This window comes from Yoonia sp. (assembly GCF_014859355.1).
In the GTDB taxonomy this organism is placed as follows: domain Bacteria; phylum Pseudomonadota; class Alphaproteobacteria; order Rhodobacterales; family Rhodobacteraceae; genus Yoonia.
In genome coordinates, this window is sequence record NZ_JACUUJ010000021.1 from 1 (window position 1) to 53,266 (window position 53,266).

Sequence of the window (53,266 nt, forward strand, 5' to 3'; positions counted from 1 at the left end):
GGCGACGCCGCCGCGCGTAATCACCCGCGCGCCGGGGGTGGTATTCAGCCCCAACCGCAGCGGATCAAGACGCGCCAGCCCCCGCGCCAGCATGTCCCGTATCACCGGGGCGCTGTCGGTCTCGGGGTTGCGGCGGATGCCACGGCAATCAATGGCGTGATCAGCGATCAACATCCGCTCGGTGCCGTCGGGCCGGATGGTGACGATCCCGGTCCGTCCGCCCAAGGGCACCGCCCCGGCAAAGCGCGCACGCAGTAACGTCAATTGCCCGGCATCGCGCGCGGCCGCGATGGCGCGGGCCGATTGCGGCGGCATCCGGTGGCGATGCACCTCCCAACGGCTTGCACCGTGGCGCAGGAAGCGGGCGCGCGTCTCGGTATCCCAGGACCGCCAGATCGCCGCCACATGCGGGCGCAACCCGTCAAGCACAAGCTGCCAGGGAATGCCCTGCGCCTCAGCGGCGCGCAGACGCACGCGCAGCCAACGCAAAAGCGCGCTCACCGATGCGCCAAGCGGCACCCCGCCACACCCGACAGGTTGGGCCGCGCCGCTGACATGCGGTTGCGGCAGCAGGCCCCGACGCGACAGGCAGGTGATCGTCCCGCGATGGCCCCGCGCCAGCAGCGCGACCACATGATCGACCATCGACAGGCCCGTGCCGACGATCACCACCCGGGCATCCAGTCCTCGGGCAGGGTAAAATCCCATGCCCCGCGCAACCCATCGCGCGGCTCGGCGGGCACCGCATGACCGGTTGCCAAGATCGCAGTATCGGCCAGTACCGCCGTGCCATCATCGAGATGCGCGCTTATCCCGCCGCGCGTCTCTTCAACGCGCAGCACCTCGCCCGAGACGCAGCGCAGCCGGTCATCGCGCCACGGCACCACGAGGCTTTCGAGATAGCGGCCATAGGTGGCGCGGCTAACAAAGCACTGGTCGGTCGCGCCGCAACCCTCATCGCGTGTGCGCAGCCAGCGCAGGAAATGATCCGGATCGTCAGGAAAGGCGCTCATGTTGTGGACGCGGGCGCGCCGTCAAGGCCAGGAAGAAGCAGCGTTCTGATCATGGGCAATCTCCTTTCCTATAAACCCTATCATCTTTGTCGTGATTTTTGGTTCCAAATTTTACCAAGGTTTTAGAATGTCAATCTCTCTGACGGTCAGACCGCAATTGTGTCGATGCTTGTCTTTATTGGAAATCTTCTCGTTCATCTTGCCGAGAAAATTCTACTTTTGCAGCCCCATACTTTCGGGGGGGCGCCCAGATGAACAGTGATTAATTTTTTATCCTCAAAGTTGACCCCAAATAATCCCAACCAACCTAAACTACAACTTCCACCCTCTCCTGCTCTCCCACGCCAAACACACGTTTATAGCGAGCAATCTCTTCCGCTGGTCCCATGGCCTTATTCGGGTTGTCGCTCAGTTTGACGGTGGGGCGGCCCTCGGCGCTGACGGCTTTGCAGACAAGGCTGAACGGCGCCAGCGCGTCGTCCGCCACCAGCCCTTTGAAATCATTGGTCAGCATCGTCCCCCAGCCGAAGGATACCCGCACGCGCCCGGCGAATTGTTGTTGCAGTTCGATGATCTTGTCCACGTCCAGCCCGTCCGAGAAGATGACAAGCTTTTCGGCGGGGTTTTCCCCTTTGGATTGCCACCAGTTGATAGCCCGTTCGGCCCCCACAGCCGGGTCGCCGCTGTCGATGCGCATACCGGTCCAACCCGCCAGCCAGTCCGGCGCGTTGTCAAGGAACCCCTTTGTGCCGAAGGTGTCGGGCAGAATGATGCGCAGGTTGCCGTCGTGTTCGTCCTGCCAATCAGCCAGCACTTCATAGGGGGATTGCCGCAGCGCGTCGTCAGTTTGGGCAAGCGCGGCATAGACCATGGGCAGTTCGTGGGCGTTGGTGCCGATCGCCTCGATCTCGCGCATCATGGCGATGCGGCAGTTGGAGGTGCCGGTAAAGCTGTTGCCTAGCCCTTCCAGCATCGCTTGGGCGCACCAGTCCTGCCAAAGGTATGAATGCCGCCGCCGCGTGCCAAAATCGGCGACGCGCAGCCCGTCGAGCGGGCGGAGTTTTTCGACCTTTTCCCACAGTTTCGTCATCGCGCGGGCATAAAGCACCTGGAGTTCGAACCGCCCCATGTCTTTCAGCACGGCACGCCCTCGCAGTTCCATCAGCACCGAAAGGGCGGGAATTTCCCATAGCATGACCTCGGGCCATGATCCTTCAAAGGTCAGTTCATACTGGCCATCGCGTTTTTCAAGGTGATATGGCGGCAGTTGCAGGTTTTCGAACCATTCCATGAAGGCGGGCGTAAACATCTGACGTTTACCGTAAAAGGTGTTGCCGCGCAGCCATGTGCTTTCGCCCCGCGTCAACCGCAATAACCGGATATGGTCAAGCTGTTCGCGCAGCTCGCCTTCGTCTACCAAATCGGCAAGGCGGATGGATTTGGTGCGGTTGATCAGGCTGAAAGTGACCTGCGTATCGGGGTGGTTGCGAAACACCGACTGGCACATCAGCAGTTTGTAGAAATCAGTGTCGATCAACGACCGCACGATCGGGTCGATTTTCCATTTGTGGTTCCAGACGCGTGTGGCGATATCGACCATGGCGGCCCCCTTGTGTTTTGGGGTGTTAGAACAAGGGTTGCGCGGGCTGGCAAGCCCCGGACAATTACATCAGTGTCAAAGGACGTCGCTAGAGACAACAATCACCTCTCCATCCGGCGGGCATGCCGCCAATGCAGAACGGACGGCCCGTTGCAGCAACGTCGGCCGGTTATAGGTAGGAATGATGATCGACACCATCATGACAGCGTCACCCCTGCCGCCTGCATCCCGGCCTTGGCCGCGTCCAGCGATCCGTCGAAATCAATCGCGCGGCACAGATCCATGCGCACTGTCACATCGAACCCCAGTCTTGCCGCGTCCACTGCCGAATAATTCACACAGAAATCCGTGGCCAACCCGACAAGCGTCAGACGGTCGATGCCGCGTGTGCGCAGATACCCCTTTAGCCCCGTCGGGGTTGTCTGGTCGTTTTCGAAAAACGCGGAATAGCTGTCGATGGCGGGGTTAAACCCCTTGCGGATGATCAGATCGGCACGATCCACCGTCAGATCAGGGTGAAATTGCGCGCCTGTCGATCCTTGAATGCAGTGATCGGGCCACAGCACTTGGGGGCCATAGGGCATCTGCGTCATGCTCATCGGGGCGGCGTCATGGCTGGACGCGAACGACGAATGCCCCGCCGGGTGCCAGTCTTGCGTCAGGATCACTGCGTCGAAATCGTTCATCGCAGCATTGATGCCGGGCACGATGGTGTCGCCGTCCGCGACGGCCAGCGCACCGCCCGGGCAGAAATCATTTTGCACGTCGATCACGATCAGGGCGTGGGTCATGGTGGCTCCGGTCATTTTGGTTTTCGTCTTGATCATAGGTAGCGCGATCATTGCACAGATGAAAGGGTCGCGCGGGGTTGCCCCTGTGTGTGATTTTGCCTATCCGGTGCCTCTTTTCATGCAAGGACACGGGCAGACATGGCGCGATTGGGTATCGACTTTGGCACATCGAACACGGCTGCGGGTATCATGGCGGCAGGTCGCCCGCATCTGATCGAGATAGAGCCGGGGCGCAACACGATGCCGACCTCTGTTTTCTTTGATCACGACCGCAGGGTCACTATCTATGGCAACAGCGCCAATACCGCCCTGATCGACGGGCGCGAAGGGCGGTTCATGCGCGCGCTGAAATCGGTGCTGGGCACGCCGCTGATGCGGGAACGCCGCCAGATCGCCCATGAACGGCTGACCCTGCTTGATGTGGTTGCGCGGTTCCTGCAAATGATCCGCGAAAGGGCCGAGGCCGCGACCGGCGACACTTTTGACCGCGCCTTGTCGGGCCGCCCCGTGCGGTTTCATTCCGCCGATGATGGCCGCAATGCGCAGGCCGAGGTTGACTTGCGCGATGCCTATCATCTGGCCGGGTTCACCGAGGTGCAATTCATGTATGAACCAGAGGCCGCGGCGCTGGCCAGTGGGCCGCTGGCCAAGGGTGATCTGGGGCTGATCGTGGATATTGGCGGCGGCACATCGGATTTTTCGGTGTTTGCACGGGACGGCGATGCGACGCAGATCATCGCCAGCCACGGCGTGCGCATCGGCGGCACCGATTTTGACCGCGCGATCAGTATCGCCCATGTGATGCCACTGTTGGGGCGGGGTGCCGATGTGCGCAATGCGCTGGGGTCGGGCACGCATGTCGCGCCGAACGCAATATTCAACGATCTGGCGACATGGCAGAAAATTCCTTTTGTCTATACGCCCGATAACCGCCGCATGGTGGCTGATTTTGTCAAACTGGGGGTCGATCCGGCGTTATTCGCGCGCCTGAACAGCGTGCTGGACATGGAATTGGGCCATGACATTGCCTTTGCGGTCGAGGCGGGCAAAATCCGCCTGAACGCGCCTGATGTGATGGACACCGGCATTGACCTGCGCGTGATCGAAAAGGCGCTGTGGGCCAAGCTGACCAAGGCGCAAATGGCCGCTGTGCTGGCCGACCAAGCCGCGCAGATCAGCGATTGCGCGTTGCAAACCCTTGAAATGGCCGGTGTTGCGCCCAGCCGGATCGCCAAGGTGGTCTTTGTCGGCGGGTCCAGCCTGCTACATGTGGTCGAAGGGGCGATGGTGGCGCTGTTTACCGATGCCACCCTTGAACGGGCCGAGGCATTTACCGCCGTCGCCGATGGTCTGGCCATGGCCGCATCGCGTGACTTGCCCCTTTGACCGGACAGGCGTATTTGACGGGGCATGTATACTGTTGCCGCGCTTTATCACTTTACCCGCTTTGCCGATCACGCCGCCCTGCGTGACCCGCTGCTGGCCTTATGCAAATCCCACGGGATCAGCGGCACCCTGCTGCTGGCGCCCGAAGGGATCAACGGCACGATTGCGGGCAGCCGCGCGGGCATTGACGCGGTGATCGCGCATATCCGCGCACTGCCCGGCTGTGCCGGTCTGGAATGGAAGGAAAGCACCGCCACGACGCCGCCGTTCCACCGCATGAAGGTGCGGCTGAAACGTGAAATCGTGACCATGGGCCAACCCGATGTAGACCCGATCGCGCAGGGCACCGGCCATTACGTTGACCCCGCCGACTGGAACGACCTGATCAGCGCGCCCGATGTCGCGGTGATTGACACACGCAACGATTACGAGGTGGCGATTGGCACCTTTGACGGCGCGATAGATCCGCAAACAAAATCCTTTGGCGAATTCCCCGCTTGGTGGGAAGAAAACAAGCACCGTTTTCATAACAAGCGCATCGCGATGTTCTGCACCGGCGGGATCAGGTGCGAGAAATCCACCAACTTTCTGATGGGTCAGGGGGTCGCGGATGTCTATCACCTCAAAGGGGGCATCCTGAAATACCTTGAGGACGTCCCGCAAGAGCAAAGCAAATGGGATGGCGCATGTTTCGTCTTTGATGCCCGCGTCAGCGTCGGCCATGGATTGTCCGAAGGGCCGCATATTCTGTGCCACGCATGCCGCCGCCCGCTGTTGCCCACAGACCGTGATCATCCCGCCTATGAAGAAGGTGTCGCCTGTCATCACTGCGTGGATGAAACAACCGATGCCGACAAGGCGCGGTTTCGCGAACGGCAAAAGCAGATCGCGCTGGCGAAAAAACGCGGCACGCATCATATTGGCGGATTATAGTGACCAGCACCGCGCAAGACATTGTCGGGCAACGCCCCTTGCCGTAGCGATAGACCCGCAATAAACGGGGCCGAACGCAACGCCGGAACGGACGGACGCCATGACAGATGTCAATTCAGTCGAAGACAGCAGGGTTTATCAGGATGATCACCTGATCCGGTCACTTGTGGCGCAATACCACAGCCCGCTTTACGTCTTTGATGCCGCCGCGATCCGCGCCAATTGCCGCACCGTGAAACAGGCCGTGCCTTACGCACATCTGCACATTCGCTATGCCTGCAAGGCACTGTCATTGCAGGCCGTGCTGAAGATCATGCTGGACGAAGGCATGTGGATCGACGCGTCTTCCATCAACGAAGTGCATCGCGCCCTGATCGCGGGTTTCACGCCGGAACAGATTTACTATACCGGCGAAGGCGCAACTCTGGGCGTTTACCGTGATCTTGTGGAACGCGATGTGCTGGTCAACTGCACCTCGATCGACCAGATTGATTTGCTGGGTCAGGCGGGTGGCACCCGCTGTTCGATCCGCATCAACCCTGGCGAAGGGCATGGTGCCAATACCCAGACCAACACCGGCGGCCCATCCAGCAAGCATGGCATCTATTTCGACCAGCTTGACGCGGCCAAGGCGGCGGCAGCGCAATACGGCATCCGCATCACGGCCATTCATTCGCATATCGGGTCGGGCACCGATCTGGGTCATTGGCTGCGGATCAAGGACAAGACGCTGGATTTCGCGCGCGGCTTTCCTGATCTGGATACCGTCAATCTGGGCGGTGGCCTGCCAGTGGTGTATAACAAGACCAACGACCAACCGATGCCGATCCGCGAATGGGGGGCCGCGCTGACGCAATCCATGCAGGAATTTTCCGCCGAAATGGGCCGCGACATCGAACTGCAACTGGAACCGGGGCGATTTCTGGTGGCCAATGCCGGCGTGTTGCTGGCCGAGGCGCAGGCGGTCAAATCAACCACCAATGCTGACGGATCTGACGGGTTCAACTTTGTCATCGTCAACACAGGGCTGAACCACAACATCCGCCCCGCGCTTTACGGCAGCTATCACCCGATCCGGTTCATTGCACCCAAGGATGAAAACCGGGGCGCGCCGCGCGACTATGTCATCGCGGGCTATCTGTGCGAAAGCGGCGATGTCTTCACCGTGGATGCGGCAGGCAATCTGCGCCCACGTGTCATGGATGAAATCAGAGTTGGCGATATCATGGTAATGGCGGGCGTCGGCGCCTATGTGCATGCCTTGAAAAGCGAATACAATTCCATGAACCTGCCTGCATCCGTGATGATCATGGAGGACGGGACGACGCGCATGATCGAACGGCGCGGCACATTGGAAGACGTGATGCGCCGCGAGGCCGAGGTATATCAGGACGAAAACGCGCCGAAAATTTGATCCAGCGCAAGGATTGGCATAGCTGATCGCACCATATTCGTCGCATGAAACAGATTGATCGCCTTGCCGCGCTTGGGCTTTTTGATGCCCGCGTGCCCCGCTATACCTCTTACCCGACAGCGCCGGTGTTTTCGCCCAACGTGGGCGCGCCAGAACAAGCTGCGGCCCTTGCCGCACTTCCGCCCGATGTGCCGGTGTCGGTTTATCTGCATATTCCGTTTTGCGAACGCCTGTGCTGGTTCTGCGCCTGCCGGACACAGGGCACGCAAACGCTGGCCCCGGTTGAAAGCTATATCGCCACACTGGAACAGGAACTGGCACTGCTGGCAGATGTGTTGCCCAAGGGGTTGCGCATGGGCCGGATGCATTGGGGCGGTGGCACGCCCACGATCCTGCCGCCCGACCTGATCCATCGCCTTGCGCGCGCGGTCAAGGCGGTGATCCCGCCCACGGATGACTGGGAGTTTTCGGTTGAGATTGACCCCACGATGGTGGACCGCGACAAGATCGCAGCACTGGCCGCAGAGGGGATGAACCGCGCCAGCATCGGTATTCAGGATTTTGATCCGCAGGTACAGGCCGCGATCGGGCGCGCGCAACCATTTGATATCACGCGCGATTGCGTCGAAAATCTGCGTGCAGCGGGCATCACATCGCTGAACGCAGATCTGGTTTATGGGCTGCCATATCAGGATGCCGCCCGGATCAGCGACACCATCGACAAGGTGCTAAGCCTTGCGCCTGACCGGATTGCGCTGTTCGGTTATGCCCATGTGCCATGGATGGCCAAGCGGCAAAAACTGATCAAGGAAGAAACGCTGCCCGACGATCTGGCCCGCTATCATCTCGCGGAACTGGCTGCTGACAGATTTGCAGACGCCGGGTTCAGTGCCATTGGCATCGACCATTTCGCGCGCCCGGGCGATGGGCTGGAAACAGCCATGCGCACAGGCCATTTGCGGCGCAATTTCCAAGGCTACACCGCCGATACCTGCGCCACGCTGATCGGGATCGGGGCATCGTCAATCTCGCGCCTACCCACAGGTTACATCCAGAACGCCGCTGCGACACCTGCCTACACCCAACGCATCGCCGCTGGCCAGTTGGCCGGTGTGCGCGGGCACGTGATGACCGATGACGACCTGCTGCACGCCCGCGCGATTGAAATGCTGATGTGCGATTTCCGGCTGGATCGGCAGGCGCTGGGCGCGGAAGGCGCAGCGCTGGACGCGACCTGCGCCGCTGTTGCCGCGCAATACGGCGATCTGGTGGACACGACCGACGACGCACTGACGATCCGCCCCGCAGGGCGGGCGCTGACGCGGATTATCGCCAGCGCCTTTGACGCACACAAGCCCGAGGGCGTGCGATACAGTCAGGCGTCGTGATCAGAAGTCGAGGTTTTCGACACTCAGCGCGTTGTTCTGGATGAATTCGCGGCGTGGCTCCACCACGTCGCCCATCAGCTTGGTGAACAGATCGTCGGCCTCTGCCACATCTTCGACCTTGACCTGCAACAGCGTGCGCGCGTCAGGGTCCAGCGTGGTTTCCCACAGCTGATCAGGGTTCATTTCGCCCAACCCCTTGTAACGTTGCAGCGACAAGCCCTTTTCACCCTCTTCCAGAATCGCCTTGAGCAGATCAAGCGGACCATGAATCAACTGGCTGCGGTCCTTGCGCACCAGCGTCGCAGGCGACTCATAGACATCCTGCAAGGCTTGCGTGAACGTGCCGGTGCGCCGCGCCTCGCCTCCGCGCAAGATGGCACCATCCAGCGTGCGCACTTCTTCCACGCCGCGCAGGATGCGGGCCAGCCGCACGCCATGATCCTGCGTGATCCGCCCCTGCCAGCCGCGTTCCCATTCCAGTGCGATCAGGTTCAGCCGTTTTGCCACCTTGTCTGCCACGCCTTGCAGGTCATCGGCAACCGCACCGGGCGCAAAGGCCCCGGCGATAGCGGCTTGTTCAAGGATGTGGCGCGGGTAATGCGTTGGAAAGGCATCAAGCACGCGTTTTAAATGTCGGGCGTCCTCGATCACGCGACGCAGATCGCCGCCTGTGATTTCTTCGCCATTGCCCTGACGCAGCATCGCACCGTCGATGCCCTGTTCGATCAGGTATTCTTCCATCGCGGCCTCATCCTTGAGGTAAACCTCGGACTTGCCGCGCGTCACTTTGTAAAGCGGCGGTTGCGCGATATACAGATACCCGCCTTCAATAAGTTCGGGCATCTGCCGGAAGAAAAAGGTCAAAAGCAGAGTGCGGATATGCGCGCCGTCAACATCAGCGTCGGTCATGATGATGACCTTGTGATAGCGCAGTTTGTTGATGTTGAATTCGTCACGGCCAATCCCGGTGCCCAGCGCCATGACGAGGTTACCAATTTCCTGGCTACCCAGCATCCTGTCAAACCGGGCGCGTTCCACGTTCAGGATCTTGCCCTTGAGCGGCAGAATGGCCTGCGTGCCCCTGTCGCGCCCCGTTTGGGCAGATCCGCCGGCGCTGTCACCCTCGACCAGGAAAACTTCGGTCTTTGATGGGTCTTTTTCGGAACAGTCTTTCAGTTTGCCAGCAAGAAAATTCACATCCATCGCCGTCTTGCGGCGGGTCAGTTCGCGGGCCTTGCGCGCGGCCTCGCGGGCTTGGGCGGCTTCAACGATCTTGCCCACGACGATCTTAGCGATCTGGGGATTTTCTTCGAACCATTCCGACAGCTTTTCCCCGACAAGGTTTTCAACCGCCGGCCGGACTTCGGAACTGACCAGTTTGTCCTTGGTCTGCGAGCTGAATTTCGGGTCCGGCACTTTGACCGACAGCACGCAAGTCAGCCCTTCGCGGGCATCATCGCCGGTAAAGCTGATCTTTTCCTTTTTGGCGATACCACTGGATTGGGCATAATTGTTGATGGTGCGGGTCAGCGCGCCACGGAAACCGGCCATATGGGTGCCGCCATCGCGCTGCGGAATGTTGTTGGTGAAGGGTAGCACCATTTCGTTATAGCTGTCGTTCCACCACATCGCGACCTCGATCCCGATATCATCGCGTTCGCCGGTGATGAAGATCGGTTCAGGCAGGATCGACGATTTCGACCGGTCCAGATATTTGACAAATTCCCTGACGCCACCTTCGTAAAACAGGCTTGTCTGCAAATGTTCGGCAGGCCGTTCATCTGTCAGAATAATGCGCACACCGGAATTCAGGAACGCCAGTTCGCGCAGACGCTTTTCCAGAATGTAAAAATCGTAATCGCGGTTGCTGAAGGTGTCGAGGCTGGCAAGAAAACGCACCTCGGTCCCTTTTTTACCGTTGGCATCGCCGACCACACGCAGCGGTTCTGCCGTGTAACCACCCTCGAACCTTGCATAGTGTTCCTTGCCGTTGCGCCAGATGCGCAGCTCAAGATAGTCGGACAGCGCGTTCACCACGGACACGCCGACGCCGTGCAGACCGCCCGAGACCTTGTAGGAATTGCTATCGAATTTACCGCCCGCGTGAAGCTGGGTCATGATAACCTCGGCGGCGGAAACGCCTTCTTCCTTGTGCAGGTCGACCGGAATACCGCGGCCGTTGTCACCTACCGTGACGGACCCATCGTCATGGATTGTCACATAAACATGGTCGGCATGACCGGCCAGCGCCTCGTCGATACCGTTATCCACGACCTCATAGACCATGTGATGCAGACCAGAGCCATCATCAGTGTCCCCGATATACATGCCAGGGCGCTTGCGAACAGCATCCAAGCCCTTGAGAACCTTGATAGAATCGGCGCCGTATTCTTCTTGGTTTTGATTGTCGTCGGCCATGTGGTTTTTCCCGTGATACTACACCCAAAATATATGCTTTTCACTGCAGGATGTCACGCAATTGACACAAGATTTTGTGGCGGACCGGCGCTTTGATCCGGGGTGGATTTTCATCCACCCTACGGGCTGAACGCGGGTCAGGTGAATGCGATCACGACGCCCACACCAATCAGCAACCAACCTGCGCCAAGATTCATCCGGCGCAGGGCCGAGGTTGATTTCAAAAGTACCCGCACCCGGTCAATTGACGCGGCCAGAAACAGGTTGCCCGTCAGCGGAATGATGAAGCTGAGAAAGCAGATGATGGCGATATCCCCCGCCGTCGCCTGCGTCAGATCAAAAAACCCCGGTAGCACGCCCATATAGAACAGGATCGCCTTGGGGTTGCCCAAGATTACCGCCAGCCCGGCCACAAACCCGGCCCACACGCCCGGCCGTGTCAGGCGGCTGTTAGTGCCAATCGGCTGGTCAGCGTGACGGATCAGCGCGGCGCCCATGACAATGAACACAGCCACCGCCACCCATTGCAGCACCATCATAAAACCCGCGAATTCCGACACCAACCAGGTCAGCCCGAACACCGCCACCAGTGGCCAGATCACATCGCCCACGACCACGCCCAGCACCAGCGGCCATGCGGCATGAAACCCGCCCGACAGCGACCGCGCCAGCAGCGCGACCCAAACCGGACCCGGCGTCATGAACAGGATCACCAGCGCGCCGACATAAAGCGCCATTTGTGCAAAGGTGATTGTCATGTCTTGGGCAGGGTCAGGCTGCCATCGGGGTTCAGCGGCCAGAACGGGTTATGGGCCAGTTCCCAGACATGGCCGTCCGGGTCGGCGTAATAACCAGAGTAGCCACCCCAGAATACCTTTTCAGGGGCTTTCAGCGCGGTGGCCCCCGCCTTGATCGCGGCGGCATAGGCGATATCCACTGCGGCTTCGGTTCCAAAATTCTGTGCCAGCGTCATGGCCCCAGTGCCAAGCGATGCGTCCGGGCGCCCCTGGTCCCTGGCCAGCGCGGCCCGTCCGAACAGACCCAGCACCAACCCGCCCAGTTGATAAAACACCACCGCGCCCTCGTCTGCCGTCGGGATCCAGCCCAAAGCGCCGTAAAACGCCTTGGCCCGGTCAAGATCGGCCACGCCAAGGGTAATCAGGGTCACGCGCTGCGGTGTCATAGGGAATCCTTTGTCGTTACGGTCGATGTGCCGTCGCTGTCGGTCACCTCGATATATTGTGCGCGGTCGCCCAGTTCAGTGAATAATTCCGGCCCTGTGCCCGTCATGAAAGCCTGCGCACCCAGCGCGCAGATTTCTTCATAAAGGGCGGCGCGGCGTGCGGCGTCAAGATGGGCTGCGACCTCGTCCAGCAGCAGGATGGGCGGCGCGCCAAAATCGCGGGCCAGCGCGCGGGCATTGGCAAGGATCAGGCTGATCAACAGCGCCTTTTGCTCGCCTGTGGAACAGTCGCGGGCCAGCACCCCCTTGTCAGTGAAAACCGCATCCAGATCTGCCCGGTGCGGGCCGATCAGGGTGCGCCCCGCGGCCATGTCGCGCCCTCGGTTGGCAGCCAGCGCACCGGCCAGATCATCAGGGATCGGGTCGGGCGATGTCAGTTCCAGTGCTGCGGTGGGAAATGCGGTTTGAGCGGCATCCTGTGCCGCAGTCAATTCCGCGATGGCGCGCAGACGGTTTGCCGCGATCTGTGCGCCAGCTACGGCCATTTGGGTTTCCAGCACGCCATACCAATGCGTATCGCGCACCATATCTTTCAACAGGCGGTTGCGTTCGCGCATCGCCTTTTCATAGGTCAGCACCGCATCGGCATGACTGGGTTCAAAGCTGAGCGTCATGCGGTCAAGAAACCGGCGGCGTCCGTCCGCCCCTTCGATCCACAGCCTGTCCATCGCGGGCACCAGCCACAAAATGCGGGCAATACGGCCAAGCGATACTTGCGGCGCGGCCTTGCCGTCGATCCGCAACCGGCGGGGGCTGCCCGCCTCGGCCCATGTTTCAATTTCATGGGTCTGGTGCAGGGATTGCAGTTGCGCGGCGATTTTCCAGCCCAGCACTTCTGGCCTGCGGATCAGATCATCAGCCGCCGCACGGCGCAACCCGCGACCAGGCGACAAAAGCGAAATCGCTTCCAGTAGGTTGGTCTTGCCCGCGCCATTCGGTCCGAAAATCGCCATTGGGCGCGGATCAATGTCCATCACCACGCGTTTGTGGCTCCGAAAATGCAAAAGAGTCAGTTGCGTCAGCGCAAGCCGGGTCATCGCTGCCGCCGAGATTTTTCGCGAAAAATCCCGTCCCCTGTCACACGCGCATCGGCATGACGACATAGACCGCCGACATGTCATTGCCTTCGCGCATCAGGGTTGGGTCGCCCGACCCGTTGAACATGAAAACCGCGTTTTCGCGATCGACCTGACTGGCGATTTCCAACAGATACTTCGCGTTGAACCCGATTTCGAGCCGTTCATCGGAATAGGCAACGGCGAGCTCCTCTTCAGCAGCGCCGCTATCAGGGGCGTTCACCGACAGGATCAGCCGGTCTTCCTCAAGCGACAGTTTTACAGCGCGGGATCGTTCGGATGAAACAGTGGCCACACGGTCCACGGCACGCGCGAATTCAGCGGCATCCACCTCGAGCCGGCGGGTGTTGCCCTGCGGGATCACCCGCGTGTAATCGGGGAATGTCCCGTCGATCACCTTGGACGTCAGCGTGATGTCTGGCGTCGCAAAACGCACCTTGGTTTCCGACACCGACACAGCGATTTGCATGTCGTCATCATCCAGCAGTTTGCGCAGTTCGCCCACGGTCTTGCGCGGCACGATCACGCCCGCCATGTCTTCTGCCCCGGCAGGCAGATCCGCGTCGATCCGGGCCAGCCTGTGCCCGTCGGTGGCCACGCAGCGCAGCACCTTGCCGCCGTCACCATCGGCCACATGCATATAGACTCCGTTCAGATAGTAGCGTGTTTCTTCGGTTGAAATGGCAAATTTCGATTTGTCGAACAGACGGCGCAGAACGGGGGCCGGGGCCGCGAAATTCACCGCATATTCCGAAGACGCCATCACGGGAAAATCTTCTTTTGGCAAGGTCGCAAGAGAAAAATTGGATCGCCCCGCCTCGATTGTCAGGCGCCCTGTTGCGCCTTCTTCGGTCAATGTCACCAGCGCACCATCCGGCAGTTTCCGCACGATTTCGTTCAGCGTCACGGCGCTGACAGTCGTCGCACCGGCGCGCTCTACTTTGGCGGGGGCGCGGTCTACGACCTCGATATCCAGATCGGTCGCACGAAACTGCACGGTATCGCCTGCCGCTTCGATTAGGACGTTGGCAAGAATCGGGATCGTGTTGCGCCGCTCAACCACGGATTGCGCCTGCGCAACCGCCTTGAGAAGTGCCGCGCGTTCAATGCTGAATTTCATGTCCCATGCTCCGCATATCTTGGTGGCCGTGGCCGCCGGGACGCAAAATCTACTGGATTTTCCCGGTTGCTCAAGCGTTTTGTTGGACTGTTGACGAAGGTCGCGCCGCCGTCAAGCACCGGACCTATTCTTCAAGCGCGCGGCGCAGCAGTTCCAGATCATCCGCGATCTGGCTGTCTAACGCTTTCAGCTCTTCGATACGGCGCACGCCGTGCATTACGGTCGTATGGTCGCGCCCGCCGAAACGCCGCCCTATTTCAGGCAAGGACCGTTTGGTCATCTGTTTGGACAGATACATGGCGATTTGCCGGGGGCGGGCATAATTGCGCACCCGCTTAGGGCCAATCATATCGGACAACCGGATGTTGTAATGTTCCGATACCTTGCGCTGGATTTCTTCGACCGTGACCTTGCGATCCGATGCTTTCAACACATCGGACAAGCAATCCTGTGTCAGTTCCAGCGTGATTTCGCGCCCCACCAGCGAAGCAAAGGCAAACAGACGCGTCAGCGCACCTTCCAGCACGCGCACGTTTGTCGAAATGCGATGCGCCAGAAATTCCAGCACGCCAGAGGCGATTTTCACATCGGGGTATTGTGCGGCGTAAACGTCAACCTTGGACTGCAAAATGCCAAGCCGTAGTTCATAATCTGTCGGATGCAGATCAACCACCAGCCCGCATTGCAAACGCGATTTGATCCGTTCTTCCAGATCCTTGATTTCACCGGGGGCGCGGTCAGCAGAAATGATAATCTGCTTCTGGCAATCGACCAAGGCATTGAAGGTGTGAAAGAATTCCTCTTGTGTGCTGTCCTTGCCGCCGATGAATTGCACGTCATCCACCATCAACACATCGACGGACCGGAACAATTGTTTGAAATCCATCATCTTGCGTTCGCGCAGTGCCGTGATGAACCGATACATAAATTGTTCGGCAGACAGATACAGCACGTTCAGTTCGGGTGAACGCAGCTTCAGTTCGTGTGCAATCGCGTGCATCAGGTGCGTTTTACCCAAGCCGACACCGCCATAAAGAAACAACGGGTTAAAGGTGACAGGGCCACCCTCGGCGACGCGGCGCGCGGCGGCATGGGCCAGTTCATTCGGCTTGCCGACAACAAAATTATTGAACGTAAACCGCACATCCAAAGGCGCACCGGTCACATCATCACCGAACGGCGTTCTAACAGCAGGGCGCGGGGCCACTTTTGGTGCCTCGCGCAAAGTCGGCGTGATCGAAAATTTCAGACGCTGAACGTCGTTTCCGTGCTTGTTCAGGTGATAGATGATCTGGTCACCAAAATTCTGCGATACGTAATTTCCGATGAAATTGGTCGGCACATGAAAGGTTGCGACACCGCCGGCAAGTTCGGCAAATTGCAAAGGCTCGATCCAATTTGAAAAATTGTTCGCCCCCAAAGCAGACCGCAACGCATCCAAAACCCTTGCCCATACATCGTTTGTCATCTTGTCCCTTTGCCCGCATTCGCCTGCTTTGCCACACACCCGGGCCAAAGCCCGCCCCTGCGTCACACATCGCATCAGACAAAAGGACACCCGTCGCCCAGAGTGTCCCCTCTTGGCGTTATGCCTTTCACTAAATCCATAGGCCAGATGACATTCTTCTTGCATAAACGCAGGAACAGCCACCTTGCGGCAGGTCCGGGAGCATAGACAGCAATCATCGCAGAAGAGCAGCCTCCTGCAACGACGCAGACACAAAAGAAGTTATTCCCATGGTCAGCCCATGGCACCTAACCCAACTTTCGCAAGACGTCCGACGCGGATGTCGTCAGCACAGCGGCAAATATTATCTGCCATGCAACTTTCAGACTGCGCCGTTCCCCTCCATGTCCCCCAAGAACGATGTGAATCGCATCGTCAAATTAGCAAGCACGTGTTGCGGGCTTCAACATAACATCGTGCTTGACTCGGGGATTACGGGAAAAGAATCTGCGCGCCTCGAAAATTGATGCAAAAATTCATCACAAGATGCTGAAGTCAAAAAAACGCGCGCCGGGGTGGCGCGCGTTCTTGACGTTTAAATGATAATTTGAACCAGTGGGCAGCGATCAGGCGACGGCTTTTACCCGAGATGCCAGACGCGACATTTTCCGCGACGCCGTGTTTTTGTGCATCACACCTTTGGTGACGCCACGCATCAGTTCGGGCTGTGCGGCTTTCAGCGCAGCAGCAGCAGCAGCCTGATCACCAGAGGCGATAGCTTCTTCGACTGCGCGCAGGAATGTGCGAATCCGCGAACGGCGCATTTTGTTGATTTTGAAACGAGCTTCGTTCTGGCGGGCGCGTTTTTTGGACTGTGGCGAATTTGCCATGTGTTCGTTACCTTCGTCGGGTCAATATTTGTCAAATAGCGCATAAGCCCCGACCGGGTTCAGAACCGGTGATTCTGGCCAAAGCGGGCCTCACGCGCATGTATCAGGGAGGCATTAAGGGATTTCCCGGGAAAAAGAAACCCCAAAACCTAACGATCGCGGAACTGGGCCTCGCGCTTTTCAAGAAAGGCCGCCATGCCTTCACTTTGATCTTCAGTCGCAAACAAGGACTGAAACAGCCGACGTTCGTAATTCAGCCCCTCGGCCAGTGTCGTTTCATAGGCCCTGTCCACCGCATCCTTGGCGCCCATGGCGGCGATCTGGGATTTCGCCGCAATCTTTTCCGCGGCCCCCTTGGCCTCGGCCAAGAGCTTTTTGGCGGGCACGACACGGCTGACAAGCCCGCTGCGCTCGGCCTCTTCTGCATCCATGAAGCGGCCGGTCAAATGCATATCCATGGATTTTGATTTGCCGACAAAACGGGTTAACCGCTGGGTGCCGCCAAGCCCCGCGATCACACCAAGGTTGATCTCGGGTTGGCCAAATTTTGCTGTATCCGCCGCGATGATAAAATCGCACATCATCGCCAATTCGCATCCACCGCCCAGCGCGTAACCTGCCACGGCGGCTATGATCGGTTTGCGAATACGGTTGAACCGGTCTGATTCATTCTCGAAAAACCGCTGCTGATACATTTCAACAAAGGTTTTATCCGCCATTTCGCTGATGTCGGCCCCTGCCGCAAAGGCTTTTTCCGACCCGGTAATGATGATGCAGCGCACCTTGTCGTTCGCGTCCGCGTCTTCCAGGGCTTTGCATAGCTCTCGCAACAGCGCGCCATTGAGCGCATTCAGCGCATCTGGCCGATTTAGCGTGATGGTCGCCACATCATCGCTAATGTCCACAATTATCGTTTCAAAAGCCATTGGTTGATCCCCGTCAGCAGTGGTCAGGCCACTTGATTAGCAAAGCGCGGGACCGGATCAAGCTATCTTTGACATTGCGGACAAAAGAAAGATGAGCGTCCCGCCTGCACGATTCTCTGTATTTTCTTTTCGCAACGGGGCGTTAGGCAGGCTGCACCATCGCGGCCATAAACTTGAAAAACATGCTGAAAATATCCCAACTCGCCATCTGCCTGCCGATAATCACGTAGCGATGACCCGCCAGCGGCGATGGCTTCGCCCAGAACATCGCGCACCAAGGGGACCAAACCCGCGATCCGATCTGCACTGATACGATCAGATTTTCGGGCCGGATGGATGCCCGCGCGAAACAAGACTTCGCACACATAGATATTGCCCAGCCCCGCCACAACGCGCTGATCCAACAGCGCCGATTTGATCGGGGTTTTACGCCCCTTCAACCGCGCGATCAGATAGGGTGCATGAAACGAATTCCCCAAAGGTTCTGGCCCCAGATCACGGATCAGCCAATGATCGTCCTGCCTATGCGTTGGCAGCAGATCCATCGCGCCAAAACGACGGGCATCATTAAAGGTAATGCGCGCACCATTTGCCATATACAGCACCACATGGTCGTGTTTTGCTGGGGCCGGGTGCGGATGATGAAATGCACCAACCTGATGGCCGGAAATCAGCATCCGCCCCGACATACCCAGATGGATCAGCAGCGTTTCGCCGCTGTCCAGATCCGCAAGTATGTATTTTGAACGGCGGCGCAGGCCCAAAACCCGCGTGCCCGTCAAACGCGCAGCCATTGCATCGGGGAAGGGCCAGCGCAGATCGGGGCGGTTTACATCCGCGCGAACAATGACCTGCCCTTCCATGACGGGGGCCAGGCCGGCCTTGACGGTTTCGACTTCGGGCAATTCTGGCATGGGTGACTTTCTATCGTCGGGCCGGCATTGTAAGGCTTTGTGCGCGCCCTATAGTTTGACCCAGCGCAAAGGACCACAAGACCCGATGACACAAGAAAACGAAAACACCACCCATTTCGGGTTTGAAACTGTCCGCGAAGATGAAAAAGCGGGGCGCGTCCGGGGGGTATTTTCTTCTGTCGCGCGTAAATACGACATCATGAACGACGTCATGTCAGGCGGCATTCATCGGCTGTGGAAAGACGCCATGATGGATTGGCTGGCACCGCGTCCCGGGCAACGCCTGCTGGATGTGGCGGGCGGAACGGGGGATATTTCGTTCCGTTTTCTGAAACGTGCGGGCCGAGGGCAGGCAACAGTGCTGGACCTGACGGAACCGATGTTGATCGAAGGCCGCAAACGTGCCGAGGCTGCGCAGATGTCCGACAGTCTGGATTGGGTTGTAGGCGATGCAATGGCCCTGCCGTTCGAAGACAACACATTCGACGTTTACACGATTTCCTTTGGCATCCGTAACGTCACACGCCCCCAAAAGGCGCTGGACGAAGCTTACCGCGTGCTGAAACCCGGTGGACGGCTGATGGTGCTGGAATTTTCCCAGCTGCCCAATCCGATGATGCAGGCCGCCTATGACGCTTATTCCTTCAATGTCATTCCGCGGATGGGGCAAATGATTGCCGGCGACCGCGACAGTTATCAATATCTGGTGGAATCCATCCGTAAATTTCCCGATCAAGACACTTTTCTGGGCATGGTCCGTGCCGCAGGGTTCGAAAACGCCAAATACCGCAATTTAACGATGGGGGTCGCTGCGCTCCATTCGGGTTGGAAACTGTAACGTGCGTGGACCACACAACATTATCCGTCTGATCCGCACCGGTGCGACATTGGAACGCACGGGCGCTATGAAAGTCGTGCTGGATGCTTTTGACGCAGGTCCGCTGCTACGGATCACCTTTCGCACGCTGGTCTGGCCGTTCCGCTGGCTGGGCTACAAAGGCGATGTCACGACACCGCCAGCAGTGCGAGCGCTGACAGCGCTAGGCCCGGCCTATATCAAATTCGGGCAAATCCTTTCTACCAGGCCCGATGTGGTGGGTGACGAACTGGCGGTGCAATTACGCGTCTTGCAAGACAAATTGCCCCCCTTTTCGATGGCTGACGCCAAGGAAACGATCCAGAAGGAACTTGGCGTTCCTTTTGATCAATTGTTCAGCGCATTTTCAGAACCGGTTGCTGCGGCATCTTTGGCGCAGGTTCACAAGGCGCATCTCGCCGATACAGGCGAGGCTGTTGCGGTCAAAATTCTCCGGCCCGGCATCGAACGCGCGTTTCGACGCGACATTGATGCGTTTTATTTTGCGGCCCGCGCCATCGAACTGCTATCGCCCGCATCGCGCAGGTTGCGGCCGATTGACGTGATTACCCATTTCGAAGGGGTGGTCATGGGCGAACTGGATCTGCGGCTGGAAAGCTCTGCCGCGGCGGAATTCGCGGCCAACACGGAAAACGACACGGGTTTTCAGGTGCCGCAAATTCGCTGGCATCTGTCTGGCCGCCGGGTCATGACTCTCGACTGGGCCGAAGGCACGAATATTGGGGACAATGCCGCGCTTGACGCGGCGGGGCATGACCGGCGGGCGCTGGCCACACGTGTGTTGCAGCTTTTTCTGAACCATGCGCTGCGCGATGGATATTTTCATGGCGACATGCATCAGGGCAACCTGAAGGTGGCCGCTGATGGCAACATCATCGCCTATGATTTCGGAATCATGGGCCGGATCGACGAATACACGCGGCGTGTTTACGCCGAAATTCTGTTCGGCTTTATTCGCAAGGACTACCAGCGCGTGGCCGAGGTGCATTTCGAGGCGGGCTATGTTCCCGCTGACCGTGATGTTGATGAATTCGCCCGTGCCCTGCGCGCCGTTGGCGAGCCGATTTTCGGCATGGACGCCAGCCGCATTTCCATGGCCCGCCTGCTGAGTTACCTGTTCGAAGTGACCGAAAGGTTTGGCATGGAAACCCGGACCGAACTGATCCTGCTGCAACGCACCATGGTCGTCGTTGAAGGCGTGGCCCGGTCGCTAGACCCGCATATGAACATCTGGCAAGTGGCGAAACCTGTTGTCGAAGACTATGTCAAAGACAGTATTGGCCCCAAGGCATTGCTGCGCGATCTGGCCAAAACTGCTATGATTCTGGCGCGCTTCGGCCCGCAGTTGCCACGCCTGACCGAGGACGCATTGATCCGGTTAAACAACCCGCCAGCGCCACCAAAACCACAACGGCGCATCGCACGGCTATCATGGATGGCCTTGGGGGCAGCCATTGTCGGGACTGCGTGGATTGCCAGCCTGCTTTAGCATGATTGCCAAAGACCAACGGCCTTTTTCTGTTAGTGGGTTTTCAGGCGGATTTATCATGATGGATTACGCAGAGCTGATACCTGCGCGCTGGTGATTTCAACCCCACCGTCAAGGATCAACATGGTCTGCCCACCTTGAACACGGATTTCGGTCACTTTGCTGTAGACATCGATTGGATCACGCGCGACCTCTTGCCCGCCGGCCAAGCTGACCAGCTTGAAGGTATAGACCCCCGGCGCGAAGGGTGCGCCACCGGGGCCCACGCCCGCCCATTCCACCGTCTCCGTTGTGGCCGGAATATCAATGCGCTGCACCTCGACCCCGGTTTCAGTACTGACGACGATCTGCGCCCGGTCCGCGATCATTGCCGGATTGGGCGCGAGTATGACAGGCGCGCCGTCAAAATATGCAGGGGCCGCCGCGCGCACCTCTTTGCCTACCCAGGACGCAATATCTGCCAATCCGCTGATGTTTAGCTGAGCCGTCAAATTTTTCAGCAGGTCATTCGTCAGTACCGCCTGTTCGACCCCTGAAAAAGTCGCCAGTTGCACGGCATAATCCGACGAATCAACCGGGTTAAGCGGATCCTGATTTTGCATTTGAACAGTAAGCATACGCAAGAATGTCTCAAAATCAGAACTGATTTTTTGTGTGGGCGGCGCCGGGGCTGCGGCGTTGGCCCTCGATTCAGTCGCTGTTTGTGCAATTTCCATTTTATATCCCTACAAACGCATATCCAGGCTGGAGTTTGACCCGACTTGTGGCGCAATGATCATCTCAGAAACGATAGCGTCAGCATTGGGTTCTACGGCATCAAACGCCGGCTTTGGTTGCGCGTCAGCATCGGCCGCCCCACCATCGCCACCAAAAGAAAATGCAATATTATCATAACCCAAGGCGCGAAATTCTTGTGTTAGCGCATCAATATGACGACGCATGAGGTCGGTTGTTTCCGGTCTATCCGCCAAAACATGCAGCGTGATCGACTGATCAGCGACCGTCATTGTCATGCGCACGCGACCCAATTCTTCGGGATTCAAGGCAATTTCGGTCGTTTGGCCCGACTGGCCAGACAAGACGACAGCCATTTGCCCCGCGACATGGCGAATCATCTCGCCTCCGGAGGGTGTCGGTGCCGCAATGGCATTTTGCGGTTGGCTTACAATGACAACACGCTCTGACGCGATGGGATCCGCAATTATATCAGGCAGTTGTTCTGTCTTTGCGTGGCGTTCCCCCTGCCTTTGTCCGTTTGTCATTTGTGACAGGGCGCGGGCCAGCAGAGGAGCCATTGCCGGTTGGTCCTGTTCAAGTGGTGCAGCCTGCATCGATATCCCAGGTAGCAGCGCATTGCCGCCTGACCCCTTTGATGCCGTCAGCGCACTGGCCTGGGCCTCAGTTGCTGCCGCTGCTGCAAGCCCGCTCGCCATGGATTTGTTCGGGCGCGCGATGATCGCCACTGCAGGTATTGCGCCCGACATTGGCATAGACACAGCACCGGCCGGTGGCAACCGAGACGGCGGACTGCGACCAACCGTATCAGCCATGGCCGCCCCGAACAGTTGCCCCGACTGATGCTGCTGCAGGTTCAGCGGCATGACAGCCAACGATTGTTGCGGCGGCATAAAGAGCGCCCCTGGCGGAAAGCGTCCTTCAAACATGGTTTGCGCAAGTGAAATTGGCGGCTTAGCGGCCGCCAGCATCGGCGGATTTTGTGCTTTGTTCTGTTCCGGTCTCTCATTGGTCGGATCAGCCAATTCCCCCACTGGCTGCAAATCCGGGCTGTGATGTGGCACGCCTGCACTTGTAGCGGGCGCAAGTTGCACGTCAGCCGCGACAGGCGTCCGTTCGGATGCGGGCGCACCGGCATCGCCGACCAGTAGCACCCCGGAATCCGCCATCGATTCATGATCTGGCACCGTGATATTTTCATCTTCCCGTGAGATAGGAAGCAAATTCAATATCGCCGCAAAAAAGAATTCAGGATCAGATTCACCATCCATCACTGGCTGCGTCTCCACAGACACTGATCGCGCATTAACGGCCATCCATGCGGCATCGGGCGTTTGAAGCGGTGTCATCGAATCTCCTGCATAGGCTGCTTTGGACATATCTTTGCGCAAAAAACTTACTGATTGTTTACGGCTCTCGGTCAAAACGGAAAAATACTCACGACGGAGAACCCGATGACGACAATACCTGTTCTACCCGCCCCTCGCGGCGCCGCTTCGATTCCTGATTTTGTAAAATCAGATGCACGACTTTATGACGCGGCCCAGAAGATGGAGGCAACTTTTCTGGCAGAAATGCTGAAATCTGCCGGGTTTGGCACAGGACGGCAGGCATTTGGTGGTGGCGTGGGCGAAGAACAGTTCACCTCGTTCCTCCGCGAAGAACAGGCCCGCGGGATGGTCGAAGCCGGTGGAATCGGCTTGGCGCAGGCTTTATTTGAAGCGATGAAGGTCCGGTTAGATGGTTAACCGGGCCGTCAAACAGTTGCAGGAGGTGCTTGAAGCAGAGCGCAAAGCCATTTGCAGCGCCGACTTTGACAGTCTGGCTGATCTTGCGCAAAGCAAAGCACAAATCTTCGCGGCTTTTGCGCACAGCGACCCTGATCTGGACCAGATCGCCAAAGTCAACAGGCAATTTGCCGAAAACCAGACATTGCTGGCTGCGGCTATCGCTGGCGTTAAAACCGCCCGCGACCGCATCGCTTTGCTACAAAAAGTGCGAGACGAATTGGGCGTTTACGACCAGAATGGCCAAATGGCCAATGCCGCAACTCCCCACCCTGGACTTGAAAAGAAAGCCTGATTTTGGATCAAATTGTGCGTATCTCACCATCTGATCTTAACGAATTTTTCAGCGCATCACCAGCAAAGTCAGGTCATCGCCAAAATGGCAGCATAGCCCTGAATTTGGGGCTTTAGACCCGTCAGAATGACGTTTCAACCCGCATCAATACATGCGGATTTCTGAATTATCCGGGTGTAAAGCACCCCCTTTCCAAGGACCATGCAACATGTCCAGCATACTGACAAACAACAGCGCAATGGTTGCGCTACAGACCCTGAAATCCATCAACGGTGATCTGTCCAAAACACAGGCAATGATCTCGACCGGCAAGGAGGTTGGCTCCGCAAAAGACAACGCCGCCGTTTGGGCAATTTCGAAGGTCATGGAATCTGACGTCAAGGGTTTCAAGGCAATTTCAGAAAGCTTGTCGCTCGGCAGCTCTTCGGTGGCCGTAGCACGCAATGGCGCCGAAACCGTGACAAACCTGTTGACCGATATGAAGGAAAAAATAGTCGCGGCTCAGGGTGAAAACGTTGACCGGTCAAAGCTGCAGGACGATATCAAAGCTCTGACAGATCAAATTGCCTCTGTTGTTGGGGCCGCGCAGTTCAACGGGCTTAATCTGCTCAAGGGCACGGCAAGCGTGAATGTTTTGTCCTCACTTGACAGGGCGAGTGATGGCACGGTCACTTCGTCCAATATCACAGTCGCACGTCAGGACCTGAGCTTTGATGCCGGTTCATACGGCACCGGTGCGGACCTCAGCACGAATGTCACAACGACATTGGGGGGCAACCTTGCCGCAGACGGGACGGGCGATGCGTTTTCAAATGGGGCGAATAAACTTGCCGCAACTGTTGCCGGTACAATCACCGCTGGTGAAACATACAACTTCCAGATTGCCGGTGAAACCGTCAGTTTCACCACCACGACCCCTAACGCGAACGACCTTGCAAACGGATTGACTGCAGCCATCAACGCCGCTGGGATCGAAGGGATCACCGCCGATGTCAATGCCGCAGTCATCACGATCAATTCAACTTCAAAATTTGAAGATGTCATCGTCAATACCACTGGAAATGGCGGTGCTACATTCGCTTTGCAAGCAAACGGTGTGACAGCGGCTGCAAGCACGACAAACACACAAACAATCAATGCGCGCGCATCAGAGCTCACATTTTCGACAACGGCAGGCGTCAACGAAGGCGACGGTTATCGCGCCACTATTGGCGGCGTCAACTATGACTATATCGCCGGTCCGGGCGAGACATTTGAGGATGTCGCACGCGGGTTGAAAACAGTGATTGACGGTGCAGGTCTCGCCAATGTTGAAACCAACGTGAAACAAGATGCAACAACAGGCGCATGGACCCTGCAGATCGACAATGCAGGCACCGCGTTGACCCTAACCGAAGCCGGGGCTGCCGGTGGCAAGGCAACGGGGGGGCTTGTGGGGCTCGACAAGATGGATGTCACCACCGGACGCGGGGTCACCGCCGCATTGAGCAATATCGAAACGCTAATCAATACAACCATTGATGCCGCAGCTGCTTTCGGGTCAAGCCAGGGCCGAATCGAAACGCAGTCTGATTTCATTTCAAAACTGACTGATTCTCTGAAATCAGGCATTGGGGCATTGGTTGACGCCGACATGGAAGAAGCGTCTGCCCGGCTACAAGCATTGCAGGTGCAACAACAGTTGGGTGTGCAGTCCTTGTCGATCGCCAACCAGGCTCCGCAGACAATCCTGTCATTGTTCAGATAAGTCAGCCAAGTGGCGTCGCACCACGCGGCGCCACTTTTCTTTAGCCGCGGCAAAGCCGCGCTTCGTTCAATATTGTCCCGGAAGGACCACACGTGAACGCCATCGAACAAGCCCGGCAAGCATATGCCCCAACCCAATTCTCGATCCGCACTAACCGTTCGGTCGAAGCGCAACTTTTCAGCCAGATCACAGCAAGGCTGAGACAAGCGGCGACGGGCCAACCTACCAACTTTCCTGCCCTCGTCGCAGCCGTGCATGAAAATCGCCGGATGTGGGCGGCCATGGCAGCGGACGTTGCCGATGGTGACAACGCCCTGCCGCGCCCGCTACGTGCGCAGATTTTCTACCTTGCAGAATTTACCGAGACGCACAGCCGTCGGGTTTTGCGCCACGACGCAGACGTCAGCGCACTCATAGACATCAACACAGCCGTCATCCGCGGTTTGAACAGTCGCGGGGTCGCGTGATGTCTGGCCTCGTGCTGAAGTTAAATCCAAAAGAACGCGTGTTGGTCAATGGCGCCGTTATTGAAAACGGAGACAGGCGTAGCCGGTTATCAATTCTGACACCAAATGCAAATATCCTGCGCTTGCGTGATGCTATCCGCCCGGAGGAGGTGAACACACCTGTGCGCCGGGTGTGCTATATCGCCCAGCTTGTCCTGTCTGGGGATGTGGCGAAAGACGATGCCAGACTGCAGATCCTGCGCGGGATTGAACAGCTCAGCCAGGCATTGCGTGATCAGGAAAGCCGTGCGCAACTTGACGCGGCAACAGATGCGACAGATCGCCATGATTATTATCGTGCGTTGAAAGCCTTGCGCAACTTGCTCCCGCGCGAAGCGCGATTGCTTGCGGGGCATAATTGATGGTGTTTCAACCTGTGACCCCACTTTCCGGCTATGCGGGCTGGCGGTTTCTGCAACGTACCTTAGAATCCCAGCAGTCCGCATTTGTTCAAGCTCAGCCCGTGACCCGTGCTACAGATTATTTTCGCAAAAACATCCCGCAGGTGCGCACAGCAGATGATCTTGTTAATGATCGCAGGCTGTTGTCTGTGGCTTTGGGGGCCTTTGGGCTGGATGACGACATCAAAAACAAAGCTTTTATCCGCAAAATTCTTGCGGACGGCACAATCGCCGATGATGCGCTCTCAAACCGGCTTGCAGATAAACGTTATCAAGAGTTTAGCCGGACCTTTGGTTTTGGCGATAGCCCCGTGCCGCGCACGGCGCTGTCATCATTTCCCGACCAGATTATCGCTCGTTTTGAGGTCCGCCAATTTCAACGTGCGGTGGGCGAGCAGAACAATGATCTGCGTCTTGCTCTGAATGTCGAACAAGGCCTTTCTGACATTAACTCTGCTACCAAAAGCCAGAATGCCAAGTGGTTTTCAATCATGGGCAACACCCCACTCAGAACCGTTTTTCAGACGGCGCTTGGACTGCCGACCGGGTTGGCAAGCATTGATCTGGACCAACAACTTGACGTGTTCAAGCAGAAGGCGAAATCGACCTTCGGAACAGACGACATTGGCGAGATTGCCAGCCCCGCCAATCAAGAAAAACTGATTCGACTGTTTCTGGTTCGGACAGAAGCAGCCACCATAAGCGTCAGCACCGGCGCATCGACGGCCTTGACGCTTTTGCAGGCATCACCGCGGCCCCTTCTTTTAGGCGCGCCGTGACCTGATCGTCAGGTCTTTGTCTCGCCGATTTCATCGGATTTCATCTGACCCCCATTCCCGACGATCGCTTGACGCAATTTTGCAAAATGGGCCAAGCTGCCGCGCCCATCATGTAGAGACAAGAATGTGTCCAGTTTTGGATAGGCTGCGACAGCCGCATCCAAATCCTTGTCGGATCCTTCAGCATATAACCCCGCCTGAATCATCAACCGCGCCGATTCATAACGGCCGAGCAATCCGCGCGCTTGCGCGATCATTTTGTTTTCTTGTGCGCTCGCCGCAGCGGGCAAAGACCGTGATACGGATCGCAACACGTCAATCGCAGGGAATCGCCCGCGTTCGGCGATCGCACGGTCCAGCACAACATGACCATCCAATACACCACGCAACATATCTGCCACCGGTTCATCCATATCAGACCCGGCCACCAAAACCGAAAAGACTGCGGTAATATCCCCCATCTCGCCCGCGCCCGGCCCGGCGCGTTCACACAGTGCCGCGACCGCAGGACCTGTCGATGCAGGATAACCCCGCAAATTCGCCATCTCACCACCCGCGACCGCCAATTCACGATGCGCCTCGCAGAACCTGGTCACGGAATCCACCACCAACAACACCTGCTTGCCTGCATCCCGAAAGTGCTCGGCCACGGCAACGGCGGCCCATGTGCACCTTCGCCGCACCTGCGGTGCCTGATCCGATGTCGCGGCAACCACAACCGATCGCGCCATGCCCGCCGGCCCCAACACATCCTGCACAAAATGACGCACTTCGCGCCCACGTTCGCCGACCAGCGCAATCACGATGACATCTGCCACAATATCCCGAGCAAGATCCGCCAAGAGCGTCGATTTTCCGACCCCGGACCCGGCGAAAAGCCCGATCCGCTGGCCCTGCACCAACGGAAGCAACGTGTTGAACACGGCTAAACCCGTTTCCAACCGGGCGCCCATTGGCCGCCGGTCATGCGGTGCGGGCGGTGCCGCGCGTAATGGGCGAGGCATCAGGCCCGGCAGCAAGGTTCGGCCATCCAAGGGGCAGCCATCAGGGTCTATGACCCGGCCCATCCACGAGTTATCGGGGGCAAATGGCGGGGGCTGCATCATCTGCACCCGATGCCCGATTGAAACCCCGTCAAGCGGGCCATCAAACAGCACATGCGCGCCCTGCGCATCCAGTTTTACAACCTCACCCATGCTAGTCTGTACCCCAAGATGGATTGTCGCACGATCCCCCACCCGCACGGTATCAACCAATCCGCCAACCTGAATCATTCCGGCAGACACACCAATCACCCGCCCAACCCTGTGCATGGGTGTCAGTGATGCAATGCGCGCCGTCATACGCTCAAACAAATCTGCCGTCATTTTCAATCTCTCCGGTTAACCACACCTCTTCTTAAGGAATCAGGCTTAAGGCTTTGTTGAAGCCAACAGAGGGAGAACCCCGATGTATAAATCACTGGATCTTTTCCAGACAGCTATCGCAATGGCGCGTCACGCAGGGGCAGCGCAAGCCACGGTTGCGCACAATATTGCCAACGCCGACACGCCTGGCTTTCGGGCGAAGCAGGTCACATCATTTCGCGCGACATTTGAAACCGGCAATAACACACCGCTGCGAACGACCCGGCCCAGGCATTTAACGGGCCATTCCGTTATGCAGAGCTCAAACAGCCCCCTGGCCAGCAACAATGAACCGTCCCCGAATCGGAACACCGTATCGCTTGAGCAAGAGTTGCTAAACGCTGTTTCAGTCAGCCGTGAACACAATCAGGCGCTCGCTATTTATCGCCACGCAATGACGGTGCTGCGCACCAGTCTTGGAAAATAGGAAAGGCATCCCATGACAGACTTCAGCGAAGCCATGTCCGTTGCGACAAGCGGCATGAAGGCACAGGCAAGCCGGCTGCGGCATGTGTCGGAAAACATCGCGAACACAGATACGCCCGGATATCGGCGCAAGGTCATTTCTTTCGAAGAAATGGTTACGCGTGGCCACCATACAGGCGCTGTAACAACGGGCCGGTTACGGCTGGATCAAACGGCGCTGGCCCGAATCTATGACCCGGCAAATCCACTGGCCGACGCAACCGGCCACTACGACGGATCAAACGTCAACCTGCTGGTCGAGGTTGCAGACGCGCGCGAGGCCCAGCGCAGCTACGAAGCCAATTTGAAAATGTTCGATCAGGTGCGGCAGATGTCATCCTCCCTGCTCGATCTTCTTCGCAATTAAAGGAAAAAGCACATGAATATCAGTTCACTCGTCGCACAGAACTACGCCGCTAGTAAAACGGTGACAGCCCCCGGTGTCAGTGATGGAAATGCAGCTTTAGTTGCCGCAAAGGATTTCATGGCGACATTACAGGCCAGCGAAAACACGGCCCTGTCGGCCATGTCAGCTGGGGCAGACCCCCATGCGCTGGTGCAAGCGCTCGCCCAGACAGAACTGGCCGTGCAAACCGCCGTGACCGTGCGCAATAAGGTCGTCGAGGCCTATCAAGAAATTTTACGCATGCCCGTCTGATGGATAACACCCTGTTTTACGACATTCTGCGGCAAGGACTTTGGACCGCTTTCGCGATCTCGCTTCCCATTCTGACGGTCGCACTGTTGGTTGGCCTCTTGGTCGGCTTGTTTCAGGCGCTGACATCAATTCAGGAAATGACGCTGACCTTTGTGCCAAAACTGGCAGCCATCATAGGGATTTTCTGGGTCACCATGGCCTTCATGTCCGAGACACTCGTCGATTTGTTTCAAAACACCCTGATCCCCGTCATCGCAGGAAGATAAAATGGATAATGCATCTTATACGACACTGACCCGTCAATCCGGCTTGATGCAGGAAATGCAGGTCGTAGCGAACAACATTGCAAATGCAGCAACAACCGGGTTCCGTGCCGAAGGTGTCATGTTTTCGGAACATGTCGTTGCCTTGGGGCCGGATAGCCCATCGCTATCCATGGCCAAGGCGGCCGTGCGGGAAACGATCATGACGCAAGGCACACTGACACAGACCGGCGGCAGCTTTGATCTGGCGATCGAAGGCGAAGGCTTTTTCCTGATAGACACACCCGCAGGCCAGCGCCTCACGCGGTCGGGTGCGTTCCAGCCCAATGAAAACGGCGATCTTGTCACAGCGGATGGTCATCCTGTGCTGGACGCAGGCGGCGCGCCTGTCTTTCTACCGCAGGGTACTGGCCGTATCGGGATCAGCCCGGACGGCACAATCAGTGCCGGTGGCCAGCCCGTTGGGCAAATCGGGCTTGTGGTTCCGACGGACCCCAATGGTCTGATCCGTGAAAGCGGTGTCATGTTTGCCGCGCCAGCGGGGTTTGGCCCGGCTCCGACCCCCCGCATGATTCAAGGATTTCTGGAGGATTCGAACGTGAATCCGATCTTGCAGGTTGCCCGCATGATCGAGGTCCAGCGCGCCTACGAGTTGGGCCAAAGCTTTTTGGAAAACGAGCACGAACGCATTCGCGGCGTCATTCAAGCCATCCGCAGCTAAAGGAGAAACACCATGCGCGCCCTTAAAATTGCCGCCGCGGGCATGTCCGCCCAGCAAATGCGGGTCGAAGTCATATCCAACAACCTCGCCAATATGAACACAACCGGTTACAACGCAAGGCGGGCTGAATTTTCTGACCTGCATTATCAGCAAATGGCCCGCCCCGGCACGATCAACGCGTCCGATGGAACAGTCCTTCCTACCGGTGTGCAATTGGGGTTGGGTGTGCGCGCCAGCGCGGTTTCCATGATGCTGGCGCAGGGCGCGCTTGCACAAACCGGCGGTGACCTTGATCTGGCCATCGAAGGCGATGGATACCTTGAAATCACCATGCCATCAGGCCTGTCCGCCTATACCCGCGACGGGGGGCTAAAGTTGACGGGGGACGGGCAAATCGTCACCTCAGACGGCTTCCCCGTCGTGCCGGATACAACAATCCCGCGCGATACGCGGTCGCTGTCCATCAACGCCGAGGGCGAAATTTATGGCTATTTTGCCGATCAGGTCGCGCCCCAATTTCTGGGCCAGCTCACATTGGCCGGTTTCACCAATCCAAAGGGACTGGAGGCCATCGGGTCAAACCTGTTTCTGGAAACACCCGCATCCGGCCCGGCGCTTGTTGCGGTCCCCGGCGAAGACGGCCTGGGCCTGCTCCGGCAAGGTTATCTGGAAGACAGTTCAGTCGATCCGGTGCGCGAAGTCACCGACCTTATCGAAGCACAGCGCGGATATGAGCTGAACTCAAAGGTGATTACAGCCGCCGACCAGATGTTGTCGTCCATGGTGCAGATCCGATGATCCGCTTGATCGCCCTGCTTTTGATGGCCACCCCACTGGCCGCGGAAACGGTCGTTGCAGCGCGCACGATACAGGCGCAAAGCATGATCCTGCCCGAAGACGTGCTGATCCGTGACCAATTTATCCCCGGCAGCATTGCCAACCCTGCCGATGTGATCGGCATGGAGGCACGCATCGCGCTTTATGCAGGCCGGCCGATTCGGCCGGGCGATATTGGTTTTCCTGCAGTGGTCGAACGCAATCAGATCATTCCCCTTCACTACCACCGCCAAGGGCTGATTATCTCGACCGAAGGGCGTGCGCTGGGGCGTGCAGGACCCGGCGATATGATCCGGGTCATGAACCTTTCTTCGCGCACGACCGTAACCGCCCAGATCGGCGCTGACGGTGCAGGCTATGTCGCACAATAGGGGGTATAATGCGCAAATTAACCATCTTCATCTTGGCCATGGCAGGATGCACCAGCACACCGATCGGCAAACCACCGCCATTTACCCCGCAGGAACGCACCCTTGAGCGGGACGCAATGCAATACGCCGGCATGATGACACCCGTGCAAATAACGTCACTTGGCCCGTCATCGCGCGCCTCGCTCTGGACAGGCTCACGCGGGTCATTGCTGGGTGACAGGCGCGCAGCGATGACCGGCGACATTCTGACGGTTGTTATTGAAATCGATGACCGTGCCGAAATTTCAAATTCGTCCGATCGCTCTCGGTCTGCCTCTCAGCGGGCGGGGCTTCCACAACTCATCGGAATTCCGCAACGGCTGGATCCAAAGTTGCCCGATGGGGCCACCAGCGCCAATCTTGTCGATCTCAACTCACAAAGCTCTGCATCGGGCAACGGCACGGTGCGGCGCAACGAAAAATTGACCCTGCGTATCGCCGTCACGGTCACTGATGTCTTGCCGAACGGCGTTCTTGCAATTGTTGGATTACAAGAGGTGCGGGTCAATTTCGAACTGCGCGAATTGATCGTATCCGGCTTTGTCAGACCAGAAGATATTTCCCGTCAGAATGAGATTACTTACGACAAAATCGCCGCCGCCCGCATTTCATACGGCGGGCGCGGACAGATCTCGGACATGCAGCAACCGCGGGCAGGCCAACAACTGCTTGAAACGATCTTGCCGTTTTGATGCGCACGGAAAGGAAACCTGATGAAATCGTTTTTAGTACCGCTCTTTCTACTTTTTTTAGGGGTTGGAGCAGGGGCCGGGGCCGGGTTCTACCTTCTGCCTGCACCAACGCAGGATGCAGAAAACCTCGCGGCCCCCTGCGGCGATCCAGACGATACCGCCAGTAAAGCGCCGATTGCGCCAGCCATTCCCGAAGAACGTGAATACGCCAAGTTAAACAACCAGTTCATTGTTCCTGTGGTCAAAGATGGAAAAATCGCCGCGCTTGTTGTTTTATCATTGAACCTCGAGGTGGCGGCAGGCAGCCGGACGGCTGTTTTTGCAACCGAACCAAAACTCCGCGACTCATTTCTGCAAGCCATGTTTGACCATGCAAACAACGATGGATTTTCAGGCAATTTCACAAGCGGAGAAAAAATGTTTGCTTTACGAAAAGACCTGTTACGCCGCGCCAAAGATATCATCGGAGCCGAGGTCACTGATGTTCTGATCACCGATATCGTGCGTCAGGATACGTAATCTCTGCTGCGCGTAACAGTCCGCAGAAGGGTGCGTTCGACTTTATTTTGCAAAGCGCGCGTCGCCATGTCCCGGCCAAAGGCGCGCGTCAGCTTCATCTTACAAGTGTCCTTTTCCGACAGAACTTGCGCCAATTCACCGTTGATAATAGCGCGCCGTTGATCTACCCATTGATGCCAATGCAAATCGGCCCATGCGACTGCTGCGGCATCATCTGCCGGAAACCCACTGGCAGCGCGCACTTTCCGGCTTTCAATCAACTGTGCCAAATTCCGGCGCAAACGTGCTTCTTTTTGCAGCAAGGCTGCCATCTCGGACTGAATTGCACGAAACTGGACAGCTGTCAGCTCCACTAATTCTGCGAGTTGTTTACGGTCGTTCATCGTTGACGAGCCTTTTTACGGATCGTTTCAGCAAAACGAATTGCGACAGCAACTGCACGGTAATGATCCGGGCTAATTTCCTGCCCAATTTGAACAGTGGCGTAAAGCGCACGCGCCGTCGGTGGATCTGCGTGCAACGGGACACCGTTTTCATGCGCGATTTCACGGATCGTCGCAGCTATTTCATCCACGCCCTTTGCAACACAAACTGGCGCGCCACCGGCCATTTTGTTCCAGCGCAGCGCAACAGCAAAATGCGTTGGGTTCACGATAATGACATCTGCTTTGGGCACATCTGCAAGCATCTTGTTCATGGCAATTTCCTGGCCCTTCTGACGCCGTTTTTGTTTCATCACTGGATCGCCTTCAGCCTGTTTCAGCTCTTCCAGAAATTCTTTTCGGCTCATCCGGTTCTTGCGGATATGCTCGGCCTTTTGCCATAAATAATCGCCCGCCCCCAAGACAAGCGCGACCATGCAAACCAGCGCCATCATCTGTAACAGCATTCGCCCCAATTCGGCGACGATAAGCCCCGTTTCAAGCTTCATACTGCCAATGATCCGGTCTGCCTGCGCGAGCATGAAGAACCCAAGGATGACGCCATAGATCAGAAGCTTTGTCATGCTTTTGACGAACTCAAACAGCCCCTGACGCCCAAATTTATTCTTGAAGCCGGAAAGTGGTGAAATTCTATTTAACTTGGGCTGCAATTTGCTGGGCGCGACAACAAAGGCGCGCTGAACAATCACGGAAAGGACGCTTAAAATAGCAGGCAATGCAAACCACGGTGCGAGGTTGATCAGCACCTGCGACATGACACCAACGGCGATTGGCCGCCCGCCTCCTGCGAAAATCAACTGGCCCAATTCCACGGGTTGTGCCAACAAAATACTCAGGTTGGCACCAAGTCTTGACAGCAGCCCAGCGCCAAGCGCCGTCGCGACAACAAAAAAACCGGCGTATGCCGCTGCAGTTGTCAGGTCATTCGATTTGGCGATCTCACCCTTGGCTCGTGCGTTATCAAGCTTTTTCTGAGTCGGTTCAAATTGCTTTTCATTGTCGTCCTCGTCAGCGCTCATTGGACTGCACCAAAAGGAACCATCATAAAATTAGCATAGGCCGCCAGCCAGATCGCCAACATGATCGGCGCCGCCAAGAAGAACAGCAACAAACCACCGGCGGTAATCGCCGGAGCGCCAACGAATGATACCATCAACTGAGGCATCGCTCGGTTGATCACGCCCAAAACCACGTTGTAGATCAGTGATGCAATCAAAAATGGCGCCGCGAGAGTGAAACCAAGAGTAAAAGCGCGCGTCACCTCGGCCATTCCCACAGTGCTGACCATATCACCGTGCAAGGCAACGCCGAAGGGAACCAAACGATAACTGTGGATCATATATGAAGCGGCCTGCACATGCAGTCCCGCCGCAGCAGCAAGCGCTGTGCCCGCAACAACCAACGTGTGCGCGATGGCAGGTTGCGGATCAACGCCGGCGCTGCCACCAAAGATTTGGGCCAACGATGTCGATTGCGCAGCAATTGACCCTGCTAATTGAAGGGCAAAGATAAAAAAACGCAGCAGGATCCCAAAGAACAACCCAGCCAGAAACTCAGGCCCCAGCAGCGCGCTCGCATCGAACAAGCTTTGTGGGACTGATCCGATCAATGGTGCAATTGCAGGGGCAACGACAAAGGTAAACATCACTGATAACGCAAACCGAATCCGCATCGGCACGACCTGATCCCCAAAGGCCGGAATGACCGCCATCATGGCAGAAATGCGGATGAAAACAGCGAACCCCAACCACAAGATCTCTTGTGATATTGGCAAAAACGGCTGGAGTTCCGCTATCATGACGGCACCAGTCCCACCAATGCTGGGCGCGCCTCGATCCCGATTTCCTCGAATGACAGAACCGGGTTCATGATGCCTTTGGCTGCCATTACGGTGCGTAAAAAGCGTCGGCGCCGCATCGAGGTCACGACAGCAGCATAGGCACCTCTTTCGGCAGCCTCACCCAGTTTTTCGGCAATACCATCTGCCAATTTGTTAAAGCTGTCCGGCGGCAAGGCGACGTCACCACCCCCTCTGCTCGTGCGGATTTCATAGGTCGTGAACGTGTCCTCCCATTCGGGGGCAAGCTGCACCAGTGGGATCGTGCCATCTGGCCTGCGCATTTCCGCAACGAGCTGAAACCCTAGCCGCTGCCGCACGTGCTCTGTGATGGCATCAACAGATTGGAATAACTGACGCCCCTCTGCGGTCGCTTCGAGAATGAGAGGCAAATTACGAATCGAGACGCGCTCTTCCAACAAAAGCCGCAGGACCGATAACAGCAGGTCAATCGGAACTTTATCCGGCATAAGTTCATCCAGCATACGACGATTTGCATCAGCTCGCGCCGGATCACTCAGGTTGACCATCTCATCCAGTCTGCGCCGCAGTGCACGCAAGGTCAGTAATCGTGGAAAATTCCGCTTGACGATTTCTAGCAAGTGGGTGGCGAGCACCTCAGTTGGCTGGACGGTGGTCAAGCCGGCCAGCGATGCGTCTTCCTGTGCGGCCGGGTCGATCCAGCGAGCGGGGGCACCATAGACAGGTTCCTTGACTGTTTCACCCGGAAAGCCCGGCGCCTCATCATCAGACAAAAGCATGAGTATCTGATTTGCGACCAGACGGTCACGCACCTGTTCTACCCCTTGCACCCGCACCAGATACGTCCCCGGCGGCAAAGCCGCGTTGTCAGTAAGCCGAATTTCGGGCAATAAAACACCAAAAGATGTTGCGACGTGGCTGCGCATATTTGCAATCCGCGCATCGAGGCCCGTTCCGGGATCAAGGACCATTTCGACTAGATCTGGCGCAAATTCGACATGAATATCGTCAAGATCCAGCATGTCACCGATGGAAGATTTTACAACCTCCACATCTTTTTTCGGCAAATCCGACACGGCCGAAATTGCATTTTTCTTCGCCGAAATAGACACGGCATAAGCACAAGCCCCCAGTGTGAGCGATCCAAGGATAAATGGAAGGAACGGAAGCCCCGGAACCAAGGCAAAGAGCCCCATAAGTATGGCAACAGTTGCAAGCGCTGCAGGGTGGCGGCCAAGCTGTCGTGTCAAGGCAATATCTGTGGCCCCTGTCGCCCCCCCTCGCGCAAGCAACAGAGCGGACGCAATTGAAATCACAACAGCAGGTATTTGAGATACCAAGCCATCACCAACAGTCAAAATTGCATATGTTTCAAATGCACGGGCCAAAGGCATACCATGTACGGCTACCCCGATGATCAGCCCCATCACCAAATTCAACATCGTGATCAGCAGGCCAGCAATTGCATCCCCTTTGACAAACTTTGAAGCGCCATCCAGCGACCCAAAAAACGTGGTTTCAGCCTGTTCGCGTTCACGCCTGATCTTTGCTTCCTGGTGGTCGATAGCGCCTGCGGACATATCACTGTCAATTGCCAATTGTTTGCCGGGCATGGCGTCCAACGCAAAGCGCGCGCCGACTTCAGCCATGCGTGTTGCCCCTTTGTTTATCACAATAAAATTGACGATCAGTAAGACACAGAAAACAACAATTCCTAACAGGACATTGCCACCCATCACAAACATGGCAAAACCTTCGATCACATCCCCCGCGGCATTTGTACCTGTATGTCCTTCACCTATGATCAATTTTGTTGAAGAGACGTTCAGAGACAGCCTTAGCATCAGCGAAGCAAGAAGAACGGTTGGAAAGGCCGAAAAATCAAGCGGGCGATCAATAAAAAGCGTGACCGTGAACATCAAGATCGCAAGGGCAAACGAGGCAGCCAAACCGATATCAAGCACCCACGCAGGCATCGGCAGGATCATCATTACGATGACCGCCATAAGTGCGAGAGCGAGCAGAATAGTCGGTTGGAAAATCTCGCGAAGCGTCAGGCCAGTCAACGTTTCGCACCTTCCGGCATTGGGACAAGTGAACCCATCGCGGTTTGCCCACCGCCCGCTTGCAATAGCGGAAACATATTCATGCGCTGCCGTGTTGATGCCAGGATCTGTGAATTTTGCGCCGCAACTGCATAAAAACGATCAAATCGCTTGCGATAGTTTGCTGCTTGCGCCGGCGATCGCGAGTGATATGCACCCGCCGCTGCAGACCAATTGCCAGTCTCGCTATAAAGCTTGCGCAAAAACTGCGCCGCGTAAGCTGCACTGACATCTGGATCCAACATTTCATCCAGAGAGTTGAAATTTTGACCGTGCCAACGGAAATTGATTTGGAAACATCCAAGATCGATACTGGTGCGCCCCGCTGCAATTTGCGCTCTGGCCATCGCTAACGCATCCGCACGACCATCCAACCAATACCCCTTGCCATTGATATTCAGCGTCCATGGCCAAGGTCGAATGTTTCCGCCATCATTCCGGCCCGTTTCAGTTTGCGTAATTGCAAGCAATACGGCAGGCGGCACCGCGAAACGCGCTGCTGCTTTTTGCCCCGCGATAACACAAGAATCTGACACCTTAGAAACGGCAGGCCCTGCGCCCAAAATGACAATTAGCACACCCATGATGAATGGTGCCAAATCGATCAAATTCACCCATCGGCCGTTCATGAAAATGCACCTTTACAATCTGCGTAACCCCGATTCTAGGCCACAGAGATTGAGAATTGGTAACCATGTTCACTTGGTCTCAGAAATCTTGAGGTAGCGGTGAACGTTCCAACAAATCCTCAAGGATCAGCCGCGCTTGCTCTGCTTCTTCAAGAAGCGCACGTCCGCTCGCCAAAGGGGTATCCGACGTGAGACTCTGATTGAGTAAATCTTTTGATTTTTCTCGAAAACCAAGCCCCCCCCTTTCAATATCAACATCCTGATTTGAGCCTAATTCATGTATCGAAAGTCCGCCCGCGATAGCCGAAGGAGGCTCTTGAGCAACGATCAACGGCCCGATCTGGCGCCCTTTGGGTAACGATGCCGTACCCGCAGGGACTGCGACCGACACGGCAGCTGGCCCAGCGGCAACAGGCGGAGCTGACTGCATGGCATCATCCTGACGCGCAAGAATGGCCTGCGCTTCTTCAGGAAAGCCAAGATCCCGAAGCCGCCGCGCGACTGCCTCGTGTGCGGGGCGCAACATGTCTGCAGTCTCAGCGTCGAAGACAAATGCCAGAAATTCAGAATCCCCCATACGCAAGGATGCCTGATTGGCGAAGATGTCCGACAACTGATTTGTGCGTTCTTCTCCAAGCTCCGCGCCCACCTCGTTGATGAGGGTCTGGGCTTCTGCGAAACGATCCATTGCGATGAAGGCCTTGATTTGTGCGACGGCCAGATCAGATGCTATCGGCAATTTTGAATTTTCAAAACGCAGGGCATCGGCCAGCAAAAAATCATCATTTTTCAACGATACGCTTTCTTTCACGGCTTCCGTGAAAAAACCAACCATCGCCTCGGGTGTCATACGCACATCGGTATCAGCAATCTGTGCCAAAGCTGCCACGACTTCGCCCCCCGCACCATCTGCGCCAGCAAGCGCAGCTTCGGCTAAATCGGCCGCTATTGTCCGCGCCGGATCAACGCGCGTGGCAGCAAGAGCCTGCGACGCGGCGTAGTTATCGCCAATTGCCATAAATCGCAAAGCAAGGGCCGGCCCAAGATGCCGCTGCAATTGGCGTGGCAACCCTAAAAAACTGCGCAAAACCGCGTTACGGTTCACTGTTGCATCCATTGCACCCTCAGGCTGGGCAAGCATAGCCCAGAGAGCGGCTTGCGTTGGGCAACTGACCTGCGCCAAAAACATATCAGGAGCTATGGGGTCGCCATCAATAATATTGGCCACAGCCCGCATATAGCGCCTTTCTTGCGAGTCGATTCCGTCAAGACTCAACACCTGCCTTGCCTCTCTTCCAAATCCGAAATACACAAATCGACGCGCCAGTTCCGTCACTGCCGTTTCATCAAATCGATCGAACTCCCCTATCAATCGCACACGAATTTCACTGATTTGCACGTGAAACGCACGATCATCACCCCATGCGGCGACATCAAAATAATCAGCGGGAAGACAAGTATCACCAGTTTGTGTCAGAAGAACGCGATTGTTTGGTGGAATGAGATTTTCATCGATGCTTGTCTTTGCCGATATCCCGGGAGCCTGCGCCCCGACCGCATCAAGTTTCAGCGCTTTTGAAGGCACCTCGTCACCGTTTGGCGTGAAATTGGCATCCAGCAAACCCTGACTCAACGCACGACCAAGGCTTTGTACGACAGCTCTTTCGAGATTCTCCAAATCTGCATTCCGATCGGCTGGTCCCAGCGTGGATATTTCAGGCGGGTCGGCATCTGCGCCGCTAAAGGAAGTTGCGTCAAGACCAACAGGAAAAGCGGCTTCCAAAAGGCGTGGCGGCAAAATCGGCAAAATCGGTGCGCGCGGTATTGAAAACCTCTTTTCAAGCTGCGCGCCTGGCGTAGCCAGCCCTGATAAATCTCCCTCAAACGGCGAGTCGGGAGCTGGTGCGCTATCACGGATATCAATTACCAAAAAATTTGACCGATAAAGAAAGGCGTCAGCAGAACAGTCACAATTCAGGGCCATCCGCAAAAGACCCGCGGTTCTGTCTTGCGTTACATCCAATATCCGATCCCGCGGGATTAGGTCAAAAAAACCGCTGGTGTCGTATCCATCCGGCACGGGGACTTGCAGGACATAGCCCGCAGCATCACGACCCAATCGCCAGTCGACACCAATGGGAATTGTCAAAACGACCCTCGTAAAATCCGCATGTTCGCCAGTGCGGATAGTTAAAGGGCGGGCAAGTCCGACCGAGGTCGTCAGAAGCCAGATCAACAGAACAGTCAGCCCTTTCATGCGGCGTCCTGCTTTGTGGCTTTCAATGCATCTTCCATTTCGGCAAAGCTGGGCCGAAAGTGACCTGGCACGTTTTGGCGGCCGACCTCGACACAGATATTGGGGGCATGGGCATGCAGATTTGCGACCAGCACTTCGCGTATCAGTTGATGAAAGTGCGCATCTTCCTCAACCACCGCCTTCACCTTGACAGAAAACGGACCGACCAGGCCATAAGCCAGAAACACGCCCAAGAATGTGCCGACCAAGGCGCCGCCGATCATCTTGCCCAAGACCTCTGGCGGCTGATCGATAGAGGCCATCGTTTTGATGACACCCAGCACAGCGGCGACAATGCCAAGCGCGGGCAGACCATCGGCGATGGATTGCAATGCATGGGTAGAGTGCAACTTGTGCTCCAAAGTTGCCTCGATCCGCTTTTCAAGGACTTCTTCAACCTGATGGGGATCGTCATAGTTCATTGAAGCCGACCGAAGGGTATCGCAAATCAGGGCAATTGCCTCTTTGTCACCCAGAATTTTCGGGTATTTCCCGAAAATGGATGATGCATCAGGAGCTTCGATATGGCTTTCCAATGCGACGGGATTAGTGCGTGCAACGCGAATAAGCGTAAACAACAGGCACAACAGATCGCGATAATCGTCCGCCTTCCATTTTGGCCCTTTAAAGACCTTGGCCATATCTTTGGCGGTATGTTTTATTGTGGAAATATCGTTGCTCAGCACAAACGCACCAACCGCCGCACCACCAATCATGATCATTTCGAATGGTAGTGTTTTGAGAATGATGCCCATCTTGCCCCCAGCGGCCAGATAGCCACCAAAGACCATCACGAAAATGATGACGATACCAACGAGACCAATCATGAGGTTACAGTTCCTGCTAAAGAGTGATCGCCCAAGCGTAGGGGCAAAACCATGTCTACACCGAAGGTATTAAAGTTTTCTCTTCACCTAGCGGGTCGGGACATTCGCATTGCGTCCCGCAAGCACGACGCTGAATGAAAACGCTGTTTCCGGGGCGAGTTCGGTCATGATCCGCGCGGCCGCGTCCGCCTGCATCATGCCCAGAAATCCCGCGGCAAACTGTGGCGGCATTTCTTCAAAAAGAGCCGCAGCATCCTTGGGCTTCATGTTTTGGTAAACCGAGGCAAGCTGTGCTAGATCATGCGACGCCGCGCTGTCAGCCTGCGCAATCGTGGTGCGCAGGGATTCTTCCGCGGAGCGCAGTGCGGCAAGTTTTTCATCAATTTCCATTTCTGCAGAGCGCAGCGTCTCCATCCGGTCACGCAATTGCGCCTCGCGCTCGGCAAGCCGCGCTTCACGGGCCTGAAACGCCGCCAACAACGCGTCGGTTTGCATCGTGACGCTGGACAGAGAGGATGCCGTGATGCCTTCTTCTTCAGAGCCTTCATTCGCAAGGGCAGCACCCGTGTGGCCCCCGATCCGGACCAGTGCAGACGCCATCAGAAGCCCTGCAATAATGTGCAACGTGCCGCGCCCTTTGCGGGGCATCGATCTCGTTTTCATGGCCGTTCCTCCACTTTGCTGGATCGGCGGACAAAAAACGGGTTTTCGCTCTGTTTTGGCCCTGATTTTAGCGCCTGTGCCTCTGGCAGGTCATGAAGTGAAGCGACCAGAAGCTCCAGATGACGTGCAGCTGCTTCGGCCCGGTCACTGACACTGTCCAACGTATCAACCGATGCCTTTGCCGATGTCTGTGCGCGGGTCAATGTCTTTGTCAGGTCATCAACTTGCGCCGACAGGACGGCAACTGCCCCGCCCACCCCTTTTTCAAGATCTGTGAAACGCCGCAACCGACTTGATAGCACAAGGCAATAAAAACCTGCGCCCAACGCACCTGCGACCAATAATATATCTGCAATGAATGACATTCCCGCCTCCTTAGTTTAGCACGAATTCCATGATAAGAATGTCGTGTATCCGGCCTTCGCCAGCGACAACCTGCACCCGACGCAGCATTTGCGCGCGCAAGCGGACCAGCGCGGTTGGATCCTCCAGCTCGGCAATGTCCACCGCGCGCAAATAGCCGTTCAGCACATCAACAATGCGCGGCTTGATCGCCTCCACCTCGGCAACAAAATTTGGCGGCACCTCAAGTTGCGCGGCGAATCGAAGATGGTCCCGGCCGCCATCCCCCGGCAGCGACATCACAAGTGGATCAATCGCGATAAAAGACACATCAAGCGGTTTTGATTCTTTTTTCTGATGCGTTTTCACAACTTCCTGTTCAGCAGATCCTTGCCCCAAAATCCCTGCCTTTACAGCGAAAAAGCCGCCGCCGCCGCCAATCAACGCCAGCAACAGGCCAATGATCATCGGCCCTTTCAGGCCCTTCTTTGGCGTGGGTTCCGGTGCTTCGGCTACGGCGGTCATGGTGTCTCCTTTCAAAATCTGACTGCCACCGACTTAGACCAGTATCTCCTAACCGATTGTTAAGCCTCATCGTGCATCAAGGTCAGCGTGGCAGAACGCCCTCAAGAACGGAGAATCGATTTGCACAGCCTTGGCACTTTATGGGTTGCACTGGATGCGCGGCGCCGCACCTTTGTCTTGATCGCAACGGTCGCTGTTTTTGCCGCTTTACTGTTGCTCGCACGCGGCGCTGGATCGCGGGAAATGGCATTGCTTTTTGGGGGGCTCGAATCGCGGACCGCAGGAGACGTAATCATAGCACTGGATCAACGCGGCATCCCGTACGAGGTACAAGGCAGCGCGATTTATGTCCCGACCGCCCAGCGCGACAACCTGCGCATGATCCTGGCGAGCGAGGGACTGCCGGCGACCGGGGGGCAGGGGTATGAATTGCTTGATGGGCTGTCGGGCTTCAGCACCACTTCCCAAATGTTTGATGCCACTTATTGGCGCGCAAAAGAGGGTGAGTTGGCCCGCACAATTTTGGCCAGCCCTCATATCCGCACGGCAAGGGTCCACATCTCGACACCTGCAATACGACCGTTTCAGCGCGATCTGGTGCCCACAGCTGCCGTCACGATCACGACAGCAGGCGGCAGCTTAACAGGGCCTCATATCAAGGCCTTGCAATACCTCATCGGGTCCGCTGTTTCTGGGCTCGCGCCTGACAAGGTCGCTATTATCGACGGGGATGGCGGTTTGCTATCTGATACGGAGGGCATGGCTGGCTTGCCCGGCGGCGATGACAGGGCGGAAACCTTACGCCTGCGTGCCGAACGGCTGCTTGCAGCGCGTGTTGGGCCTGGAAATGCGGTAGTTGAGGTAGCTATCGATACCGTCACCGAGACGGAGTCAATTATCGAACGACGGGTTGACCCCGACAGCCGCGTGGCGATCAGCACCGATGTAACGGAAACTTCGGGCACGTCCAGCGATAGCCGCAGCAGTGACGTGACCGTCGCGTCAAATTTGCCCGATGGCAATGCGAACCCAAGCAGCGGCGGTTCGCGCAATGAAAACAACGAAAGCCGCGCTCTGACCAATTACGAGGTGTCACAGACAGAACGTCAGCTTATGCGCGCGCCCGGGGCGGTAAAGCGGCTGACGGTCGCGGTTCTGGTCAATGATGTGACAGTGCTGGAACCTGATGGCAGTCTGCGCACGCAGCCCCGCAGTGAAACGGAATTACAGGCACTACAGGACCTTGTGGCCTCTGCCGTCGGGATCGACGCCGCCCGTGGCGATGTGATCACCTTGAAATCTATGACATTTGAACCGATCGCGCCCCTTGGCACCGAAGCCAGTCAACAGGCCACGCCCCTTTCATTGGACCCTATGCGACTGGTCCAGATCGGTGTTCTTGCGGCCGTCGCTTTGATCCTTGGGCTCTTTGTGGTGCGCCCTATTTTGGCCAACCCAAAGCGATTGTCCCTTGATCCGTCAGACCAACCGCTTCTTGAATCCGACCAGATCGATACGTCCATGGCGATGGCTATAAACGACGATAACATGGGTGATTTCTTTGCGGCTGATCTGAACCAAATGGATATCGGTGAAGAAGACCCCGTCTCGCGGCTACGCCGCACGATTGCCAACCGGGAAACCGAAACAATTCAGATCCTGCAAAGCTGGATCGAAGATCCTACCCCACAGGAGCGCGCATAAATGTCCCGGCTGTCACTTGAATCCTTCGAAGCGGCCGCACCCCAAGATCCGTCTCGCGACATCGCTTTTCAAGCAGGCTACGACGAAGGCTTTGACGCAGGGCTGGCAGAGGCAAAGGCACAAAACACAGCACTCGCCGCGTCATTGGTCCAAGTAATCAGCGACGTCAGCTTTGGTTATGCCGAAGCGCGCGCCCAGATTTTAGAGGCCTTGACGCCGTTTTTTGGAACACTCACTTCGGCGGTTTTGCCCCATTGTGTGGAGACAGGTTTTGCGGGGGTTCTGGCGCAAGAGCTGGTAAAGATTGCAGCAGACGATATCAGTGGTCCGATCCGCTTGTGCGTTCACCCTGATCAGCAAGCCGCAGTCGAAGTGGTTACTTCAACCCTGCCCACAGACATCACTGTCATCGCCGACAGCACGCTGGACCATCACGCCGCGTGGATCAGCTGTGCCAATTCGGAATCGCAGCTCAATCTTGACCGGCTTCTCGCGCAGATTACGGACGCGCTCACGGCAATCAACCCACATGAAAACAGGACAAACGCCAATGGATGACGCGCAATCTTACATGAAGAACGCAGGCGACGAACATCCGCTGCAGCAGATCCCGATTGAAATTACCGTGTCCGTCGGAAAGGCACGGCCACTGGTACGTGACCTGCTTCATCTGGGTGAAAATGCCGTGCTTGCGCTTGACAGACGTATCGAAGACCCCGTCGAACTTTATGTCGGGGACCGGCTGATCGCGCGTGGTGAGCTGCAAGAGCTTGAGGGAGGAGAGCCGGGGCAGCTTGCCGTTCGCCTCACAGAGGTTGCATCCGACAAGGGGGTATTAACTTAGAATGCGGGGGCTTTTCTGCCTTTTCACGCTGGCCCTGACCGTGCTGGCTGGCCCGGTGCTGGCGCAGGACATTGCGATCAACATTGGCGACGACGGATCATTGGCCACACGATCAGTGCAATTGCTTGTGTTGATAACTGTGCTGAGCCTTGTGCCCGGCATTGCGATCATGGTGACATGTTTTCCCTTCATCGTGACCGTTTTTGCCATTTTGCGCCAAGCCATCGGGCTGCAACAATCCCCGCCCAACATGTTGATCGTCAGCCTTGCAATGTTTCTGACCTATTTCGTCATGGAACCCATTTTTCTGGAAGCATGGAACGCCGGAATTTCCCCCCTGCTCAACGATGGCATGCCACTGGAAGAGGCCTTTATGCGCGCGATGGACCCGTTACGCGGTTTCATGACCGCCCGGATCGAGGCCGATACATTCACGGCACTGGCCGATTTGCGCCCGGATGTGACGTCACAAACCCCGATCATTGATGCCCCCCTGTCGGTTCTGGTGCCGTCATTCCTGCTCAGTGAAATGGAACGAGCGTTTCAGGTAGGTTTTTTGATCTTCATGCCGTTCTTGATTATCGACCTTGTCGTCGCGGCGGTGCTGATGTCGATGGGAATGATGATGGTGCCGCCCGCCATTGTATCATTACCCTTCAAACTGGCCTTTTTCGTTGTCGCCGATGGCTGGGGCTTAATCGCAACCAGCCTTGTGCGCAGCTATGGATGATTATTTCATCGGCCGAAGCCGTTAGGACGTAGACAGGCCGTTTCAGGCACCACGCATCCGGGCCGAAGAACAGTCGAGATGGTTCGTCATCCGACGACAAGTCATACAGCATGTTGTGCCGCATCAGGGTTCAAAAGCCTGCCGTCACGTAAACACTTTACGGCATCTTCGCGCCACTCTGGAAACCCGCCTTCTAGGCGCCGCGCATCAATGCCCAGCTTGCGCAGGGCCGTCACGGCTTGGTGTGCGTAGACACAGTAAGGGCCGCGACAGTAGGCAACAACCTGTGCGTCCGGCGGAAGATCAGGCAACAGGCATTCCAGTTCCGACAGAGGCACATTCAGCGCCCCGGGAATATGCCCGGCGGCAAATTCATCTGCGGGCCTGACATCAATCAACGTCACCGTTCCATCAGCAAGACGCGCTGCCAGGTCGGCACGGCTGACCGGTTCTGGCGCATCCATGCCATCAGACAAACCGCGCAAGATCTGCGCGACTTGCGCCCGATTACGCTCGGCCACGATGCGTATAAGATCCATCAGGTCCAGCGTTTTCGCATCCGTCAGCCGATAGATCACCGCTTTGCCATCCCGGCGGCTTGTTACCAAACCCGCACGCCGCAGCTGTTGCAAATGCTGTGAGCAATTGGCAACGCTCAGGCTGGTCTTTTCGGCCAGCGTGTCAACGCCCCGTTCACCCTGCGCGAGCTGTTCAAGGATCATCAGGCGCCCCGGAGCAGAAAACACCTGTGCGACAAGGGCGTATTCTGCAAGAAGCGCGGCTTTGTAGCTGGTTGACATAGCTAATTCTTGGACCATATGTTAATCAAGTGATTGATTGAATCAATACCAGAAACCGTATATCCCGCAATCGTAAAGTTGAACATCATGTCGGACACCATACTTGCAGCGGAACCGATGATCCGCCTTGCCGCTTTTCTAAGTGTGCTGGTGGTCATGGTATTGTGGGAAGTCGCAGCACCCCGGCGCAGGCGCGATATTCCGCGCGTGATCCGCTGGACGAACAACCTCGCACTTGTCGTGATTGACACAGCCATCCTGCGATTGGCCTTTCCTATCCTTGCTGTGGGGCTTGCTGTCATGGCCGATGACCGCGGCTGGGGCCTGTTCAACAATATCGCTGTGGCACCGTGGGTTGCCATCCTTGTTTCGATGCTGCTGCTTGATCTGGCGATCTACCTACAGCACGTCATGTTCCACGCGGTGCCAGGGCTGTGGCGGCTTCACCGGATGCACCATGCCGATCTTGATTTCGATGCGACAACGGGCCTGCGGTTTCACCCCGTGGAAATCCTCATGTCGATGGGGATCAAACTGGCGGTCGTTGCGGCGCTTGGCCCACCTGCGGTGGCTGTTCTGCTGTTCGAGGTGATCCTGAATGCGACGGCGCTTTTCAATCACGCCAACATCAACTTGCCGCGCCCGGTGGATCGGGTGCTGCGATTGTTCATCGTCACACCCGACATGCACCGCGTCCATCACTCCGTCGATCCGCGCGAAACCAATGCGAACTACGGCTTTAACCTGCCATGGTGGGACCGGTTGCTTGGCACCTACATTGCCCAACCGGCCAAGGGCCATACAGGCATGGATATCGGGATCGAACAGTTTCGCACACCCCGCGACCTTTGGATTGACCGGATGCTGATCCAGCCGTTGCGCGGCCCGGCGTCGGGCCATGCGCTTGACCCACGGATCACCACAAAAGGGCAGCGTGATTAGATCAGCCCAGCGGCAACGGCAGCACCACCCTTGCACGCAAGCCACCATTGGGCCGGTTTGACAGATAGACATCACCCCCATGGGCGCGCAGGATCGCCCGCGCAATGGGCAGGCCAAGGCCTACCCCACCGGTTTCACGCGACCGCGATACCTCTAGCCTGGTAAAGGGGTCAAAAACGCGGTCAATATCCAAAGCGGGAATACCAGGGCCATCGTCATCAATCAGGATTTCCGCCATCGCCCCAACGCGCTGAACGGTTACCTTTGCCGACCCGCCATAGCGCTGCGCATTTTCCAAGAGGTTGCGCAACGCGCGCCGCATCGGTGTTTTTCTGACTTGAACAATCATCGATTGCCCAGCTTTGACCGTGACGCGGGGGCCAAGCTCGGACAGTTCTTGCACGAGGTCGTGCATCAGATTGGCCAGATCAACCGCTTCCATCGGTTGGTCCGTTGAAACACCGCGTGCAAAGGCCAGTGTGGTTTCAACCATATCCTGCATTTCATCCAGCGTCGCGGTCATCCGTTCGCGGGTTTCTGCGTCATCCACCATTTCGGCCCGCAGTTTCAGCGCCGTGATGGGCGAGCGCAGATCATGACCAAGCGCCGCAAGCATCTGGGTGCGTTCAGCAATCATCCCGCTGAGCCGCGCGTTCATGCGCGTCAGGGCATCTGACAGCGCGCGCACCTCGCGGGGGCCACCACTTGGCATATCGGGCAGTGCGCCGTCCCACGTGACGCGGTCCGCCGCCGCCGCCAATTGGCTGAGCGGGGTCGTGATCCGGCGCAGCCCCAACCAGAGAGCACCGAGGATCAACACAAGCGACAAAAGCGTCGCGCCAAGAATCGTCGGCGGAGCTTGCACTGTCGGGCGCTGGAACCGGGCTGCAACGTTCAGCCAACCGCCATCATCCAACGGCACCGATATCCGCAGCACCACCAGCGCCACGCCGGTTTCACGCATCCGGTCATGCAGCCATGCGACAGCCGGTGGCGGCGTCATTTCGGCATCGTGGGGTGAAACGGTGACTTCTTGCATCCGCAACCCTGCGGGTGCAGCCAGCCAGCGTTGACCATCCCTGACCAGTGGCCGCCGATCAACACTGAACCGCACCAAGCGGGAATTTGCCGCCGCAAGAATGCCAGCGCGGTTCGCGGATGGTGCGTCTTCCAGGGCCTGTGCAACGGCAGTTGCACGTTCAACAGTTTCCAACCGCTGGGCGGCCCGGATTGCCGCGCCGCGTTCATCGGTGAAAATCCACGTGCTGATCACCTGCGCTGCAAGAAAGGCACCAAGGATCAACAGCGCCAGTTGCCCCATCAGGCTTTTGGGGAAAAGACGCATCATGTCACCTCGCGGACATCAGCGGCGAAAGAATACCCCCCCGCGCGCACTGTCGCGATGATTTGCGGATGCGCCGGGTCGTCTTCGATCTTGCGGCGCAGGCGGCTGACCTGATTATCGATGGTCCGGTCAAAAACATCCGCTGTGCGCCCGCTGGTAATGTCCAGCAGCTGGTCCCGCGACAGCACAAAGCGGGGCCGCTCCAGAAATGCCGTCAAAAGCTTGAACTCGGTCGAGGTCAGCACAGCCGTTCGCCCGTCTGCATGATTCAGCGCACGCGTGTCGGTATCCAACGTCCAACCGGCAAAACCCAGTTTGCGCCCGCCCAACTGCCCCGCCAAAGGCTCGGGCCGCTCTGCCCGGCGCAGGATCGCCTTGACGCGCGCCAGCAATTCACGCGGGTTAAAGGGTTTCACAAGGTAATCATCGGCACCCACCTCCAGCCCGACAATGCGGTCCGTGTCTTCGGCAAGCGCGCTAAGCATCAGGATCGGCGGCCCCCCCGCGGACGCAAGCCGACGCGCTGCTGACAGCCCGTCTTCGCCCGGCATCATGACATCCAGCACGATCAGATCAAAACGTCCGGCGCGTAAATGGCTATCCATTTCTTTGGTATCCTTGGCCGGAGTCGCCCGCATGCCGTTCTTTTCCAGATAGCGCGTCACGGCATCGCGAATTTCGCGGTGATCATCAACAACAAGGATATGCGGACTGCGGGATTGATCATTCATAGCGTCTTTTAGCGTAAATTTTCCCGTTATGGGAATGATTTAGGTCCGCTTTCGTCGCAACAACCGATTCTGCGACAGACTGATACACTTCCCCGTTTCGCTGGCACAGACCTGCGACAGCCACCCCCCATCTTGACCCTATCGCAATGATAGCTCTCAAGAGGTGACATAATGAAACGTAAGACAATCCTGACACTGACCGCCGCCGCGGTGATCGCTGCAATCGCCATTCCTGCAGTTGCAAACAACTGGGGGCCGGGTCAGATGCGGCATGGGTCTGATGGTGGCTTTATGCAGGACCATCGCGGCGAAGGCCATAAGATGCGGAATGGCGGTCATGGCCGCATGGGGAACATGGCAGATCACCCTGTTTACCAGTCCTTCGACACCGATGGCGACGGCACCGTATCTGCAGAAGAATTCGCCGCAGGCAGGGCCGCGCTTCATGCCGAACACGACACAGACGGCGATGGCGCGCTATCCTCGGAAGAATTCGCAACGCTTTTTGCACAGATGACGCGCGACATGGCCGACCGCCGCTTTGCACAGCTTGACGCAGATAGTGACGGGCTGATCAGCGCCGATGAAATGGCAAGGCCCGCACAGATGATGTCGCGCAAAGAGATGCGACAGCCACAGTCACCAGATGCACCTGCCCAGTAAGCCTGCGCACATATGAAAAGGCGATGCCCGACAGCCCGATCAGGGCGACACCACCCAGGATTGCCTTGATTTTAGGGCGCCCAAACAGGGCGCCCTTTGCAATGGTCATGCAGAGACCGAAAATTCAGTCATCATACCTGTCGCCATATGCGCCATGTGGTGGCAATGCAGCAGCCAGCGCGCCGCCTCACCCCCATCAAGGGCAATCTCGACCATCGACATTGGTGGCACATAGACCGTATCGCGCAGCGCACCGGCAACGCGTCGCCCGTTCAGCCCGATTACTTGAAACACATGCCCGTGCAGGTGCATCGGATGCCCCATCATTGACATGTTGTGAAAGGTCAGCGCCACGCGTTCACCGCTGCGCGCCGTAATCGGCTGATGCTGGCCCCAAACGGCACCGTTGATTGTCCAGACATACGGCTGCATGCCTCCCCCCAGCATGATCATCTGGCTGCGGTCCACCGGCCGGTCCGGCAGCGCATGCAGCGCGACCAGGCGTGTTTCCTGTGCCAAATCGAGATCAAAGGCAGGTGCCTCAGTTGCGGCCAGTTCATCGATGCGGCGCACCTCTGCACCCGGTGTGGAAAGGATGATCCCCGTGCGTTCAAGCGCACCTTCGCGCAGCGCAAGAATGGGAAACGCGCCGGACGCATCAGGCAAGTCAATTTCGAAATCCATCCGCTGTGCCATAGCCAGACCAAAACGCGTGCCAGTCAGCGGTTGAACCGGATCACCGTCCACCGCGATCAGCCGCGCCGTAACAGCACCGGTGTCGATCCAAAACACCGTGGCGGCTGCGGCGTTAATCACCCGCAAACGGATGCGCCCCGCACGTTCGACCTGCACCACTTCGGGGTCCGACAGCGTGCGGTCGTTGGCAAGATAGGCGTCCCAGTTATAATCATTCAGGTCCATGGCCATGCCACCCATGCCCTGCATATTGCCCATGCCCTGCATATTGCCCATGCCGCCATGGTTCATGCCGGGCATGTTGCCCATGCCGCCCATCGCGCCATGGCCCGCACCACCTTCGGCGATTTCTGCCATCACTTCATCCGGTGCCTTGAATGAAAAATCATGCAAGAACAGCACAACCTCTTGCCGGTCGGCGGCCAGATCTTCTGGCGCGCGCACGATCAGCGGCGCCGCCAAAAGCTGCATTTCATGCGCCACCACATGCGCATGCATCCAATAGGTGCCAGGGCGCGTTTCATAATCATAAGACCGCGTTTCACCGGGCGCGAGCAGCGGCACGGTATTCGGGGCCCCGTCCTGCGCATTGGGCGGTATCTGGCCATGCCAGTGAATAATCGTCGGTTCGCGCAGATTGTTTGTCAGATCAACCCGAAACCGCTGACCAGGGTCAAACGTCAGCCCATGGCCCGCCGGGCCATCAAGGCCTAAAACGGTAGCCGCACGACCATTGACATCAAGGGTGCGCGTGGTCGCAGACAGGGCAATTGGGGGCTCTGCCTGAGCACGTGCCACACGGGGCATCTGTACGACAGCACAGGCAGCCGTGCTTGCGGCTAAAAAGCCGCGACGTGAAAAGGTATTCATTTTTATCTCCCATGGGACGTGATATCCCGTTCATCCAAAACGTAAGTTTCCGAAAGGCATCCGCCCCGGCACGATTACAGAAGACGGGTTTGTGGGGGATGTTCTGTCAAATCAGGCGTGCGGCCTGTGTGTATCGCGACGGCAGGGCGGCCAAAGGCAGCGGACCCTTTGTCATTGATCAACAGGCCATCCGGCGGCGCCAAAACAGATGAAAGCCCTGCGCAAACAAATATACACTCTGAATGCACCGCCCCGCAGCGCTGTTCACCGTGGCAGGCTGCGGCATTATTTTCAGAAACCTGCATCAGTGTGTCAAAATGGACCATTTGGTCAGGTTGCGCAGACATCTGACCGGCATGCATGGTCGTCGTCACCGTCACCACGGCGATCGCAAGAATGACAAACATGGCGGTAAAACGGATAAACATGTATACAACATTGGGCTTTTGCGCCTGATTGTCCAGTGCGCAAATTGCCCCGGCCCGTCAGGGGCGCGGGTCAGCACCGTGGCCAAAGCCTTGATCGTCCGCAAGTGTCCAAAGCACCGGGCAGTCCGGCACCAAAGCGCCAGAGCATTTCGCTGCTGTCTCGGCCAGCACAGCCGCAATTTTTTCCAGATCTGCAATCTTTGCCCGGACATTGGCAAGATGGCGTTCTGTTGTCGCCTTGACCTCTGCGCAGTTTGGCATGGTCCCGTCCTCAAGCCCCAGAAGGCCGCGAATATCCGCCATTGCAAACCCCAATTCGCGCGCGCGCAGGATAAAACGCAGCCGCGCCACATGGGTTGCAGAATAGATGCGATAACCTGCGCTGCTGCGCGGCGGGTCAGGCAGCAAACCCGTTTTTTCATAGTAACGGATCGTTTCAATGTTGCTGGCCGTCACACGCGCCAGATCGCCACGCGTCAGGCCGCACGCGCCCTTGTGACCAGACATGCTGTTTCTCCCCTACGCCTGTTTCCATCACAGGCCTTGCAAGTGTCGTTATCACAAGACGAAAGTGGCGCGACATGATCAATCCTGGTGATCACATAAAAGTTCCGCAAACGGATGACGCCCCGCGCGCAAGCTGGGCCGCATCCGCACCAAATGGTTCTGTTCTTGGTGTCGTCAGGGCACAGGCGAACATTGCAACGCGCGGTGCATG

At 57.2% G+C, this 53,266-nt stretch carries 59 protein-coding genes; 27 read left to right on the top strand and 32 right to left on the bottom strand.

Translation table 11 applies throughout. From position 1 onward, the window contains the following. From IBX59_RS09035 to pncA, 5 genes are all read right to left on the bottom strand, one after another. Positions 1-708, bottom strand: a 708-nt coding sequence (locus IBX59_RS09035) for an FAD/NAD(P)-binding protein (protein ID WP_367119370.1), incomplete at its 3' end; no start/stop codon positions are given. Continuing rightward, positions 666-1,013 carry an FAD/NAD(P)-binding protein gene (locus tag IBX59_RS09040; RefSeq protein ID WP_296374669.1) on the bottom strand — a complete coding sequence of 116 codons (348 nt, stop codon included), beginning with the start codon at positions 1,011-1,013 and terminating at the stop codon, positions 666-668. The genes IBX59_RS09035 and IBX59_RS09040, both read right to left, overlap by 43 nt. A gap of 307 nt (positions 1,014-1,320) precedes the next feature. Next, a complete protein-coding gene (gene pncB, locus IBX59_RS09045; protein WP_296374671.1) occupies positions 1,321-2,613 on the bottom strand; it encodes a nicotinate phosphoribosyltransferase in 1,293 nt (430 codons plus the stop codon). Positions 2,614-2,688: 75 nt separating this feature from the next. After that, positions 2,689-2,814, bottom strand: a complete 126-nt coding sequence (locus IBX59_RS09050) for a glycosyltransferase family 2 protein (RefSeq protein WP_367119371.1) — start codon at positions 2,812-2,814, stop codon at positions 2,689-2,691. Beyond that, positions 2,811-3,404: a bifunctional nicotinamidase/pyrazinamidase gene (gene pncA / locus IBX59_RS09055; RefSeq protein ID WP_296374788.1), complete on the bottom strand. Its 594-nt coding sequence runs from the start codon at positions 3,402-3,404 to the stop codon at positions 2,811-2,813. Before pncA ends, IBX59_RS09050 begins: the two co-directional genes overlap by 4 nt. Before the next feature lie 138 nt (positions 3,405-3,542). Between pncA and IBX59_RS09060 the strand changes: the two genes are divergently transcribed. The 4 genes from IBX59_RS09060 (at position 3,543) to hemN (ending at position 8,525) form a co-directional block, all read left to right on the top strand. Then, positions 3,543-4,790, top strand: coding sequence for an Hsp70 family protein (locus IBX59_RS09060; RefSeq protein WP_296374673.1), 1,248 nt, complete (start codon positions 3,543-3,545; stop codon positions 4,788-4,790). A 24-nt stretch (positions 4,791-4,814) separates the two neighbouring features. Beyond that, positions 4,815-5,723 (top strand): rhodanese-related sulfurtransferase, encoded by a 909-nt coding sequence (locus IBX59_RS09065; RefSeq protein ID WP_296374675.1) that lies wholly within the window; start codon positions 4,815-4,817, stop codon positions 5,721-5,723. Between the two features lie 100 nt (positions 5,724-5,823). Next, a complete protein-coding gene (gene lysA / locus IBX59_RS09070) occupies positions 5,824-7,137 on the top strand; it encodes a diaminopimelate decarboxylase (RefSeq protein WP_296374677.1) in 1,314 nt (437 codons plus the stop codon). A gap of 44 nt (positions 7,138-7,181) precedes the next feature. Next, complete coding sequence (gene hemN / locus IBX59_RS09075) at positions 7,182-8,525, top strand: oxygen-independent coproporphyrinogen III oxidase (RefSeq protein ID WP_296374679.1); 1,344 nt, start codon at positions 7,182-7,184, stop codon at positions 8,523-8,525. Here the strand turns inward: hemN and gyrB are convergent, their stop codons facing one another. The 9 genes from gyrB to mutM all read right to left on the bottom strand — a co-directional run bounded on the left by gyrB (position 8,526) and on the right by mutM (position 18,559). Further along, positions 8,526-10,943: a DNA topoisomerase (ATP-hydrolyzing) subunit B gene (gyrB, locus tag IBX59_RS09080; RefSeq protein ID WP_296374681.1), complete on the bottom strand. Its 2,418-nt coding sequence runs from the start codon at positions 10,941-10,943 to the stop codon at positions 8,526-8,528. 137 nt (positions 10,944-11,080) lie between these two features. Then, on the bottom strand, positions 11,081-11,701 hold the full coding sequence (locus IBX59_RS09085; RefSeq protein ID WP_296374684.1) for a LysE family translocator: 621 nt from the start codon (positions 11,699-11,701) through the stop codon (positions 11,081-11,083). Then, positions 11,698-12,126 (bottom strand): VOC family protein, encoded by a 429-nt coding sequence (locus tag IBX59_RS09090; RefSeq protein WP_296374686.1) that lies wholly within the window; start codon positions 12,124-12,126, stop codon positions 11,698-11,700. Before IBX59_RS09090 ends, IBX59_RS09085 begins: the two co-directional genes overlap by 4 nt. Further along, entirely contained in the window at positions 12,123-13,223 is a 1,101-nt protein-coding gene (recF, locus tag IBX59_RS09095) for a DNA replication/repair protein RecF (protein ID WP_296374688.1), read from the bottom strand. The genes IBX59_RS09090 and recF overlap by 4 nt, the downstream gene beginning before the upstream one ends. Positions 13,224-13,263: 40 nt before the next feature. Beyond that, complete coding sequence (gene dnaN / locus IBX59_RS09100; RefSeq protein WP_296374690.1) at positions 13,264-14,382, bottom strand: DNA polymerase III subunit beta; 1,119 nt, start codon at positions 14,380-14,382, stop codon at positions 13,264-13,266. Between the two features lie 124 nt (positions 14,383-14,506). Next, positions 14,507-15,850, bottom strand: a complete 1,344-nt coding sequence (dnaA, locus tag IBX59_RS09105; protein ID WP_296374692.1) for a chromosomal replication initiator protein DnaA — start codon at positions 15,848-15,850, stop codon at positions 14,507-14,509. A gap of 605 nt (positions 15,851-16,455) precedes the next feature. Continuing rightward, positions 16,456-16,719: a 30S ribosomal protein S20 gene (rpsT, locus tag IBX59_RS09110; protein ID WP_296374694.1), complete on the bottom strand. Its 264-nt coding sequence runs from the start codon at positions 16,717-16,719 to the stop codon at positions 16,456-16,458. A gap of 149 nt (positions 16,720-16,868) precedes the next feature. Further along, complete coding sequence (locus IBX59_RS09115; RefSeq protein WP_296374696.1) at positions 16,869-17,645, bottom strand: enoyl-CoA hydratase; 777 nt, start codon at positions 17,643-17,645, stop codon at positions 16,869-16,871. A gap of 62 nt (positions 17,646-17,707) precedes the next feature. Then, the gene (gene mutM, locus IBX59_RS09120) at positions 17,708-18,559 is read right to left on the bottom strand and encodes a bifunctional DNA-formamidopyrimidine glycosylase/DNA-(apurinic or apyrimidinic site) lyase (RefSeq protein ID WP_296374698.1); all 852 of its coding nucleotides are present in this window, start codon (positions 18,557-18,559) and stop codon (positions 17,708-17,710) included. A gap of 85 nt (positions 18,560-18,644) precedes the next feature. Between mutM and ubiE the strand changes: the two genes are divergently transcribed. Both ubiE and ubiB read left to right on the top strand, forming a co-directional pair. Then, complete coding sequence (gene ubiE, locus IBX59_RS09125) at positions 18,645-19,397, top strand: bifunctional demethylmenaquinone methyltransferase/2-methoxy-6-polyprenyl-1,4-benzoquinol methylase UbiE (protein ID WP_296374700.1); 753 nt, start codon at positions 18,645-18,647, stop codon at positions 19,395-19,397. A gap of 1 nt (position 19,398) precedes the next feature. Further along, positions 19,399-20,925, top strand: a complete 1,527-nt coding sequence (gene ubiB, locus IBX59_RS09130; protein ID WP_296374701.1) for a 2-polyprenylphenol 6-hydroxylase — start codon at positions 19,399-19,401, stop codon at positions 20,923-20,925. 56 nt (positions 20,926-20,981) lie between these two features. On the opposite strand, the gene IBX59_RS09135 is transcribed toward ubiB, so the two are convergent. Both IBX59_RS09135 and IBX59_RS09140 read right to left on the bottom strand, forming a co-directional pair. Then, positions 20,982-21,641, bottom strand: coding sequence for a flagellar hook capping FlgD N-terminal domain-containing protein (locus IBX59_RS09135; RefSeq protein WP_296374703.1), 660 nt, complete (start codon positions 21,639-21,641; stop codon positions 20,982-20,984). Positions 21,642-21,650: 9 nt separating this feature from the next. Continuing rightward, complete coding sequence (locus IBX59_RS09140; protein ID WP_296374706.1) at positions 21,651-23,009, bottom strand: flagellar hook-length control protein FliK; 1,359 nt, start codon at positions 23,007-23,009, stop codon at positions 21,651-21,653. 105 nt (positions 23,010-23,114) lie between these two features. Here IBX59_RS09140 and IBX59_RS09145 point away from each other — a divergent pair, with 105 nt between their 5' ends. The 6 genes from IBX59_RS09145 (at position 23,115) to IBX59_RS09170 (ending at position 27,175) form a co-directional block, all read left to right on the top strand. Beyond that, a complete protein-coding gene (locus IBX59_RS09145) occupies positions 23,115-23,408 on the top strand; it encodes a rod-binding protein (RefSeq protein ID WP_296374707.1) in 294 nt (97 codons plus the stop codon). Further along, on the top strand, positions 23,401-23,742 hold the full coding sequence (flgN, locus tag IBX59_RS09150; protein WP_296374709.1) for a flagellar export chaperone FlgN: 342 nt from the start codon (positions 23,401-23,403) through the stop codon (positions 23,740-23,742). Before IBX59_RS09145 ends, flgN begins: the two co-directional genes overlap by 8 nt. A 208-nt stretch (positions 23,743-23,950) precedes the next feature. Then, positions 23,951-25,489: a flagellin gene (locus IBX59_RS09155; RefSeq protein WP_296374711.1), complete on the top strand. Its 1,539-nt coding sequence runs from the start codon at positions 23,951-23,953 to the stop codon at positions 25,487-25,489. A 92-nt stretch (positions 25,490-25,581) separates the two neighbouring features. After that, positions 25,582-25,956: a flagellar biosynthesis regulator FlaF gene (gene flaF / locus IBX59_RS09160; RefSeq protein ID WP_296374713.1), complete on the top strand. Its 375-nt coding sequence runs from the start codon at positions 25,582-25,584 to the stop codon at positions 25,954-25,956. After that, entirely contained in the window at positions 25,956-26,357 is a 402-nt protein-coding gene (gene flbT, locus IBX59_RS09165) for a flagellar biosynthesis repressor FlbT (RefSeq protein ID WP_296374715.1), read from the top strand. Before flaF ends, flbT begins: the two co-directional genes overlap by 1 nt. Next, the gene (locus IBX59_RS09170) at positions 26,357-27,175 is read left to right on the top strand and encodes a DUF1217 domain-containing protein (RefSeq protein WP_296374717.1); all 819 of its coding nucleotides are present in this window, start codon (positions 26,357-26,359) and stop codon (positions 27,173-27,175) included. Before flbT ends, IBX59_RS09170 begins: the two co-directional genes overlap by 1 nt. Before the next feature lie 8 nt (positions 27,176-27,183). Here IBX59_RS09170 and IBX59_RS09175 read toward each other — a convergent pair whose 3' ends face one another. After that, a complete protein-coding gene (locus IBX59_RS09175; protein WP_296374719.1) occupies positions 27,184-28,542 on the bottom strand; it encodes a FliI/YscN family ATPase in 1,359 nt (452 codons plus the stop codon). An 82-nt stretch (positions 28,543-28,624) separates the two neighbouring features. Between IBX59_RS09175 and IBX59_RS09180 the strand changes: the two genes are divergently transcribed. Genes IBX59_RS09180 through IBX59_RS09220 form a run of 9 tightly spaced genes read left to right on the top strand, consistent with a single transcriptional unit; the run spans position 28,625 to position 33,146 of the window. Beyond that, a complete protein-coding gene (locus IBX59_RS09180; protein ID WP_296374721.1) occupies positions 28,625-29,008 on the top strand; it encodes a FlgB family protein in 384 nt (127 codons plus the stop codon). 12 nt (positions 29,009-29,020) lie between these two features. After that, positions 29,021-29,413 (top strand): flagellar basal body rod protein FlgC, encoded by a 393-nt coding sequence (flgC, locus tag IBX59_RS09185; protein ID WP_296374724.1) that lies wholly within the window; start codon positions 29,021-29,023, stop codon positions 29,411-29,413. A 12-nt stretch (positions 29,414-29,425) separates the two neighbouring features. Then, the gene (fliE, locus tag IBX59_RS09190) at positions 29,426-29,704 is read left to right on the top strand and encodes a flagellar hook-basal body complex protein FliE (protein ID WP_296374726.1); all 279 of its coding nucleotides are present in this window, start codon (positions 29,426-29,428) and stop codon (positions 29,702-29,704) included. After that, a complete protein-coding gene (locus IBX59_RS09195) occupies positions 29,704-29,970 on the top strand; it encodes a flagellar biosynthetic protein FliQ (protein WP_296374728.1) in 267 nt (88 codons plus the stop codon). The genes fliE and IBX59_RS09195 overlap by 1 nt, the downstream gene beginning before the upstream one ends. Position 29,971: 1 nt before the next feature. Beyond that, positions 29,972-30,688 carry a flagellar hook-basal body complex protein gene (locus IBX59_RS09200; RefSeq protein WP_296374730.1) on the top strand — a complete coding sequence of 239 codons (717 nt, stop codon included), beginning with the start codon at positions 29,972-29,974 and terminating at the stop codon, positions 30,686-30,688. A gap of 12 nt (positions 30,689-30,700) precedes the next feature. Beyond that, positions 30,701-31,486 carry a flagellar basal-body rod protein FlgG gene (flgG, locus tag IBX59_RS09205; protein ID WP_296374732.1) on the top strand — a complete coding sequence of 262 codons (786 nt, stop codon included), beginning with the start codon at positions 30,701-30,703 and terminating at the stop codon, positions 31,484-31,486. Beyond that, complete coding sequence (gene flgA / locus IBX59_RS09210) at positions 31,483-31,896, top strand: flagellar basal body P-ring formation chaperone FlgA (protein ID WP_296374734.1); 414 nt, start codon at positions 31,483-31,485, stop codon at positions 31,894-31,896. The genes flgG and flgA overlap by 4 nt, the downstream gene beginning before the upstream one ends. An 8-nt stretch (positions 31,897-31,904) precedes the next feature. After that, positions 31,905-32,627: a flagellar basal body L-ring protein FlgH gene (gene flgH / locus IBX59_RS09215; RefSeq protein WP_296374736.1), complete on the top strand. Its 723-nt coding sequence runs from the start codon at positions 31,905-31,907 to the stop codon at positions 32,625-32,627. A gap of 21 nt (positions 32,628-32,648) precedes the next feature. Beyond that, complete coding sequence (locus IBX59_RS09220; protein WP_296374738.1) at positions 32,649-33,146, top strand: flagellar basal body-associated FliL family protein; 498 nt, start codon at positions 32,649-32,651, stop codon at positions 33,144-33,146. Here IBX59_RS09220 and IBX59_RS09225 read toward each other — a convergent pair. The 10 genes from IBX59_RS09225 to fliL form a co-directional block, all read right to left on the bottom strand. Beyond that, positions 33,134-33,529 (bottom strand): hypothetical protein, encoded by a 396-nt coding sequence (locus IBX59_RS09225; protein ID WP_296374741.1) that lies wholly within the window; start codon positions 33,527-33,529, stop codon positions 33,134-33,136. The genes IBX59_RS09220 and IBX59_RS09225 overlap by 13 nt on opposite strands. Further along, positions 33,526-34,608 carry a flagellar type III secretion system protein FlhB gene (gene flhB, locus IBX59_RS09230; protein WP_296374743.1) on the bottom strand — a complete coding sequence of 361 codons (1,083 nt, stop codon included), beginning with the start codon at positions 34,606-34,608 and terminating at the stop codon, positions 33,526-33,528. Before flhB ends, IBX59_RS09225 begins: the two co-directional genes overlap by 4 nt. Beyond that, entirely contained in the window at positions 34,605-35,387 is a 783-nt protein-coding gene (locus IBX59_RS09235) for a flagellar biosynthetic protein FliR (RefSeq protein WP_296374745.1), read from the bottom strand. Before IBX59_RS09235 ends, flhB begins: the two co-directional genes overlap by 4 nt. Beyond that, on the bottom strand, positions 35,384-37,474 hold the full coding sequence (gene flhA, locus IBX59_RS09240) for a flagellar biosynthesis protein FlhA (protein WP_296374748.1): 2,091 nt from the start codon (positions 37,472-37,474) through the stop codon (positions 35,384-35,386). The genes IBX59_RS09235 and flhA overlap by 4 nt, the downstream gene beginning before the upstream one ends. Continuing rightward, complete coding sequence (locus tag IBX59_RS09245) at positions 37,471-38,142, bottom strand: transglycosylase SLT domain-containing protein (RefSeq protein ID WP_296374750.1); 672 nt, start codon at positions 38,140-38,142, stop codon at positions 37,471-37,473. Before IBX59_RS09245 ends, flhA begins: the two co-directional genes overlap by 4 nt. A gap of 79 nt (positions 38,143-38,221) precedes the next feature. Continuing rightward, entirely contained in the window at positions 38,222-40,399 is a 2,178-nt protein-coding gene (locus IBX59_RS09250; RefSeq protein ID WP_296374752.1) for a hypothetical protein, read from the bottom strand. Next, positions 40,396-41,265, bottom strand: a complete 870-nt coding sequence (gene motA, locus IBX59_RS09255; RefSeq protein ID WP_296374754.1) for a flagellar motor stator protein MotA — start codon at positions 41,263-41,265, stop codon at positions 40,396-40,398. The genes IBX59_RS09250 and motA overlap by 4 nt, the downstream gene beginning before the upstream one ends. Positions 41,266-41,352: 87 nt before the next feature. Beyond that, a complete protein-coding gene (locus tag IBX59_RS09260; protein ID WP_296374756.1) occupies positions 41,353-41,928 on the bottom strand; it encodes a hypothetical protein in 576 nt (191 codons plus the stop codon). Then, on the bottom strand, positions 41,925-42,293 hold the full coding sequence (locus tag IBX59_RS09265) for a hypothetical protein (RefSeq protein ID WP_296374758.1): 369 nt from the start codon (positions 42,291-42,293) through the stop codon (positions 41,925-41,927). The genes IBX59_RS09260 and IBX59_RS09265 overlap by 4 nt, the downstream gene beginning before the upstream one ends. 10 nt (positions 42,294-42,303) lie before the next feature. After that, complete coding sequence (fliL, locus tag IBX59_RS09270) at positions 42,304-42,795, bottom strand: flagellar basal body-associated protein FliL (RefSeq protein ID WP_296374760.1); 492 nt, start codon at positions 42,793-42,795, stop codon at positions 42,304-42,306. Between the two features lie 87 nt (positions 42,796-42,882). Between fliL and fliF the strand changes: the two genes are divergently transcribed. Genes fliF through fliP form a run of 4 tightly spaced genes read left to right on the top strand, consistent with a single transcriptional unit; the run spans position 42,883 to position 46,073 of the window. Next, a complete protein-coding gene (gene fliF, locus IBX59_RS09275; RefSeq protein ID WP_367119372.1) occupies positions 42,883-44,499 on the top strand; it encodes a flagellar basal-body MS-ring/collar protein FliF in 1,617 nt (538 codons plus the stop codon). Further along, complete coding sequence (locus IBX59_RS09280; RefSeq protein ID WP_296374764.1) at positions 44,500-45,057, top strand: hypothetical protein; 558 nt, start codon at positions 44,500-44,502, stop codon at positions 45,055-45,057. Further along, positions 45,050-45,343, top strand: coding sequence for a FliM/FliN family flagellar motor switch protein (locus IBX59_RS09285; RefSeq protein WP_296374766.1), 294 nt, complete (start codon positions 45,050-45,052; stop codon positions 45,341-45,343). Before IBX59_RS09280 ends, IBX59_RS09285 begins: the two co-directional genes overlap by 8 nt. A gap of 1 nt (position 45,344) precedes the next feature. Continuing rightward, a complete protein-coding gene (gene fliP / locus IBX59_RS09290) occupies positions 45,345-46,073 on the top strand; it encodes a flagellar type III secretion system pore protein FliP (protein ID WP_296374768.1) in 729 nt (242 codons plus the stop codon). Positions 46,074-46,174: 101 nt separating this feature from the next. Here the strand turns inward: fliP and IBX59_RS09295 are convergent, their stop codons facing one another. Beyond that, positions 46,175-46,873, bottom strand: coding sequence for a metalloregulator ArsR/SmtB family transcription factor (locus tag IBX59_RS09295; protein ID WP_296374769.1), 699 nt, complete (start codon positions 46,871-46,873; stop codon positions 46,175-46,177). 87 nt (positions 46,874-46,960) lie between these two features. On the opposite strand from IBX59_RS09295, the gene IBX59_RS09300 reads away from it, so the two are divergent. After that, positions 46,961-47,815 (top strand): sterol desaturase family protein, encoded by an 855-nt coding sequence (locus tag IBX59_RS09300; protein ID WP_296374773.1) that lies wholly within the window; start codon positions 46,961-46,963, stop codon positions 47,813-47,815. A 1-nt stretch (position 47,816) separates the two neighbouring features. Here the strand turns inward: IBX59_RS09300 and IBX59_RS09305 are convergent, their stop codons facing one another. Together IBX59_RS09305 and IBX59_RS09310 are read right to left on the bottom strand one after the other, a co-directional pair. Next, positions 47,817-49,160: an ATP-binding protein gene (locus IBX59_RS09305; protein ID WP_296374775.1), complete on the bottom strand. Its 1,344-nt coding sequence runs from the start codon at positions 49,158-49,160 to the stop codon at positions 47,817-47,819. Further along, positions 49,160-49,891, bottom strand: a complete 732-nt coding sequence (locus tag IBX59_RS09310; protein ID WP_296374777.1) for a response regulator — start codon at positions 49,889-49,891, stop codon at positions 49,160-49,162. The genes IBX59_RS09305 and IBX59_RS09310 overlap by 1 nt, the downstream gene beginning before the upstream one ends. Positions 49,892-50,062: 171 nt before the next feature. Between IBX59_RS09310 and IBX59_RS09315 the strand changes: the two genes are divergently transcribed. Further along, positions 50,063-50,554: an EF-hand domain-containing protein gene (locus tag IBX59_RS09315; protein ID WP_296374779.1), complete on the top strand. Its 492-nt coding sequence runs from the start codon at positions 50,063-50,065 to the stop codon at positions 50,552-50,554. 105 nt (positions 50,555-50,659) lie between these two features. On the opposite strand, the gene IBX59_RS09320 is transcribed toward IBX59_RS09315, so the two are convergent. Both IBX59_RS09320 and IBX59_RS09325 read right to left on the bottom strand, forming a co-directional pair. Then, entirely contained in the window at positions 50,660-52,120 is a 1,461-nt protein-coding gene (locus IBX59_RS09320; RefSeq protein ID WP_296374782.1) for a multicopper oxidase family protein, read from the bottom strand. Between the two features lie 485 nt (positions 52,121-52,605). Beyond that, complete coding sequence (locus tag IBX59_RS09325) at positions 52,606-53,055, bottom strand: helix-turn-helix domain-containing protein (protein ID WP_296374783.1); 450 nt, start codon at positions 53,053-53,055, stop codon at positions 52,606-52,608. Positions 53,056-53,266: the final 211 nt, after the last annotated feature.

Coding starts and splice junctions, on each gene's coding strand:
- IBX59_RS09040 (WP_296374669.1), bottom strand. CDS start 1,013: ATGAGCGCCTTTCCTGACGATCCGGATCATTTCCTGCGCTGGCTGCGC.
- pncB (WP_296374671.1), bottom strand. CDS start 2,613: ATGGTCGATATCGCCACACGCGTCTGGAACCACAAATGGAAAATCGAC.
- IBX59_RS09050 (WP_367119371.1), bottom strand. CDS start 2,814: ATGATGGTGTCGATCATCATTCCTACCTATAACCGGCCGACGTTGCTG.
- pncA (WP_296374788.1), bottom strand. CDS start 3,404: ATGACCCACGCCCTGATCGTGATCGACGTGCAAAATGATTTCTGCCCG.
- IBX59_RS09060 (WP_296374673.1), top strand. CDS start 3,543: ATGGCGCGATTGGGTATCGACTTTGGCACATCGAACACGGCTGCGGGT.
- IBX59_RS09065 (WP_296374675.1), top strand. CDS start 4,815: ATGTATACTGTTGCCGCGCTTTATCACTTTACCCGCTTTGCCGATCAC.
- lysA (WP_296374677.1), top strand. CDS start 5,824: ATGACAGATGTCAATTCAGTCGAAGACAGCAGGGTTTATCAGGATGAT.
- hemN (WP_296374679.1), top strand. CDS start 7,182: ATGAAACAGATTGATCGCCTTGCCGCGCTTGGGCTTTTTGATGCCCGC.
- gyrB (WP_296374681.1), bottom strand. CDS start 10,943: ATGGCCGACGACAATCAAAACCAAGAAGAATACGGCGCCGATTCTATC.
- IBX59_RS09085 (WP_296374684.1), bottom strand. CDS start 11,701: ATGACAATCACCTTTGCACAAATGGCGCTTTATGTCGGCGCGCTGGTG.
- IBX59_RS09090 (WP_296374686.1), bottom strand. CDS start 12,126: ATGACACCGCAGCGCGTGACCCTGATTACCCTTGGCGTGGCCGATCTT.
- recF (WP_296374688.1), bottom strand. CDS start 13,223: ATGACCCGGCTTGCGCTGACGCAACTGACTCTTTTGCATTTTCGGAGC.
- dnaN (WP_296374690.1), bottom strand. CDS start 14,382: ATGAAATTCAGCATTGAACGCGCGGCACTTCTCAAGGCGGTTGCGCAG.
- dnaA (WP_296374692.1), bottom strand. CDS start 15,850: ATGACAAACGATGTATGGGCAAGGGTTTTGGATGCGTTGCGGTCTGCT.
- rpsT (WP_296374694.1), bottom strand. CDS start 16,719: ATGGCAAATTCGCCACAGTCCAAAAAACGCGCCCGCCAGAACGAAGCT.
- IBX59_RS09115 (WP_296374696.1), bottom strand. CDS start 17,645: ATGGCTTTTGAAACGATAATTGTGGACATTAGCGATGATGTGGCGACC.
- mutM (WP_296374698.1), bottom strand. CDS start 18,559: ATGCCAGAATTGCCCGAAGTCGAAACCGTCAAGGCCGGCCTGGCCCCC.
- ubiE (WP_296374700.1), top strand. CDS start 18,645: ATGACACAAGAAAACGAAAACACCACCCATTTCGGGTTTGAAACTGTC.
- IBX59_RS09135 (WP_296374703.1), bottom strand. CDS start 21,641: ATGGAAATTGCACAAACAGCGACTGAATCGAGGGCCAACGCCGCAGCC.
- IBX59_RS09140 (WP_296374706.1), bottom strand. CDS start 23,009: ATGACACCGCTTCAAACGCCCGATGCCGCATGGATGGCCGTTAATGCG.
- IBX59_RS09145 (WP_296374707.1), top strand. CDS start 23,115: ATGACGACAATACCTGTTCTACCCGCCCCTCGCGGCGCCGCTTCGATT.
- flgN (WP_296374709.1), top strand. CDS start 23,401: ATGGTTAACCGGGCCGTCAAACAGTTGCAGGAGGTGCTTGAAGCAGAG.
- IBX59_RS09155 (WP_296374711.1), top strand. CDS start 23,951: ATGTCCAGCATACTGACAAACAACAGCGCAATGGTTGCGCTACAGACC.
- flbT (WP_296374715.1), top strand. CDS start 25,956: ATGTCTGGCCTCGTGCTGAAGTTAAATCCAAAAGAACGCGTGTTGGTC.
- IBX59_RS09170 (WP_296374717.1), top strand. CDS start 26,357: ATGGTGTTTCAACCTGTGACCCCACTTTCCGGCTATGCGGGCTGGCGG.
- IBX59_RS09175 (WP_296374719.1), bottom strand. CDS start 28,542: ATGACGGCAGATTTGTTTGAGCGTATGACGGCGCGCATTGCATCACTG.
- IBX59_RS09180 (WP_296374721.1), top strand. CDS start 28,625: ATGTATAAATCACTGGATCTTTTCCAGACAGCTATCGCAATGGCGCGT.
- flgC (WP_296374724.1), top strand. CDS start 29,021: ATGACAGACTTCAGCGAAGCCATGTCCGTTGCGACAAGCGGCATGAAG.
- fliE (WP_296374726.1), top strand. CDS start 29,426: ATGAATATCAGTTCACTCGTCGCACAGAACTACGCCGCTAGTAAAACG.
- IBX59_RS09195 (WP_296374728.1), top strand. CDS start 29,704: ATGGATAACACCCTGTTTTACGACATTCTGCGGCAAGGACTTTGGACC.
- IBX59_RS09200 (WP_296374730.1), top strand. CDS start 29,972: ATGGATAATGCATCTTATACGACACTGACCCGTCAATCCGGCTTGATG.
- flgG (WP_296374732.1), top strand. CDS start 30,701: ATGCGCGCCCTTAAAATTGCCGCCGCGGGCATGTCCGCCCAGCAAATG.
- flgA (WP_296374734.1), top strand. CDS start 31,483: ATGATCCGCTTGATCGCCCTGCTTTTGATGGCCACCCCACTGGCCGCG.
- flgH (WP_296374736.1), top strand. CDS start 31,905: ATGCGCAAATTAACCATCTTCATCTTGGCCATGGCAGGATGCACCAGC.
- IBX59_RS09220 (WP_296374738.1), top strand. CDS start 32,649: ATGAAATCGTTTTTAGTACCGCTCTTTCTACTTTTTTTAGGGGTTGGA.
- IBX59_RS09225 (WP_296374741.1), bottom strand. CDS start 33,529: ATGAACGACCGTAAACAACTCGCAGAATTAGTGGAGCTGACAGCTGTC.
- flhB (WP_296374743.1), bottom strand. CDS start 34,608: ATGAGCGCTGACGAGGACGACAATGAAAAGCAATTTGAACCGACTCAG.
- IBX59_RS09235 (WP_296374745.1), bottom strand. CDS start 35,387: ATGATAGCGGAACTCCAGCCGTTTTTGCCAATATCACAAGAGATCTTG.
- IBX59_RS09245 (WP_296374750.1), bottom strand. CDS start 38,142: ATGAACGGCCGATGGGTGAATTTGATCGATTTGGCACCATTCATCATG.
- IBX59_RS09250 (WP_296374752.1), bottom strand. CDS start 40,399: ATGAAAGGGCTGACTGTTCTGTTGATCTGGCTTCTGACGACCTCGGTC.
- motA (WP_296374754.1), bottom strand. CDS start 41,265: ATGATTGGTCTCGTTGGTATCGTCATCATTTTCGTGATGGTCTTTGGT.
- IBX59_RS09260 (WP_296374756.1), bottom strand. CDS start 41,928: ATGAAAACGAGATCGATGCCCCGCAAAGGGCGCGGCACGTTGCACATT.
- IBX59_RS09265 (WP_296374758.1), bottom strand. CDS start 42,293: ATGTCATTCATTGCAGATATATTATTGGTCGCAGGTGCGTTGGGCGCA.
- fliL (WP_296374760.1), bottom strand. CDS start 42,795: ATGACCGCCGTAGCCGAAGCACCGGAACCCACGCCAAAGAAGGGCCTG.
- IBX59_RS09280 (WP_296374764.1), top strand. CDS start 44,500: ATGTCCCGGCTGTCACTTGAATCCTTCGAAGCGGCCGCACCCCAAGAT.
- IBX59_RS09285 (WP_296374766.1), top strand. CDS start 45,050: ATGGATGACGCGCAATCTTACATGAAGAACGCAGGCGACGAACATCCG.
- fliP (WP_296374768.1), top strand. CDS start 45,345: ATGCGGGGGCTTTTCTGCCTTTTCACGCTGGCCCTGACCGTGCTGGCT.
- IBX59_RS09295 (WP_296374769.1), bottom strand. CDS start 46,873: ATGTCAACCAGCTACAAAGCCGCGCTTCTTGCAGAATACGCCCTTGTC.
- IBX59_RS09300 (WP_296374773.1), top strand. CDS start 46,961: ATGTCGGACACCATACTTGCAGCGGAACCGATGATCCGCCTTGCCGCT.
- IBX59_RS09305 (WP_296374775.1), bottom strand. CDS start 49,160: ATGCGTCTTTTCCCCAAAAGCCTGATGGGGCAACTGGCGCTGTTGATC.
- IBX59_RS09310 (WP_296374777.1), bottom strand. CDS start 49,891: ATGAATGATCAATCCCGCAGTCCGCATATCCTTGTTGTTGATGATCAC.
- IBX59_RS09315 (WP_296374779.1), top strand. CDS start 50,063: ATGAAACGTAAGACAATCCTGACACTGACCGCCGCCGCGGTGATCGCT.
- IBX59_RS09320 (WP_296374782.1), bottom strand. CDS start 52,120: ATGAATACCTTTTCACGTCGCGGCTTTTTAGCCGCAAGCACGGCTGCC.
- IBX59_RS09325 (WP_296374783.1), bottom strand. CDS start 53,055: ATGTCTGGTCACAAGGGCGCGTGCGGCCTGACGCGTGGCGATCTGGCG.